Raw genomic sequence first — 56476 nt, 5'->3', positions numbered from 1 at the left:
GCGCGCCCGTCACTGACATGAGCTCCTCGTCGGCCTCCTCCGGCGCCGTCAGCACGGCCTCGGGCACTTATGTGGTGCGGCCCGGCGACACGCTGTACAAGATCGCCCAAGCCCATGGCATGGAGGTCGGCACGCTGATCAGCCTGAACCAGATCTCCGACCCGTCCATGCTGCGCGTGGGCCAGGTCCTGCGCCTGGACGGCAATACGTCCGTGGCGGCCGCGCCGCCGTCCTCCTCGGGCTCGTCCCAGACTTCGCCTGTCAGCCCGGCCACGCCCATCAAGACCGAGACCCCCGCTTCCGCGCCCCGCGCCAGCGACGCCTCCCTGGTCTCCTGGGGCTGGCCTGCCACCGGCAAGATCATTCAGGGCTTCAACGCCTCCACCAAGGGCATCGACATCGAAGGCAAGGTGGGCGACCCCGTGGTCGCCGCCGCTGACGGCAAGGTCATGTATGCCGGCAACGGCGTGCGCGGCCTGGGCTCCATGGTGCTGCTGGGTCACAGCAATGGTTTCATCACCGCGTACGCGCACAACAACACGCTGCACGTGAAGACTGGCCAGCAGGTCAAGAAGGGCCAGCGCATCGCCGACCTGGGCCAGTCCGACACGACTTCGCCGCGCTTGCACTTCGAGATTCGTCGCTCGGGCACGCCGGTCAATCCCATGTCCTATCTGCCGGCCCGCTGATCGGCGCGGCAGCGTGGATGACAAAGCGGCCTTCGGGCCGCTTTTTTCATGCCGGCGCGTCGCTCCCGAGGCTGCAAGCGCCTTTTCCGGAGCGTCGGGCCTGCGCCGCGCAGGAGCATGGCTTGCAGCCCGGACTCGTTTGCCGGAGGGCGTGCGTTTTTTTCGTTCTCCGTGCGGCCTCATTGTAAAATTGCTTATTTGCCTGCATTTCGTCGAGCGAGCGCGCAATCTTCCGCGGGCCGGGCGCTTATCTGGATTTTTATCGTATGTCTGATGTGTTGTTGATCGAATCGCTGGATCTGGAAGGGCGCGGCGTGGCCCACAAGGACGGCAAAGTGGTGTTCGTGGAAGGGGCTCTGCCCGGCGAGCGCGTGCGCGCCGAAACCGTGCGCTCCAAGGATTCCTACGACAAGGCGCGCATGACCGAACTGGTGCAGCGCTCCTCCCAGCGCGCCGAGCCGCCCTGTCCGAACTTCGGCAATTGCGGGGGCTGCGCCATGCAGCACCTGGAGCCGGCAGCCCAGGTTGCGATCAAGCAGCGCGTGCTGGAAGACTCCCTGGCGCATATCGGCAAGGTCAGACCCAGCCAAGTCCTGCCGGCTCTGCACGGCCCCTATTGGGGCTATCGCTATCGGGCGCGCTTCTCCACCCGTTTCGTGCCCAAGAAGGGCGGGGTGCTGGTCGGCTTTCGCGAGAAGAACGGCCGCTACGTGGTGGACATGACCGAATGCCGCGTGCTGCCCGCCAAGGTGTCGGCCCTGCTGGGGCCGCTGCGCACCTGTCTGGCGGGCCTGTCGCGCCCCGACCGGCTGCCGCAGATCGAGCTGGCCATGGGCGACCAGGTCACCGTGCTGACGCTGCGCCACATGGAGCCGCTGACGGCGGACGACATTGCCCGTCTGCGTGATTTTGCCAAAGAGCATGACATCAGCTGGTGGCTGCAGCCCAAAGGCCCAGAGACCGTGCACCCGCTGGAGCGCGACGACGCCGGCAAGCTGGCCTACGCCTTGCCCGAATTCGACTTGCGCATGCCGTTCCGCCCCACGGACTTCACCCAGGTCAACCATGCCATCAACCGCAGCCTGATCTCGCGCGCGCTGTCCCTGCTGGATGTGCAGCCGCATCACCGCGTGGCCGACCTGTTCTGCGGCTTGGGCAACTTCAGCCTGCCGCTGGCGCGCCGCGCCGCGGAAGTGGTCGGCATCGAAGGCAGCGCCACCCTGACCCAGCGCGCCGGCGAGGCCGCCCTGGCGCACGGCCTGCAGGACAAGGCCCGCTTCGCCACCCTGAACCTGTTCGAGGTGGATGTCAAATGGCTGCGCGACCTGGGCCGCTTCGACCGCATCCTGATCGACCCGCCGCGCGACGGCGCCATGGCCGTGGCCACCGCGCTGACCCAGCTGGCCCCCGAAGAACGCCCCGAGCGCCTGGTCTATGTGTCCTGCAGCCCGGGCACCCTGGCTCGCGACGCCGGCGTCCTGGTCAACGAAGGCGGCTACACGTTGCAGTCAGCCGGCGTGGTCAACATGTTTCCCCATACTGCGCACGTGGAATCGATCGCGGTGTTCATCAAATAATAAAATTACATCGCTGGCTGCGAGGGCGGGGGCCTGCGCGCGTCGGACGACAATTAGAAGTTACGGAATCATAAGGTCCGATCGGCAGCGCCGGTCGGACCGCTCCGGAGCGATCGATTTCGCCTCTGCCCTGACTTTTCAGCGTGGGCCAAGTCAAAGCCATACCGGTGCAGTGCATCCGGCGCCAGACGCAGTTCCAGGCCCCGGATGCATCCGTCTTTGCCGCTGCTCACCTCATCAAGCAACAGCCGATCTTGCCGCGCCTGATCCCTGTCTGTCGTGACATTGACGCGCACTTGTCCGGCAATGTGCTCGGTCTGAGCTCGCCCTGCAAGAATCGGCGATTCTCTCAAAGCAATTCAGGTTCGCTGGTCTCTCGCATGGTTGAGCCGGAGGCGTTGCGTGCCATGGAACGTGAGACGTACGCTGGTTACCAAAATTCGCGGTGACGGCAACTGTACCGATATGGCGTGGTGCTTGTCGCTGTGGCCGAGCTGCCCGCGTTTCTGAACGTGGTTTTTGCGCCCGGTTCTCACCTTTTTGAAGAACATCATGACTGGTCCGACCCTCGGTGGCTCCGCCGTGGCCGCCTCCATCCTTGTCAATCCGATGCCCGAGCCTACGCTAGGTCGGCAGGATCTGGCGCCGTGTCCACTGGGAATCAACGGTAATCTGAGCTTTACGACAAGGCAAGGGGGCACGCCCCGTGCCCGCCGCGCCGCTGTGCTGTTATCGGATACCTGCCGCTTATTGGCCATGAAGTGGGCGGACTTGAAATCTCACGTCATCAGGGAGCCCGCGAGTGCGCGAGCGCGGCGTGAAGCCTTGATGGAAGTTCATGCCAACAGCCGCCGTATCGGCAATTTGCTGGGCAGCCTGACGGCCAAGGTGGATTTAGTGGGCGCGGGTATTGCTGAGAAGGACCTAGACAGAATGGTCCGAGCGTTGATTGAGCTGAACGTGCCGCCGACAGGAGATCTGTATTCATTGAAGGGGGCGAGGTACTGTCTGGATACTTACCTGGATGAATTAAACGAATCTGATTTTGATGCTCTGCGAGACGTGGTGCTGCTCGACGGACCATGCCGCACATACATCCTGGATAGCATCTCGATTCGTCCCGATGATCCGCTGCGCGCGCGGGCGTCGCGAGTGCTGGAAAATATTGCACAGGCCTTGAGTAAGCAAATGGTCCGGCGTGCTGTGCATGGGCCTATGTTGCAGGTTATTGATCTGTTGAATGCCCGGCCAGTGAATGGAGACGAGCTGCATGCGCAGTTGTTGCCGCTTTCCAGCTTCAGAACCATGCTGAAGGAATATTTGAGGACCTTATCGACCGGCGAGTTCGCGGCGTTGGCGAGCGCATTGCGGTCCGACAATCTGAATGCGGCCCTCCAGGCTCTGGCGCAGGTCAACGATCCCTGGCAGGCGGAGTCCGTCCTGACGCTAAACCTGGCCTGCATAGAATTGGGCCTCGAGTTCTTTCTGACACGGGCCCCGCGTAATCTGGTGTTTGGATATGGCAATCTGAACTCGGCTCTGGGGACAGGCAACAGGCTTGCCGTGGCCGATGCTTTGCGCTATCTGAGTGCCGCGGTAGAAGACGCCTGTCGGATCTACAGTGTGTTGCCTGACCCTATGAACATGAATATGAGACGGCAGGTCCGGGAAAGCATGGACCTGTTCCGGGACCAGCGGAACAATCCGCATGGTCCGCTGAATGGGCACTCACTTGGCGGATTGGACGATAGCATCCGCGCGAAGCTGGGTGATGCTGCTCGGGGTTTGCGCAACTTTGGGTTGGAGCTGGAGCCGCAAGCGTATTGAGGGTAAATAATAATTACAAATTAAAAGCTGATGTATAGAGCTTGGTTGAGATGATTGGCCGCTCATGAATTCTGCTGCAGCAATGGCTCTTCAGGCGGCCAGGGCAGGCTGCCGAGACAGGGCGCGATCGAGGAACTTGAGGTAAAGATCGGTTACCAAGGCATAGGTTAACCGCAATTGCGCCATTACAGCGCTGTGGATGTTGCCTTGGCCGGAGCCGTCCGCATTTCTGAGCCTAGTTCTACTATCCGGGCCTCATTTTTTTGAAGAAGAGGATTATGACTGGTCTAACCTTCAGCGGCTCCTACGTGAGCATGTCCATCTTAACTGAGCAGATGAATAGGCCCGCGCTACGCCGGCAGGACCTGGCGCCGTATCCTCTTGGTACCGTTGGCAATCTGCATTTCACGGCGCGGGAAGGAGGAACGCCCCGTGCCTATTATGCCGCCGTGCTGTTGTCGGATGCATGTCAGTCCTTGTCCGATAAGTGGGCTGATATGCAATGTTGCGCCTTCATGGAGTCTGAGGACGCGCGGGCACGGCGTGAGAGCCTTCGTGAAATTCGTGTCTACAGCCAGTGCATGGGTGAGCTGCTGGGCAGTCTCACGGCCAAGGTGGATAGAAACACGGAACGTTTTACCGATTCCCTGAGCCAGCCTAGGATCGGCAGCGCGCTCTTGGAACTGATCCGGCAGCCTGGGGGCAACCTGGACGATTCGGTGAGGAAAAGAAACTGCCTGGAAACATATCTCGATGAATTGAAGGTTGTGGATCTCATTGCCTTGCACAACGGAGTGTTGGCTTGCAATCACGCCCGCGCGGCCGTCCTGCGCCAGGTGCCGTCCGAGTTGTTTGCACAGGCGTCCGACGAGTTGAATCGGATCGGCGTGGCCGTAAAGCAGAAGTTCACACTAAAAGTGGTCCAGGAGCCGCTTGAACAGCTTCTCAAACTGTTGAATTGCTCGCCAATGGATCAGTTTGGGGCGAGGAAACAGCTGCTCGTCCTGAACAAGATCGTGAGCCAGTATACAGGCGAAGGGACGGCTGAGACGGCGAGAGACTCTTACTCGCTGAGGTCTTATGTCCAGCATTTGCCTTCGGAGCAGTTGCGGACATTAATGGGCCCTGTATCGAGCTCCCAAGCATCTTGGTTTCTGCGGCCGCATCCTGTGTTATTGATCACCATTCTCGACATGCGTTATTGCAGACGTGAAATAGAAATCGCTGCGGCCATGATCAGGAGCCTTGCCAGAGCCATTTCATCCGTTCTGGAACAGAGGGGCGAGGCCAGACTGGCAGATTGAACTGAAAAGTCGTGAATCAGCATCGGACTCTGGGCATGACGTTAACGCTCGAGCAACAGGTTGAAGCCAGCCTTGGCTTTGGTGTGCAGGCTGGATGATTTTCAGGAAATTAATTATGAAAGTTGCAGATTTTCCCGTCCCTGATTCTTTGGGCTCAGAGCGCTCCGCTTACATAGAGCAAGTTATCGATGATCGGCAGGGGTACCTGATACAGCGGAAAGACCTGGAACCCTGCGCGCTGGGAACGATAGGCAACCTAAGTTACTCTGTCCGCAATGGGGGCACGCCGCGCGCTCATTACGCCGCCATGTTGCTGTCGGATGCATGCCGGTCGGTGGCTGATAAATGGGCTGATATGACCTCTTACGCCAACGTGGAGTCGGCGCCTGCGCGGGCGCGGCGTGAGGTCATGCTTGAGGTGCGCGGCAACAGCCGTCTTATCGGTAATTTGCTGGGCAGCTTGACAGCGAAGGTGAACGAGACGGCGCAGGTCGTCAACGGCAGGGACCGCGTTCGAATCGCCCGAGAGCTGATGGCGCTGACTTTGCCGTCGCGTGGTGATCTTGATTCGCTAAAGGGAGCGAAGTATTGCCTGGATACATACCTGCACGAATTAACAGAGTCCGATCTTGTTGCTTTGCGCTACGGGGTGTTGAGCGACCAGAAATACTGTGAACATGTTCTGAGCCGCATTTCGGCTCGCCCAGGCGACATTTTGTACACGCAGGCGTCTCGGGTGCTGAAGAATGTCGCCCGTGCCGTGAAGCAGCGCTTTGCGCACTACGCCATACACAAGCCTTTGTCTGCGGTTATCGATATGCTGGCGGCTAACCCGGTCGATGGACGTGCCTTGCGCAATTATCTGTTGGTGATTCCCTACAATTCGGGCGAGCTGCGGGATTATTTCAAGTCCTTGCACATGGACGAGTTTGTTGCGCTGCTGAGCGTGTTCCGACCCGAAAACTTGGACTCCATTGAACATGCCCTGGCGCAGATCGACGATGCTTATCGAGATATGTCTCTCTCAGTACTGCATTCTTTTAGTATAGATTTGGACTATGAGTTTAATAGGCGGGTTCCGCAAGGGCTGTACATTTCGGAACGAGCGCTGTCCCATGCCTTGAGCGCAGGAAATGGGATCCTCGTTTCCGGCGCTCTATACAGGTTGAGTCTGGCGGTGGAGGACACGTGGCAGGTCTGCGAGATCTTATCTCGCAGTCACGTTAAAGCGGTGCGGCGCCTGATCCAGGAATGCATGGCCCTGTTTCGGGACGATTTGAACAATCCGGTGGGCCCGCTCAACGGGCATTCCCTGAGCAAACTGGATGATGACGTTCGCGCCAATCTGGGCGGCGCCGCTTCGAGCCTGCGCCGTTTTGGATTGGAATTGGAACCTGAAACGTACTGACTTCACCCAACGACGGGAGCGCTTAGCGCTCCTGGTGTAGCCAACAGCAATTTCGACCCGCTCGCTACTGACATAGTGGGCCTGGCGGCACACTGGGCGTTGCGATTGAAGGAACGCGAGGTGTCCATTGGTTACTCAATCATGAAGTCCCCTAAGCCATTTCAGGCAGTAGCGACAGGCGGATTCCGACGTTTTTCAAGGTAGTTGATCATGACCAGTCCAGCCTCCAGCGTGAGGATCTCGAATTTCTTCAACATGGTGGATGCGCAGCCCCAGCCGGCCGGAACAGGCTTAGGGTCTTATCCTCTGGGAGTCAACGGCAATCTGCAATACACTCCGGAGGCGGGCGGTACTGCACGCGCCACCCGCGCCGAGATTGCATGGTCGGGAATCTATCGGACTTTGGCCGACAAATGGACCGATTTCAAATCCTGCTTCATCTCCGCACACTGGCAGGTGCGCAGGCAGCGGGCAATTCTGGCTGAGGCCAGCCCGTTCGATGGCTGTATCGGCAATCTGCTGGGCAGTTTGACAGTCAAGGTAGACAGTCGGATGCGCCAGTTGGCCCATCCACATGACCAGACCAGGATTGTTCGTAGTCTGGTGCAGTTGAGTCTGCTGTCGGGAAGCAGACTCGATCCGTTGGGGGCAAAGAAGATTTGCCTGCGTGCCCACTTAAAAAAATTGAGCGATGCGGATCTCATCGCGCTGTACAGCGGCGTATTGAATAGACGGCATTGCCGGGCATCTGTGCTGCGTCAAGTGCCGGAATTCCTGTTTTATCAGGCGTCCGAGGAGTTGGATCGCATTGCCCTGGCCGTGAATCAGCGCTTCACCCAAAAAGTCGTGCAAAAACCATTCGTCCGGTTGGCCGGGCTGTTATCCGCCGACCCAATGGATGGAAAGGCGTTGCGGGAAACGCTGGTCGGATTGGCCAGAGGCCTGGGGCAGTTCGAATTCAGCAGGACGGGGCGGTCAATGTGGAGCCGTGATGCTTCCTTGGACATCTACCTCCGCCTTTTGCCTCCAGAGCTGAAGCGGCAGCTAGCGAGCCTGGTGCAGAGAGAAACACCCCTGGAGAAAGAGCAGGATCCCGCGCGCAAATGCGGTTATGCCTGCCGTATGCTCGATAGCATCCGCATGGGGCTGCAAAGACCCCAGTCCGCGCCACCGGTATCTGTCAGCCCCGGCTTTCTCGATGTTGGCCTGTCTGGCTCGTCTGGTCATCCGGACATTCAGCAGGAGCCTTTGCCGGCGCTGAAGCGCAAGGATCTAGCGGCATGCGCTTTCGGGGTCGTCGGCAACCTGCGGTTCACGGCAGTGGAAGGCGTTACGGCTCGCGCCAGCCGTATCCGTGTGTTTTTATCGGAGACAGGTCATTCTCTGGCCGACAGGTGGGCTTATCTGACATCTTGCTTTACCAACAATCCTCCTGAAGCGCGGGCGCGACGCGCGGAACTGGCCGCCGTCCGCATGAACAGCCATCGCATCGGCAATTTTCTGGGCAGTCTGACGGCTGTGGTGGACCGCTCCGCGCCGATCATCAATGCCAAGGATCACATCAGGGTCGCCCAGGCACTGAAAGATCTGAGCGTGCCGCCAAGCGGCGGCTTGCACTCGCTGAAGGGGGCGACGTACTGCCTGGACACCTATCTGAGCGAACTGAAAGAATTTGATCTCATGGCTTTGCGCCATGGGATATTGAGCGACGAGGCAGCTTGCCGGGATGTCTTGGACAAGATCTCAATTCACCAGGATGATCCTTTGCGCATGCGGGCGTCCCGGGTGCTGAATGACGTGGCGGAGGCTGTCAATCAGCGGCTGGCGCGACATGCGGTGCATCGGCCCATGCAGCGGGTTGCTGATCTGCTGGCTGCTCCTCGTGTGGATTATCGCAAGCTGCGCGCGCAATTGATGATGATCCCCAACGATACGAACATGCTCGAGCGCTATTTTCAGGCCTTGTCCAGGAATGAATTGATGGTGCTGAGGCATTCACTGAGATCCGAAGCCGTGAGCGCGGCTAAACATGTTCTGGCGCAGGGCGTTGGTGGTGCGCAGCATCAGGCTCTCGCCATGCTGGACAGCGTCCAGGTGCTGCTCATGGACGAGATTCACAAGCGGGCCGCGCACCAGAAGTAGCGGGCGGAAACCGCCATTTTCGAGGTAGATGATCATGACTAATATTGCAGCCGTCGCTTCGGGCGTGAATGTTTCCGGTGTTCTCGACCTGATGGGAGAGCAGCCGCATCTGGCCCGCAAGCATCTGGGTTCTTGTGCTCTGGGAACTGTAGGCAACCTCGCCTACACTGCAAAGCAGGGAGGTACGGTGCGAGCCAGCCGTGCCGGCGTGGCCTGGTCGGAGATACGCAGGACACTGGCCTATCAATGGGCGAATCTAAAAAGCTACTTCATCTCCGAACCTCCTGAGGCGCGGGCGCAGCGCAAAGGTTGGAATGAGGTTCGTGCCTGCAGCCGATGCATAGGTAATTTGCTGGGCAGCCTGACGGCCAAGGTGGACAAGAGAACACGGGTGCTGGCGAGGGACTGTGACAAGTCCGGAATCATCGAGGCCTTGAAGCAACTGATCGACTTGCCCAAGGGAGCCTTGGACAAGCCAGCGATGAAAAAGCATTGTCTGGATATCTACCTGAGAGAATTGAGCGATGAAGATCTCGCTGCGCTGCACGAGGGAGTGCTCGGTAACCCGCGTGCGCGTGCGGACCTGCTGCATCAGGTGCCCTCTGCTTTGCATGACCTGGCGGATGAGGAGTTGGACCAGATCGCCAAAGCCGTGAGCCGGCGTTTTAACCGACCGCCTCTGGAGCGGATCGTCGAGCTGTTGCATGCCCGCCCGGTAAATAAGCACAAATTGAAAGCGGCGCTGTTCAAGCTGGCGGGTGAATTGAATAAGCTGACCTCCGACAGCAGGGGAATCCCTGTGGGCAGCAGTGCTGCTGCGCTGGATATTTACATCGGGCGTCTGGCTGCGGACCAGTTGCATCTGCTGCAGGCTTTGGTGCCGCGGGTTCACGCCAAGCCATTAAGCGACAGCGGGCTGAGGGTCCTGGACAGATCCGCAGATTTGTCCTTGCGCAACGTGCCGCCTGACTTGAGGAAACAGTTCACCGCCAAATTGTGGGGGGCCTTCATCAATCAGTTTTCCGCAGCGCTGGAGCGGAGCGAAGCCCGAATCCATAGCCGGCGCACCGCCAACCTCTTGGACAGCCTGATGGCCAAGACGGACGCAGCCACGGGGCAGTTCGTCGACCCGCGCGACGAAGCTGGAGCCACGGAAGCGTTGAAGCAGCTGATCCAGTCGCCGAACAGCGCTTTCGAAAAAACGGAGCTGAGGAGGGCATGCCTGGATATCCATCTGAGCAAATTGAATGATGACGATATCGCTGCGCTGAACAAGGGAATATTAAGCAGCGAGCGCAGCCGTGAAACCGTATGGCGTCAGATGCCGACCGAGCTGCATGGCCAGGCGGCCCGGGAACTGGAGCTGATCGCCAAGGCCGTGAGCCGGCGGAACAATCCGACCCCGATCGAGCGCATCGTCGAGTTGCTGCAGGCCAGTCCGGTGGATCCGCAGAAGCTGGAAGCGGAGTTGTTCAAGCTGGCTGGGGAGGTGAATGAGCTCGCGATGGGTGGTGAGGTGCCCTTGGCGGCCGATGACGCCGCCGCGGTGGCCGTCCACATCGAGCGCCTGCCTGCAGATCAATTGCGGATGTTGCAGGCTTTAGTGCCGCGGCGGGGGGAAGAGACGCCATTCAGTGGCGGTCTGAATGCCTTGTGGGGATACAATGAAAACAAGGCGCATGCATTGTTGATGAGCATCAGCCTGGCAGTGTACTTTCATTGAGTTCCCGTTTGGTGAAGACAGCGGGCTAAGAGGCTTCGGTAACGCGCTTGATGCGGGCCGCCGGCCGAGAACCTGAATAAAGCGTAAGAGCTGGAGAAGGCGGCGTCAACCGGCGGCTTGTGAAAAAGAAACAGGCCGGCGGGGGCCGGCCTGTTCGGGCATGTGGTGCGGCGCAGGCCGCATCAGCCGGGTATGCGGTCCAGGATGAGCTGGGCTTCGATGCGCACGCGTTCGGGGGCGGTGCCGCCGATGTGCTTGCGCGAGGCAACCGAACCTTCCAGGGTCAGCACCTGGAAGATGTCGGATTCGATGCGCTCGTCGAAGCTTCGCAATTGCTCCAGGGACAGGTCGGCCAGGTCGCAGCCGCGCTCTTCGCAGTGGCGCACGGCCAGCGCCACGGTTTCGTGGGCGTCGCGGAAAGGCAGACCTTTCTTGACCAGGTAGTCGGCCAGGTCGGTGGCGGTGGCAAAGCCCTGCAGCGCGGCCGCGCGCATGGCCTCGGGCTTGACCTTGATGCCGGAGATCAGATCCACGAAGATGGTCAGGGTGTCGCGGATGGTGTCGGCGGAGTCGAACAGGCCTTCCTTGTCTTCCTGGTTGTCCTTGTTGTAGGCCAGGGGCTGGCCTTTCATCAGAGTCAGCAGGGCGATCAGATGGCCGTTGACGCGGCCGGTCTTGCCGCGGGCCAGCTCGGGCACGTCGGGGTTTTTCTTCTGGGGCATGATGGAGCTGCCCGTGCAGAAGCGGTCGGCCAGGTCGATGAAGCCCACGCGCGGGCTCATCCACAGCACCAGTTCTTCGGAGAAGCGCGAGATGTGCGTCATGATCAGGGCGGCGGCGGCGCAGAACTCGATGGCGAAGTCACGGTCCGAGACGGCGTCCAGCGAGTTGCGGCAGACTTCATCGAAGCCCAGCAGGCCGGCGACCATCTCGCGGTCGATCGGGTAGCTGGTGCCGGCCAGCGCGGCCGCGCCCAGGGGCAGGCGGTTGACGCGCCTGCGGCAGTCCTGCAGGCGTTCGGCGTCGCGGCGAAACATTTCGGCGTAGGCCAGCAGGTGATGGCCGAAGGTGACCGGCTGGGCCACCTGCAGGTGGGTGAAGCCGGGCAGAATGGTATCGGCCTGGGCCAGGGCCAGCTCGGCCAGCTTGCGCTGCATCTGGGCCAGCAGGTCCACGGCGATATCGATTTCATTGCGCAGCCACAGGCGGATGTCGGTGGCCACCTGGTCGTTGCGCGAGCGGCCCGTGTGCAGACGCTTGCCCGCGTCGCCGATCAGCTCCACCAGCCGCTTCTCGATGTTCAGGTGCACGTCCTCCAGGTCCAGCAGCCACTGGAATTGGCCCTGCTCGATCTCGTCCAGTATCCGGGCCATGCCGCGTTCGATGTTCGCCTTGTCCTGCGCGCTGATGACGCCCACGGCGGCCAGCATGCTGGCGTGGGCCAGCGAGCCCTGGATGTCGAAGCGCGCCATGCGCTTGTCGAAGTCCACGGAAGCGGTGTAGCGCTTGACCAGATCGGAGACGGGTTCGGAGAATCGGGCCGACCAGGCCTGGGCCTTGTTGGCGAACTGGTCGTGATGGGAGTTGGGTTTGTTCGTAGACATAAGGAGCAATTATAGTGAATCGGGCGGGGCAGCAGGGCGTTGCCGCCCACTGCGCGCAGGCGCTGTGCAGTATATTAGAGAGTTTTGACAGTCTAGGAAACCGAGCCGGCGCATTTTTGCGACCGGCCGGACGGGGAACCGACATGGAGCACGAGCGCGCCCTGGCCGATTTGCTGGGATGGCAACGGATCGAGGGCTATCTGCCGCAGGAACTATGGGTGCAGGTGCTGGCGGGCATCGGCATGCTGGCGCTGCTGGTGTGGTTCGCGAGCTGGATCACGTCCAGCGTGCTCTCCAGCCTGGTGCGCCGTATCCTGAAGGTGGCGGGCAAGGACGAATGGGCCCGCGCGCTGGTCAAGCGCCGTTTCGTGCGCCATGTCGGCTACGCCGTGCCCCTGCTGGTGGTGGCCTCGAACCTGGCGCTGCTGCCCCTGTCGCCGGCCATCCTGCAGCCGGTCGCGCGCCTGTTCCTGATGGCGTTCTGCGTGTTCGTCATCATGGCCATCGTCAGCCTGCTGGGCGCCTGGCAGGATGTCTATGCCAATTCCAGCCGGGGGCGCACCAAGTCCATCAAAGGCTATATCGAAGTGGCCAAGATCGGGGTCTGGGCCATCGGCTTCATCGTCATGACCTCCATTTTGCTGGACCAGTCGCCGGTACTGCTGCTCTCGGGCCTGGGCGCGCTGTCGGCGGTGCTGCTGCTGGTGTTCAAGGACACGCTGCTCTCGCTGGTGGCCAGCACGCAGATGAGTTCCAACGATATGCTGCGCATCGGCGACTGGATCGAGATGAAGCAGGCCAATGCCGACGGCTTCGTCATCGACATCGCCCTGCATACGGTCAAGGTGCAGAACTGGGACAAGACCGTCACCACCATTCCCACCTACAAGCTGTTTTCCGAAAGCTATCGCAATTGGCGGCAGATGTTCGAATCGGGCGGGCGGCGCATCAAGCGCACCCTCAGCATCGATGCCTCCAGCGTGCGCTTCCTGACCCCCGAAGAGGTCGGCAACCTGTCCCGCTTCGCGCTCCTGCGCGACTACCTGGAGCAAAAGCAGCGTGAAATCGAGGCGTCCAACCAGGAGCTGGGGCGCGCCGGCATGGATGCGGTCAATTACCGGCGACTGACCAATCTGGGTACATTCCGGGCCTACTGCATGGCCTACATCAAGCGGCATCCGGAGGTGCATCAGGATATGATTCAGATGGTGCGCATGATGGAGCCCACAGCCGACGGCATTCCGGTGGAAGTCTATTGCTTCACCAGCAAGACGGCCTGGGTGGACCACGAGCGCATCCAGGGCGATATCTTCGATCACTTCCTGTCCATCCTGCCGGAAATGGGCCTGCGGCTGTTCCAGTCGCCCACCGGGCGCGACCTCAGCCTGGGACTCAGCCTGGCGGCGGAAAGCCACAGGCCCGCCCTGGGGCAAAGCGATTCTTTCAAATCATGAAGCACGCACAACCATGAAACAAATCACCGCCATCATCAAGCCTTTCAAGCTGGACGAAGTCCGCGAAGCCCTGGCCGAACTGGACGTCAACGGGCTGACCGTCACCGAGGTCAAGGGTTTCGGCCGCCAGAAGGGTCATACCGAACTTTACCGCGGCGCCGAGTACGTGGTGGATTTCCTGCCCAAGATCCGCGTGGACATCGTGGTGGCGGCCGAGCGCTGCGAGGCGGTCATCGACGCCATCATCAAGGCCGCGCACACCGGCAAGATCGGCGATGGCAAGATCTTCGTCACGCCGGTGGAGCAGGCCATTCGCATCCGTACCGGCGAAAGCGGGCGCGACGCGCTCTGACCACGCGCCTTCGGGCCGGGTGGCAGACAAGGAGATTTCCATGCAGTACGAAACCATGGGTACGGCAGCGCGCGTCTCGCGCGTGGGCCAGGGCAGCTGGTATGTGGACGCGGGCGACTGGAACCAGGCCATCGCCGCATTCCGAGCCGGTCTGGACGCCGGCATGAATCACATCGACACCGCGGAGATGTATGGCGACGGCGACGCCGAAACCCTGATCGGGCAGGCCTTGCGCGGCCGCCGCGACCAAGCCTTCCTGGTGTCCAAGGTGCTGCCGTACAACGCCTCGCGCCAGGGTGTCATCAAGGCCTGCGAAGCCAGCCTGAAGCGCCTGGGCACGGATAGGCTGGACATGTACCTGCTGCACTGGCCCGGTCGCGTGCCCCTGGAGGAAACCTTCGCCGCCTTCGAGCAGTTGCGCCGCGACGGCAAGATACTGCAATGGGGCGTCAGCAATTTTGACGCGCAATGGCTGCAGGAGGCCTACGACATCGTCGGGCCGGACCGCATCGCCTGCAATCAGGTGCTTTATCATCTGAACGAGCGCGCCATCGAGCATTCCGTACTGCCTTGGTGCCATGAGCACGGGGTGCGCGTGGTGGCCTATAGTCCCTTCGGGCACGACGATTTCCCCGATCCGGACTCCGAAGGCGGCGCCTTGCTGGAGGAAATCGGCAGCGCCTATGGCGCCACGCCGCGTCAGGTGGCCCTGGCTTTCCTGCTGCGCAAGCGCGATGTGTTCGTCATCCCCAAGTCCTCCACGGCGGAGCATACCCAGGAAAACGCCGCCGCCGGCGACCTGACGCTCAGTGCCGAACATCTAGACGAACTGGACCGGTACTTCGCCCAGGGCCCCGAGCCCGTCTATCTGCCCATGCTGTAAGGGGCGTGTGAACCGCGGGCCTGCACGCGGTTTCTTTTCGAGTCCGCGCCCGCGGACGGCCGCCTTCAGGCCTGCGCCTCGCGCAGTCCGCGCCTGTCCTGCAGCCACAGCCAGGCCAGGGCCAGCATCACCATGCCGGAAATGGGCAGGGTCCAGGTGTTGACGCCCTCCCAGCCATAGTTGGCGAGCACGCGGCCGGATGTGAACGAGGACAGCGCCACGCAGGTGAAGATGATGAAATCGTTCAGGGCCTGCACGCGGCTGCGTTCTTCCGGGCGGTAGCAGTCCAGCACCATATTGGTGGCGCCGATGAAGCCGAAATTCCAGCCCAGGCCCAGCAGCACCAGGCTGAACCAGAAGTGCGACACGCTGATGCCCGTCAGCGCGACCACGCTGGCCAGTCCCAGCAGCAGCACGCCCACGAAGGTGACCGGGATCTTGCCGAAGCGCTTGATCAGGCCGCCAGTGAAAAAGCTCGGCCCGAACATGGCCAGGATGTGCCACTGTATGCCCAGCGTCGAATCGTTCAGGCTGTGGCCGCAGCCTATCATGGCCAGCGGCGAGGCCGTCATCAGGAAGTTCATCAGTCCGTAGGAGGCCACGCCCGCCAGCACGGCGATGATGAAGCGGCTGTTGGCGGCGATCTCGCGCAAGGGGCGCCCGGTATAGGGAGTCGCTCCCGCCTGGGCGGCGCCGCGTCCCAGGCGCAGGGCGGCCGCAAAAGGCAGGACCAGCGCCGCCAGCGCGGCTTGCGCCAGGAAGGCCGCGGCGAACGGGTGCTGCGGCCAGATGTCCTGGGTGTGCACGATGGTCTGGGTGGCGATCACCGCGCCGAGCAGGCCGCCGGCCATGACCCAGGAGATGGCTTTGGGCCGGAAGGCTTCGGAGGCGTTGTCGGCGGCCGCGAAGCGGTAGCTCTGTACATAGGAGGCGTACAGTCCGGCCAGCAGCGTGCCCAGGCAGAACAGGGCGAAGGAACCTGCGTAGATGCCTGCGGAGGCCAGCAGGCCGGCGCCCACGCCCAGCAGGGCGCCAATGAGGTAGCCGCCCTGGCGGCCCAGGCGGCGCATCAGGTAGGCCGCCGGCAGGATGCCCGCCGCCAGTCCCAGATTGAAGATGCCCACGGGCAGGGTCGCCAGGTCGCTGCGGCTGGCCATCTGCTGGCCCACCAGGCTGCTCAGGGCCACGACCAGCGCCGGGTTGGCGCCTCCCAGCGCCTGCATGCCGGACAGGATGAAGGCATTGCGGCGGCCGTTGTCTGGGATGGTGGGCATGGCGATGGGCTCTCTACATAAGTTGAAATTATTAGCTAATGATAATTGGAAATTAGGCAAGCGTGGAGCCAGGCGTCCAGAACGCGGGCATGAAGCATTCGGCCACCAGCAGGGGCTGGCCGTGGCGCCAGAATACGGAGCAGCGCGCCAGCAACTGCCGGGCCTGCGGCACGGGCTCCCCCGAGCCGTCCAGGGCGCGTTCGATGGTGCGGAAAAACGGGACGGCGCGATTCAGGCGGCAGCTCAGGAAGGCGGACCGTTGTATCTGGGCGTCGTTGTAGAGCATGTCGGCCAGGGGGCGGCTGCGCAGGCGCCGTATGCCCTGCCAGACGCCGTGCGAGGCGGCCAGGGGCGTGAAGCTGCGGGCGATCACGCAGCGCACGCCGTCGATGGACATGGAGACTTCGCGTATCCAGGCGAGCGTGCCGCGCGGCCTTTCAATCAGCGCGGCTTCCTGGGCGTCCAGGCGGCAGGCGTACTCGCGCACCACGTCCAGGCGCACCTGGCCCAGGCGCCGCAGGCCGGCGGTCAGGGCGCCGGGGCGGTGCAGCCAGTGTTTCTGGGCGGGCGTGGCGGACGGATGAACCTGGTCGTGCCAGGGTTTTTTTGCAGTGGGACTCAATTTCATGTCCGGTATTATCGCCAAAGCCATAAAATAGCGCTCATGGAAAAAGAACGTATCTCAAAATTAATGGCCCAGCGCGGCATGTGCTCGCGCCGCGAGGCCGACGCTTTCATCGAGCGCGGCTGGGTGCGCGTGGACGGCGAAATCGTCTCCGAACTGGGCAGCAAGGCCTACCCCAACCAGAAAATCACGCTGGAGAAGCAGGCCCGCAAGCGCCAGACCCAGCGCGTGACCATTCTGCTGCACAAGCCCGTGGGCTTTGTGTCGGGACAGGCCGAATCGGGCTATCGCAATGCGGTCTCGCTGATCAACGCCTCGACCCAGTACAAGGGCGGGCGCGGCGGGCCCAAATTCGAGCCCGCGCACCTGCGCGGACTGGCTCCGGCCGGCCGCCTGGACATCGATTCCACCGGCCTGCTCATCCTGACCCAGGATGGGCGCATCGCCCGCCAGATCATCGGCGATGATTCGGTCATCGACAAGGAATACCTGGTGCGCGTCACCGGCAAGCTCAGCGAGCGCGGCCTGGAACTGCTCAATTACGGCCTGAGCCTGGACGGCAAGCCGCTGCTGCCCGCGCAGGTGTCCTGGCAGAACGAGGACCAGTTGCGCTTCGTGCTGCGCGAAGGCAAGAAACGCCAGATCCGTCGCATGTGCGAGATGGTGGGGCTCAAGGTGGTGGGCTTGAAGCGCGTGCGCATCGGCGAACTGGTGCTGGGCGACCTGCCCATGGGCCAATGGCGCTACATGAAGGAATCCGAGCGCCTGGCCTGAACCCGGCTTTTCTATTTGGAAGAGGTGCGCAATTGATAGCTGGCCCGGTCGTCCTGGGCCAGCTTTTCTTTTAGCCAGGGCAGGCTTTGCGCCAGCGCGGCCTGCAGCGTCCAGGGCGGATTGGTGATGAACAGGCCGCTGCCGTGCAGGCCCAGTCCGTTGGCGGCCGGGGCGCGCACGTTCAGGCTGGCGTGCAGCCAGGGCGTGTCCAGTTGCTCCAGGCTGCGTTGCAGCTGCTGGACCTCGGGGCGCTGCACGATCGGGTACCAGATCACGATGCAGGCCTGGGCGAAGCGCTTCAGGGCCTCTTTCACGCTGACCAGCACCTGCCTGTAGTCCGACTTGGCCTCGTAGGAGGGGTCCATGACCACGACGCCGCGCCGCGACGGCGGCGGCAGCAGGCGGTTCAGCTGTTCGAAGCCATTTTGCTGGTACAGGCGTACGCGGCGGTTGCCGCGCGGGAACAACTGGGCGACGTTCTCGCTCAGCACCTCGAACTCCGAGGGGTGCAGCTCGAAACCGTGGAAGCTGTCCTGCCGGCGCAGCAGGCTCAGCGCCAGCCAGGGCGAGCCCGGATAGTAGCGGGCCACCTCGTCCGGATTCAGGTCCGCGACGGCGTCTATGTAGCGCTCGATCAGTTCAGGATGGCGGTCCTGCTGCAGGACCCGGTCCAGTCCGTCGTAGAACTCGCCCCGGGTCTGGGCCCAATCGTCCTCCAGGTCGTACAGCCCCGCGCCGCAATGCGTGTCGATGACGGTGAAGGCGCTGTCCTTCTGCGTGTAGTAATCGAAGATGTGCAGCAGGGTGGCGTGCTTGAGCACGTCGGCGTGATTGCCGGCGTGAAAGGCGTGGCGGTAACTAAACAAGAGCAGTCCTGGCGCAGGGCCGGTTAGAGAGTGTCGGGACGGATGGTGGTGACCTTGTCGGTGAAGACGGCGTTGCAGCCCCAGTCGAACAGCTCGCGCACGCGTTCGGCGTCGTTCACGGTCCAGACGGCCACGGTGTAGCCGGCCTGGCGTATGGCGCGCACCAGGGCCTGGTCGGTGTAGCGGTCGTTCAGGTTCAGGCCGCAGCATCCCAGGCGCTCCAGGCGCTGCGGCCAGTCGGCGGGCACCTGTTCTTCGATGAGCAGGGCGCGCGGCAGGGTTGGTGCGACGCGTTGCGCGGCGGCCAGGGCTTCTTCGGAAAAAGAGGACAGCAGCGGCGGCAGGCTGGCCCTGGCCCACAGACGCTGGGCCGCCAGCGCCACGGCGGCGCCGGTTTCGGCTTCCTGGCCGGTGGTGGGCTTGATTTCGATGTTGCTGTGGATCTGGTTGGCCAGCGTGAAGGCGGCGATCGCGCTGAGGGTGGCGACGGGCTCGCCCGCGTAGGCCGAGGAATGCCAGGCGCCGAAGTCCCAGGCCGACAGTTCGGCCAGGGTGTAGTCCGCAGCCAGCCCCTTGGCGTTGGAGGTGCGATCCATGGTGTCGTCGTGCAGCAGGATGGGAACGCCGTCCCGGCTCAGCTTGACGTCGTACTCCATCATGGTGAAGCCGTTCTGGGCGCCGACGCGCATGGCGGCCAGGGTGTTTTCAGGGGCGACCTTGCCCGCGCCGCGATGGGCGATCAGGCTGTGGTAGGGCCAGTGATGGGTGATGGGGCTCATGTAGGACTCGCAGGCGGCAGGTGAAAAAAGCCAATGTACTATTTTAACCGGGGCTGTACACTGTAGGGTTAGGGTTTTGGATTTACAATCCGGCTTTAGGCCGACTCAAGCTATTTAAGTCAAACATACTTAATCTAAACACGGTATATTTTCAGGCCGGTCCATGCCGGGTCCGTCCTGATGCGCCGCCCGCAGCGCAGCGCTGCAAGCGAATGTAGGTGATGATTAATGTTCGAGATTATCCGTAAGAACCAACGCATCATGCAGTTGGTCCTGTTAGTGCTGATTCTGCCGTCGTTTGTCCTGATCGGCGTCAGCGGCTACTCCAATTATGTGTCCGGGGACAGCGACATCGTCAAAGTGGGCGACGGCGCCATCACCGCGCAGGAGTTCGACCGCGCCCGCCGCATGCAGCTGGACGAAATGCAGCGCAGCAACCCGGCCGGCTTCGACCTGGCCCAGGCGGACAGTCCCGCCAGCCGCCGCCAGTTGCTGGAATCCATGATCGACCAGCGCGTGCAGATCGACGAAGCCACCCGAGCCCGTTTCAGCGTCTCGGACGCCGCGCTGCGCGATGCCATCGCCACCATGCCCCAGTTCCAGGAAAATGGCGTGTTCTCGCCCTCGCTGTACAACCAGGTCCTGTCCTCGGCCGGCATCAGCGTGCGCGATTTCGAACAGAGCCAGCGCGGCCAACTGGCCCTGGACCGTGTGCTCGGCCCCGTGGGCGCCACCGCCGCCATGCTGCCCAGCGTCATGAACCGGCTCGAGATCGCCCTGACCGAAGAGCGCGGCGTGCGCACCCGCACTTTCCTGGCGCGCAGCTTCGAAGACCAGGTGCAGGTCACCGAGGCGGATCTGCAGGCCTGGTACGACAAGAACAAGGCTGCGCTGGAGCTGCCCGAGCAGGTCAGCGCCGAATACCTGCTGCTGGACGAGCAAGCCGCTTCGGCCGACGTGGCCAAGCCCACCGATGAACAACTCAAGCAGTACTACGAACAGAACAAGGCCCGCTACGTGCAGCCCGGCCGCGTGAACCTCAGCCATATCCTGGTATCCCTGCCCGCCGGCGCCTCCGAGGCCCAGCGCGAGGCCGCCCAGGCCAAGGCCCGGGAACTGGCCGAAAAAGCCCAGGCCGACAAGAATGCCTTTGCCGATCTGGCGCGCAGCAGTTCCGAAGACGGCGGCAGCGCCCGCGACGGCGGCGAACTGGGCTGGATCACCAAGGGCTCCTGGCCTGCCGTGTTGGAAAACGCCGTGTTCTCGCTGAACAAAGGCGATGTATCCGGCGTCATCGAAGGCCCCAGCGGCTTTCACATCTTCAAGATCAACGATGTGCAGGCCGAGCAGGGCGAATCCTTCGAGCAGGCCCGCTCCAAGGTCGAGTCCGAAGTGCGCAAGCAGCTGGCCGCCGAACGTTTCGCCGACATGGCCACCAAGCTGACCAACCTGGTCTACGACAACGAAGAAAACCTGCAGGCCGCCGCCAGCGCGCTGGGCCTGACCCTGAAGAACGTGGACGGCATCACGCGCCAGGGCCTGGTTCCGGCCGGCCATATCGACAGCGACAAGGCCGCCGCCGCCAGCGCGGACGCCGCCGTGCTGGACGACAGCCGCGTGCGCCAGGCGCTCTTCAATCCCACCGCCATGAGCTCGCGCAAGAACGCCGGCGTGGTGGAGATCTCGCCCGACACCCTGATCGCGGTGCGCGTCACCGACGTCAAGCCCGCCCATGTGCCCGCGCTGGACAAGGTTCGCAACCAGGCTCGCGAAAGCCTGGTGCGTGAACGCTCCCAGGAGCTGGCCGTCCAGGCGGGCGAACAGCAGCTGGAACAGCTCAAGGGCGGCGCCGCCGCAGAAGGATTCTCCAAGCAGTTCGCCGTCAGCCGCGCCGCGTTCCCCGAAATGGACGAGGCCCTGCTGAACAAGGTGCTTGCCGCGCCCGTGGACAAGCTTCCCGCCTATGTGGGCGCCGCCCAGCCTCAGGGCTATACCGTGGTGGAGATCGTCAGCCACGAGCCCGGCAAGGCCGGCAATCCCGGCCTGGGCCTGCTGACCGCCCAGTTGAACCAGGCCCTGGCCCGCAGCGAAACCGAAGCTGTGCTGCAAGCCATGCGCGAGGATCTTAAAGTCCAGGTGCTGCCTGAGGCCGAGAAGGAACTGACCGCCAGCGGCGACGCGGAATAAGTCCGCGCAGATGTTTCGAACGCCCCAGGCCGCTTGCCGGCTTGGGGTGTTTTTGTTTACCACCAGGACATTGCCATGGGCCAATCCGATTTCTCCATTACGCGCCGCCGCCTGCTGGGCGCTACGTCCATGTGGGCGCTGGGCGCTCCATGGCTGGCGCAGGCTGCGCCGCAGGGCACCTTCATCGAACGCACCTTGAACAAGCCCGTGCCGGGCGGCGTGGCTGTCGTGGATCTGGGCGAGGCCGCGCAGGCGCCCCGGGTCAGTCTGGGCGCCCATCGCGTCCTGGTGATCCGCGATGCGGACCAGCGCTGGAAGGCCATCGCGGGCATAGACCTGAAGACGGCTCCCGGCTTGCACAATCTGTCGGTGCACGGCGCCGGGCAGGTGCCCTTTCAGGTGGGCAGCAAGCGTTACCGTGAACAGCGCATCACGCTCAAGAACAAGTCGCACGTCAATCCGGATCCGCAGCAACAGGCGCGCTTCGAGCGCGAATACAAAGAGCAGATGGAGGCCTACGCCAGCTTTCGGACGGAAGGGCCCAGCAATGTGGTGTTTGAAAAACCCGTGCCGGGGCGGCTGACCAGCCCGTTCGGCTTGCGGCGGTTCTTCAACGGAGAAGAGCGCAATCCGCATTCGGGACTGGACTTCGCGGCTGCGACCGGCACGCAGGTCAGGGTTCCGGCCGACGGCGTGGTGAGCATCGTGGCGGACTACTTTTTCAATGGCAAGACGGTGTTCGTGGACCATGGCCAGGGCCTGATCACCATGTATTGCCATCTTTCGGCCTTTGACGTGCGCAAGGGCGATGCGGTGCGCAAGGGCGATGTCGTGGGCCGCTCGGGCGCCACGGGGCGGGCGACGGGCCCGCATCTGCACTGGAACGTCAGCCTGAACAATGCCCGCGTCGACCCGGCCATCTTCATCGGGACTTTCCAGCCATAGCGAAGCGCTGGCCATGATCATCAAGTCTGCCTATCTGCGCGGCATGCGCGACAGCGCCTCGATCGCGCTGGGCTATGTGCCGGTCGCCATTTCCTTCGGCCTGTCCGCCGTGCACGCGGGACTGTCCCCCTGGCTGGCCGTGCTGGTGTCGCTGGTGGTGTATGCGGGCGCCAGCCAGTTCATTCTCATCAGCCTGCTTGCGGCGGGCGCCGCCTATCCCAGCATACTGGGCATCGTGGTGGTCATGAACCTGCGCCATCTGTTCTACGGTCCGGCTTTGCTGGGCTTTTTCAGCGGACCGCGCACGGTGCGCAGCCTGTGGCTGGCTCCCGGGCTGACGGACGAGGTCTTCGCCGCCTCCGCCGGCAGCTTGTCGCGTCAGCCGCCCGGGGAGCAGGAGTCCTGGTATTGCGGTCTGCAGCTGGGGGCGTATCTGTCCTGGGTCGGAGGCACCGCGCTGGGCGCTTTCTTCGCCGGCGATTTGCTGGGGCAGTCGCCGGTGCTGGAAAAGACGCTGGGCTTCGTGCTGCCGGCTCTGTTCTTCGCCTTGCTGCTGGAGATCCGCCGCAGTGCGCCCATGATGGTCATGGCGGGGGCCGGATTGGCGGCGCTGCTCGCCATGCTGACCTTGCCTTCGTACCTGGCCATCGTCGTGGGCATGCTGGCCGGCGGACTGATGGCCTTGCGCCGGGCTTGAGGGGTGGAGATGGACTGGGGTTTTGTAGTGATGATTATGCTGGCGGGCCTGGGTACGTTTCTGATCCGCTACCTGCCATTGCGCCTGAGAAGCCGATCGGGGCGGGCGGGAAGACCGGATACGCGGTCGGTCTGGTCGCGCCTGTTCAGCGCCATCGGCCCGGCGGGCATCGTGGCCTTGCTGGTGGTCTCGCTGATTTCCCTGGTTCGTCCGGAACAGCCCTGGATAGACGGCGTGCCGGTGCTGACCGGCCTGGCCGGCGTGCTCCTGGGACGGCGCTGGCCAGGCGGCATCGCTGGATCCACCTTGGCCGGCGTGCTGGCCTATGGCCTGGCGGCGTGGGCGATGGGGGCATGAAGTCTACCGTAAGGCCTGGTCGTGCCGATCCGGCATGACAGTCTGTCGATAGACGAGGGCCGTTTCTCATGGTTCGCCACTTGCCCTGCGCCGCAACGCCGTCTGTCGTCTTGCGACACCTTGGCATTCCAAAACGCCTGCTAATACACAGCAGGCGTTCTTCGTGGAGCAAGGGAATCAGCCCTTCAGGCGCACGATCTTCTGGACCTGGGGCACGTGCCGGATGGCGCGTATGACGCGAGCCAGGTGGGTGCGGCTGTCGACCTGGACGGTCAGGTGCAGCACCGAGGTGGCGGCGGATTCATCCGGCATGGAGATATGGATGATGTTGGAATCCGCGTCCGTGATTTCCGCGGCCAGGCGGCCCAGCACGCCGCGTTCGTTGATGGCGGTGACGTCCAGGCGGGTGGATAGGTGGCGCGCCGTGTTGCTGTCCCACATGACGGGCACCCAGCGTTCGGGTTCCTTGGCCTGGGCGCGCTGAGCCACGGCGCATTCGGCCATGTGCACCACCAGGCCGTGGCCCAGCCGTATGCCGCCGATGATGGCGTCGCCCGGCAGCGGACCGCAGCAGGGCGCCAGCTGCACGGCCTGGCCTTCGTTGCCGTGGATGAGGATGGGGGCGGAGGTGTTCGCGGTGATTTCGTCGAAAGCCGCCGCCGTGGTTTCCAGCAGGGCGTTTTCCGGAGCAAAGCGGCGCGCGACCACGGCGGCCAGGCGCTTGCCCAGACCGATGTCGGCCAGGATCTCTTCGCGCGAGGCGGCGCCCGAGCCCTTGGCGAGCTTGTCCCAGTTCGGGTCGTCGTCGCCCGCGTGCGGCAGGCCGAGCTGGTCGAAGGCCTGGTCCAGCAGGCGGCGGCCGAAGGCGACGGATTCCTCGTACTTGACGGTGCGCAGGTAATGGCGGATTTCCGAGCGGGCGCGGCCCGAGCGGACGTAATTGAGCCATTGCGCGCTGGGACGGGCGGCCGGGGAGGTGATGATCTCCACCGAGTCCCCGCTCTTGAGTTCGGTGCGCAGGGGGGCGAATTCGCCGTTGATCTTGGAGGCCACGGCGTGGTTGCCGATGTCCGTATGGATGCTGTAGGCGAAGTCCACGGGAGTGGCGCCGCGGGGCAGGGAGATGATCTTGCCCTTGGGGGTATAGACGTACACGGCGTCGGGGAACAGGTCCACCTTGACGTGTTCCAGGAACTCGGCGGAATCGCCGGTCTGGCTCTGGATGTCCAGCAGCGACTGCAGCCAGCGATGGGTGCGCTTCTGCAAGTCGTTGAGCGTGACGTCGTCTTCCTTGTACAGCCAGTGCGAAGCCACGCCTTCTTCGGCCACGTGGTCCATTTCGCGGGTGCGGAACTGGAATTCCACGGGGGTGCCGTAGGGGCCGATCAGGGTGGTGTGCAGGGACTGGTAGCCATTGACCTTGGGGATGGCGATGTAGTCCTTGAACTTGCCCGGCACCGGGCGGTAGAGCTGGTGCAGCGTGCCCAGGGCCAGGTAGCATTCGGGCAGCGTATGCACGATGACCCGGAAACCGTAGATGTCCAGCACGTCCGAGAAGGACTTCTTCTGTTCGACCATCTTGCAGAAGATGCTGTAGAGGGATTTCTCGCGGCCGGAGATCTCCGCCTCGATGCCGGCGGCCGGCAGGGCGATCTTGACCGCGTCGGTGATCTTGCCCAGCACCTCGCGGCGATTGCCGCGCGCCGCCATCAGGGCCTTGTGCAGCACCTTGTAGCGATTGGGATACATGGCCTTGAAACAGCGGTCCTGCAGTTCGCGGAACAGCGTGTTCAGGCCCAGGCGATGGGCGATGGGCGCGTAGATGTCCAGGGTCTCCTGGGCCACGCGGCGGCGCTTTTCCGGCTTGACCGCGTCCAGCGTGCGCATATTGTGCAGGCGGTCGGCCAGCTTGATCAGGATGACGCGCACGTCGCGCGACATGGCCAGCAGCATCTTGCGAAAGCTGTCGGCCTGCTGCTGCGTCTTGGTGGCGAATTCCAGGCGTTCCAGCTTGGACAGGCCGTCCACGATCTCGGCCACGTCGGTGCCGAATTTTTCGGCCAGCTCCTGCTTGGAGACGTCCTGGTCTTCGATGACGTCGTGCAGCAGGGCGGACATCAGCGCGTCGGTGTCCAGCTTCCAGCCGGCGCAGATTTCAGTGACGGCGATGGGATGCGAGATGTAGGGCTCGCCGCTGGCGCGGAACTGCCCGAGGTGGGCCTGGTCGGCGAAGCGGTACGCTTCGCGGACGCGTTCCACGTCCTTGGGGTCCAGGTACTGGGAGATGATCTTGGTCAGCGGAGCGAGCGAGGCGATGGCGGCGTTGCCGCCTTCCGGGGCGGGCAGCGGCGCGATGCCGGCTTCGGCCTTGGGCTTGCGGCGTCCCAGCCGCGAACCTTTTTTCAGGACGGCCAGAAGACCAGACGATGCGCCGCGTAAACCCGGAAATGCCATACAGTGCTCCGCAGATGGATCAGGTGGGAACCTTGCGCAGCATTTCCAGGCCGGTTGCGCCGGCGGCGATTTCGCGCAGCGCCGTCACGGTGGGCTTGTTCTTGCTTTCCAGGCGGGGTTCATGGCCCTGAGCCAGTTCGCGCGCGCGGTAGGCGGCAGCCAGGGTCAGTTTGAAACGGTTGGGGACTTGCTCCAGGCAGTCCTCGACAGTGATGCGTGCCATAGTTAGACCTGTGGTCGAAGAAGAATGAAAGAGGAAAAATCAAGCTTGATGCGAAAGGGCATCGGCGCCTAATTGTTGAAAGAGTTCGCGATGCCGTACCGACTGGGTGGCCGTGCGCAGACGGCTGGCCTGTACGATGCTCGATAGTTGCGCTAATGCCTCATCGAAATCTTGATTGATAATAGCATATTGGCACTCATTCACATGGGCGATTTCGCTGCTGGCGGCCTGCAGGCGGCGGGCGATGACCTCGTCGCTGTCCTGGCCGCGATTGCGCAGGCGCGCCTCCAGGGTGGGCAGCGACGGCGGCAGGATGAAGATGCCGACGGCCTGTGGGAAGTGTTCGCGCGCCTGCTGCGCGCCCTGCCAGTCGATCTCCAGCAGCACGTCGCGGCCGGACCGCAGGGCCTGCTCGATGGGCGCGCGCGGCGTGCCGTAATAGTTGCCGTGCACCAGGGCCCATTCCAGCATGGCCTTTTCCTGGCACAGTTGCTCGAAGCGGGGCTTGTCGACGAAGAAGTAGTGCTGGCCGTCGACCTCGCCCGGGCGAGGCGCGCGCGTGGTGGCGGAAATGGACAGCATGATGGCCGGGTCCTGGGCCAGCAGGGCGTTGACCAGGCTGGATTTGCCGGCGCCGCTGGGGGCGACGACCATGAAGATGGTGCCGGGATAGCTCGTGGACATGATGAGCGGTGTCTGAAATGAAACGTTGAAGGAAATCAATCGGCCTGTTCGCCGGTCTGGCCGAATTCGCCCAGGACGGCCTGCAGGCTGGCGGCGTCGGCGCACAGGAACACGACCGTATCGTTGGGGTTCATGTTGAAGAGCACGTCCTGCACCTGCTCGGCGGCATCCTCGGCCTGGGCGATGGCCATGACGTGCACGTCGCCGCCGGCCTCGAACTGCTCTTCGGGAACGATTTCCGTGACCGCATCCAGGTCCGGTTCGCTGATGGCCAGGTAGGCCCACACCTTGTGTTCGTCCAGCGCTATCTCGAGCACGTAGCCCGAGTCGGTCAGTCGTATGATTTCGCTTTGTACTTGCATGGTGGATGGCCGGTTCAGGTAAAGGAAAGAGTGGCGACGACGGGCGCGTGATCCGAGGGCTGTTCGTTGGCGCGCGGCTCGCGGTCGATCATGCAGGCCGAACAGCGAGGCCGCAGGGCCTCGGACAGCAGCACGTGGTCGATGCGCAGGCCCGCGTCGCGGCGGAAGGCGAAGCGTCGGTAGTCCCACCAGGTGAAAGGGCTGCCGGTCTGCTCGAACAGCCGGTAGGCGTCGTGCAGGCCCAGGTCCAGCAACTGCCGGAATGCCTCGCGCTCGGCCGGCGACACCAGCACGTCCCCCGCCCACTTGGCCGGATCGTGCACGTCTTCGTCGGCCGGGGCAATATTATAGTCGCCCAGGATGGCCAGCCGCGGATACTCGGCCAACTCTTTTTGCAGCCATTCGCGCAGGGCCGAGAACCATTGCAGCTTGTAGACGTACTTGTCGCTCTCCAGCGACTGGCCATTGGGACAGTAGGCGCTGATGACGCGCAGCGGGCCATCCGGCGACTCGTAGGTGGCGGCCAGCAGCCGCTGCTGGGGGTCTTCATAGTTGGGCAGATTGCGCTGCACATCCGCACCGGGCTGGCGCGAGATCAGGGCTACCCCGTTGTAGGTTTTCTGGCCGGCCCAATGGGCCTGGTAGCCGATCTCCTGAAGGGCCTGCAGAGGAAAGCGCTCATCGGGAATCTTCAGTTCCTGCAGACAGAGCACGTCCACGGGATTGGCCTGGAGCCAGTCCAGGACCTGCGGCAGGCGAACGTTCAGGGAGTTGACGTTCCAGGTGGCAAGTTTCATGGCGGGGATAATTCTTTAGGATTCATGTTGTTATGCGAAGGCGCGGCTTCGGCAGGCTAGTGCGGCCGCCGAGGGGGCCGCCTGGTTCCGCAGGGCAGGTCCACTGGCCTGCGCTTCGTGCGGACGCCGCTATCATAACAACGGGTTCCGGAGATTGCAGGAGCAGCAGGCCTTGCAGCGGCATGGCTTCGCCTCGTTCCACCGAGGCGCCATGTCGGGCTCCTCACCTTGGGCGCGTGCAGATTGACGGGAGCCTCGTTTTGAGAACGCGCGACGGCGGCATTAGCGAGCTGAGCCAGCATCTATCGGTTTCCGCACGAAACGGCGTTGCTGCATCGTCGTACTGGGGCAACACGCTGTTGAGCACCGAGCTGTGAAGGGCGCTCATGGCCATGCCGGTGGCCAGTACCTGAAAAGGGCAGGAAATTCTTGCGGGAGCGCCTGCTGCCAGGCTCGCCAGTGCGAACAGCATGATGTTTCCGAGTATGTCAGCAACCCTGTTTGGGTCCCGTCGTTCGATGACGTTTGTTTTAGACGCGCCATGCCCAGGCCAGGCAGCATGGCCAGCGTTCGCAGCATGCCCATGTGCTGGCGTCGGTCGGGTGGCTACGCGGTCAAGGGCGTCGCTCGGCGAGTTACCAGCCCCAGCATGTGCCGGAGGCGGGCTTGCCGCAATTACGATAGTTCACGGCGAACCAGAGCTTGCCGGCGCCGCGAGGGCTGCCGTCAACCTTGACGTCATCGCGCGGCAATTCCTCCAGGGTATCGCGGGCTTTCTTGGTGGGCGATCCGCCGGGAGCGTCGGCAAGCAGGATCAGGCGACCGAGATCGGCAGCGCTGCGGTCGTCGAACACGAGGTCAGTGTCGCTCAGGGCCGCCATTTTCAATGATGCGTCGCGCACCGCAGCCGCGTAGCTGTCATTTGCGCCAGCGGCGGTCAGATTCTTGCTCAGCGTGCTGACGCCGAGAATCTGTGCGGGCGCGGCCGGCGGAGTCATCATGTAGTGATCCAGGCTGGGCAAGTGTCCGGCCGCCACTTGGCGGCGCAGCCAGTCGCCCCACAAGAACTCGGCGTACTCAGGCAGGCTGCCGTTGCTGTAGGCCACGTTGCGGGTGAAATACACGAGTGAACGGTAGCGGTCTTCCTGCATGCCGCCGGCTTCATGATCGTTCGCCAGCCCCAGGCGAGTCGGCAACTGGTTCACGGCGACAGGCTGATTGCGGCCGTCGCGCAGCCAGACGCGCCGCTCGTCGATCATGCGTTGCCAGAAGGTCGCGGCGTCCGGCAGGTCGCTGTAGTTGGCAGCCACTTTGACCCAAACCGGCAATGCCGGCCCCCCGTCGGATATTTCCCGCAGGGACGAGAACGTATGATGGCCATCGGTCAGGTAAAGATTGCCATCCCAGCCGACCACGACGGTTTTGAGCTTGGACGGGTCGGAGCCAGGCGCCTCCTTGCACAGATAGGTGGTCGGCTGGTCCAGGCGAGCGATGCGCGCCTCGGCGATGGACAGAAAGTGCTGGGCGCGCTCTGTTCCACCCATGTCTTCGCAGTAATCGTCGAATTTCTTGCCGACGGTCCGGTTTAGATAGTCCAGATGCTGTGCAGGCTGTCCGGCCCAGGTCGGCCGTTCGAAATCGCCCTGCCAGCGGCCCAGCTTGTAGAAGACCTGGTCGTAGCCGATGGCCACTTGGGTAGGACGCAATTCCTCGATGCGGACCTGAAGGATGTCGCCCGGCTTGACGGTCAGATAGGCGGTGTTGCGGGCAGGCTGCTGCTGTTCATCGGGTGGGGGAGGCGGGACGAGCGCGACCGGATTTTTGTCGCCATCGGCGGCGTCGTCGCCGCTGACGCCGCTATGGCATGCCGCCAGCGCCAGGGGCAGCATAATGATCGTCAGCACGCGCAGCAGGCGGTGTTGCGCAGAGAAAGCAATAGGGCGCACAGGTCGATAAATGAAATGCATGGTTTCTTCGGGATTGGATTCAATGGCGGTCCATCATGTCAAACCTGTGTTACCTGAACATGAACGCTGCCCGCAAGCGCTTTTTGTCCGGCCGGGCGCCGCCGTCACGGCTACGTCTTCTTGCCGCTTCCGATGATGCTTGCGCTAGCATTGTTGAAGTCATCTGGTCTGTGATAAATACATGGTTTCCACTTATTTAGGACTTACGCCATGTCTCTGGTGGTCATTCTTGCGCTATTGATCGCGTTGATCGTGCTGGCAACCACGAAGCTCAGGCTTCATCCCTTCCTGGCGCTGCTCGGCGCCGCCTTCCTGGGCGGCTTCATGTACCAGGTACCCCTGCTGGATATAGTCAAGCACATCACAGGCGGCTTTGGCGGCATCATGGGCAGTATCGGCATCGTCATCGTATTGGGCACGATTATCGGCGTCATCCTCGAGAAGACCGGTGCCGCCATCACCATGGCCGACAGTGTCATCCGGCTGCTCGGCAACCGGTTTCCCACGCTGACCATGTCGATCATCGGCTATCTGGTATCCATACCGGTATTTTGCGATTCGGGCTATGTGATCCTGAACTCGCTCAAGGAAGCCATCGCCAAGCGCATGAATGTGTCGCTGATCGCAATGAGCGTGGCGCTGGCGACGGGGTTGTACGCCACGCATACCTTTGTGCCGCCCACACCCGGGCCTATCGCCGCGGCAGGCAACCTCGGCCTGGGCGACAATCTGGGCCTGGTGATCCTGGTTGGCTTGGTGGTTGCCGCAGCGACCGCACTGGCGGGTCTTCTTTGGGCCAATATCTTTCTGAAGAAAAATATCGAGCTCGAGGCGCCTGCGATGCCAAGCGAACAGAACCAAGGGCCGATGAAGACCCGGGAAGCGTACGGCGTCCTGCCCAGCGCCTGGCAGGCTTTCACTCCCATCTTCCTGCCGATTTTGCTGATCTGCATCGGCTCTGTGGTGGCGTTCCCCAGCAAGCCCCTGGGAAGCGGCATTCCCGCGACTATTCTGTTGTTCCTGGGGCACCCGGTGGTTGCGTTGCTGGCCGGCCTGATCTCGGCCCTGCGCCTGCTCAAGGGCGCGGAAAAGCGCAGGCAGTTCCATGACTACGTTGCCGAAGGCCTGACCGCGTCGGCGCCGATTCTCTTGATCACCGGCGCCGGCGGCGCTTTCGGCGCCATCCTGAAAGTGACGCCGCTGGGCGACTACATCGGCACCACGCTGTCGGCGATGGGCATCGGGCTTTTCATGCCATTCATTGTGTCTGCGGCATTGAAAACCGCCCAAGGCTCCACGACGGTTGCCTTGGTCACGACGTCCGCCCTGGTCGCGCCCATGCTGGGCCAACTGGGCCTGGACAGCGAAATGGGCCGGGTGCTGACAGTGATGGCGATTGGCGCGGGCGGCATGACGGTCTCGCACGCCAATGACAGCTTCTTCTGGGTGGTAACTCAGTTTAGCCGCATGCGCGTTTCCACAGCCTATTATGCTCAGACTCTTGCGACGCTGATTCAGGGAGTGGCGGGCATGCTGGTCGTCTGGTTCTTGAGCCTGGCCTTGCTGTGAGACACTAGTGGGAACGCACACATTGTGATCAAAGGCCCGTATCCGGAGATGGCCCCATTCTTATGGGACTATGTGCGGAACGCCGCGAATCGATTGAACCAGAAACCCGCCTAGGCATTCCGCAGGAATAGGGGCCGTGTTGGAAAGATGGAGGCGCGGGCTGGAATCGAACCAACCTAGGCGGATTTGCAATCCGCCACATAACCAATCTGTCACCGCGCCTTTTATTTTGTCCTGGGACATGTAAAATTATGCCCGAGGACAAAGGCAAATGCAAGCCTGAAGGCACAAGGGCTGGCCCCGGCACGATTCACAGCATGCAGACGTACCGTCCCGCACCCATCTTGCCGACTGTGCGCGGCATTTCATCGTCCAAGGACTTCGCATGCATTATCAGTTTCCCATCGTCATCATCGACGAAGACTTCCGTTCCGAAAACGCCTCCGGGCTCAGCATCCGGGTGCTGGCCGACGCCATCGCGGCCGAGGGCTTCGAGGTGCTGGGCACCACCAGCTATGGCGACCTGAGCCAGTTCGCCCAGCAGCAAAGCCGCGCCAGCGCCTTCATTCTGTCCATCGACGACGAAGAGTTCACCCAGGACGGCGACAGCGCGCCGGCCCTGGTCAATCTGCGCGCCTTCATCCGCGCCGTGCGCCGGCGCAACACCGACGTGCCCATCTACGTGTACGGCGAGACCAAGACCGCGCGCCACATGCCCAACGACATCCTGCGCGAGCTGCAGGGCGTCATCCACATGTTCGAGGACACGCCTGAATTCGTGGCCCGCCATATCGTGCGCGAGGCGCGCAGCTACGTGGAAGGCGTCAAGCCGCCGTTCCTGAAGGCCCTGCTGGACTATGCCGAGGACGGCTCCTATTCCTGGCACTGCCCGGGCCATTCGGGCGGAGTGGCCTTCCTGAAGAGCCCGGTGGGACAGATCTTCCATCAGTTCTTCGGAGAAAACATGCTGCGCGCCGACGTCTGCAACGCGGTGGATGAGCTGGGCCAACTGCTCGACCACAACGGCGCCATCGGGGCCAGCGAGCGCAACGCCGCGCGCATCTTCAATGCGGATCACTGTTTTTTCGTCACCAACGGCACCAGCACCAGCAACAAGATCGTCTGGCACCATGCCGTGGCGCCGGGCGACGTGGTGGTGGTGGACCGCAACTGCCACAAGTCCATCCTGCACAGCATCGTCATGACGGGCGCCATTCCGGTGTTTCTGCGCCCTACGCGCAACCATTTCGGCATCATCGGACCGATTGCGCGCAGCGAATTCGACGTGCAGTCCATCCGCGACAAGATCCGCGCCCACCCCTTGCTGTCCCACGTGGACGCCGATACGGTCCAGCCGCGCGTCATGACCCTGACCCAGTCCACCTACGACGGCGTCATCTACGACACCGAAGCCATCAAGTCGGCCCTGGACGGCTACGTGGACGTGCTGCACTTTGACGAAGCCTGGATCCCGCACGCGGCCTTCCACCCGTTCTACGGCCATTTCCACGCCATGGGCAAGAGCCGCCCGCGGCCCCGGGAGTCCCTCGTGTTCTCCACGCAGTCCACTCACAAGCTGCTGGCCGGCATCAGCCAGGCCAGCCATGTGCTGGCGCAGGATTCGGCCACGCGCCGGCTGGATCGCCACCTCTTCAACGAGGCCTACCTGATGCACACCAGCACCAGCCCGCAGTACGCCATCATCGCGTCCTGCGACGTGGCCGCCGCCATGATGGAGCCGCCGGGCGGCCGGGTGCTGGTCGAGGAAAGCATCGTGGAGGCGCTGGACTTCCGACGCGCCATGCGCAAGGTGGAGTCGCAGTTCGCGGCCGACGACTGGTGGTTCAAGGTCTGGGGCCCGCCCAGCCTGGCGGAGGACGGCATCGGCCAGGCAGCGGACTGGATCATCCGCGACGATCCCGAACATGGCGGCTGGCACGGCTTCGGCCCGTTGGCGGACGGCTTCAACATGCTCGATCCCATCAAGGCCACCATCGTCACGCCGGGGCTGGACCTGGACGGCACCTTCGCCGCCAGCGGCATTCCCGCTTCCATCGTGACCAAGTTCCTGGCCCAGCGCGGCGTCATCGTCGAAAAGACGGGGCTCTACAGTTTCTTCATCATGTTCACCATCGGCATCACCAAGGGCCGCTGGAACTCGCTGGTGACCGCCTTGCAGCAGTTCAAGGACGACTACGACCGCAACCTGCCGGTCTGGCGCGTGCTGCCGGAATTCGCCCGCCGCTACCCCTGCTATGAAGAAATGGGCCTGCGCGACCTGTGCCAGCACGTGCACCAGATGTATGCCCGCCACGATATCGCGCGACTGACCACGGAAATGTACCTGTCGCAGGTCGTGCCCGTCATGAAGCCCAGCGAAGCCTTCGCCTGCATCGCCCAGCGGCGCACCGAACGGGTGGAGATCGACCGCCTGGAAGGCCGGGTCACGACCAACCTGATCACGCCGTATCCGCCCGGCATCCCGCTGCTGATCCCGGGCGAGGCCTTCAACAAGACCATCGTGGACTTCCTGAAATTCTCGCGCGAACTCAACCTGCGGTGTCCGGGGTTCGGGACGGACATCCACGGCTTCGTGGAGGAGCGCGGCGCGGATGGGCAGATGCGGTACTACGTGGACTGCGTGGCGCAATAGGAGGATGCGGCCGGGATCGCCTCCCGGCCGCGGCCGTAAGACCGCTTCAGGGCCGAAGCGCCGGGGTGGCGGGGCGGCCGGCCGGCGCGCCGAAATGGCGCGGCCCGTGCATGCGCCATGCGCTGGCCATGGCGACCATTCCCAGCAGACTCAGGTACCAGACTATGTAGCGCGGGCTGCCGTCGCCCCAGGCCAGCAGGGATGTGGCCACGATGGGCGCCAGGCCGCCGCCCAGGGCGCCGGAGATCTGCACGGCGATCGAGATGCCGCTGTAGCGCACCTCAGGCGGGAACTGGGACGAAAACAGGCTGCCCTGCGGCCCGTACAGGCAGGCATAGACCAGGCCGACGGCCAGCACCATGGCCAGGGTGATGGCGCCGGTGTCGCGGGTCTGCAGCATGTCGAAGAACAGCGGCGCGAAGATCAGAATGCCCGCCGAGCCGGCCATGAACACCCACTTGTGGCCCAGGCGATCGCCCAGCAGGCCGAATACCGGCATGGCGAACAGGGCTGCGGCCGCGCCCCAGATGGTGGCGTCCAGCAGCACGGTGCGCGGCAGGCCCAGCGTGCCGGTGGCGTAGGCCAGGGCGAAGGTGACGACGGTGTAGAACCAGGTCACCTCCGCCAGACGGGCGCCGATCACCAGCAGCAGCTCGCGGGGATAGCGCCTGAAGACCACCTTGGCGGGCACCTCCACCTTGTCGCCCTTGCCCTGCATGCGCTCGAAGTCGGGGGACTCGGCCACTTTCAGGCGGATGAACCAGCCCACCAGCAGGAGCAGCACGCTGGCCAGGAACGGGATGCGCCAGCCCCAGGTGAGCATGTCTTTTTCGGGCAGGGCGGCGACCGCGCCCATGGCCAGCGACGACAGGATCAGGCCCGGCGCCACCCCGGCCTGGGGCAGGCTGCCGAAGAAGCCCTTCTTGCCTTCGGGGGCGTGCTCCACGGCCATCAGCACGGCGCCGCCCCATTCGCCGCCCACCGCCACGCCCTGGCAGAAGCGCATCAGCACCAGCAGCACGGCGCCCCAGTAGCCTATGCTGTCATACGAGGGGATCAGCCCGATCAGGATGGTCGGTATGCCCATCATGAACAGGGTGATCAGCAGCATGGACTTGCGTCCGACGCGATCGCCGAAATGGCCGAAGACGATGCCGCCCAGAGGACGGGCGAAGAAACCCACGGAATAGGTGGCGAAGGCGGCCAGCGTGCCCGTGATCGGGTCGAAGGCCGGGAAGAATATCTGGTTGAATATCAGGGCGGCGGCCGTGCCGTAGAGGAAGAAGTCGTACCATTCGATGGTGGTGCCCATCATGCTGGCCAGCCCCGCCGTCACGTACTGGCGGCGCGAGCGCGCCGCCTGCTTTGCAGGCATAGTCATGTCCGTATCCTTGCAAATGTGAAAAAGGCGGCTCAGAGCGAGGGCAGGCCGGGGGCGCGACGCGACTGCCGGACCCAGTAGTCGAAGGTGGCGCGCACGATGGAGGGTTTGAGCAGGTAGTCATGCGCCTCGCGGGCCAGCGCGTCGTCCACGGGCGTCAGCGGCCCGAAGGCCTGGGCGCGGATCTGCAGGCGCGCGGCCCGCTCCAGGTACACGGACAGGTAGGTGGCTTCTTCGCAGGAGCGGCCGGCGGTCAGGTAGCCGTGATGGGCCAGGATGATGGCGCGCTTGTCGCCCAGCGCCCGGGAGATGATGACTCCTTCCTGGTCCGCGATCGGCACGCCGGGCCAGTCGGGCAGGAAGGCGCAATCCTCGTGCAGGGGCGTCATGTCCATCTGGGCGATGACCAGCGGCTGCCGGGCCGCCGCCAGCGCGCTGGCCCAGGGAGAATGGGTGTGGATGATGGATTGCACGTCGGGCCTGGCCTGGTAGACCCACAGGTGAAAGCGCGTGGCCGGATTGGCCATGCCCTGCCCGGACAGGGTGTTCAGGTCCCGGTCCACTTCGATGAAGTCCTGGGGCGTGGCCTCGTCAAAGCCCAGACCGAAGCGCAGAGTCCAGTAGGCGTCGGGGCGTTCGGAGCGCACACTGATCTGTCCCGCCAGCCCGGCCTCCTGTTCGGTCATGGCCAGGATGCGGCAGGCGCAGGCCATGGTTTCGGGAATGCTGCGCTCCACCGGGCACAGATGTCGGGCCATGTCCTGCGTGGCCCGGGCGTCGAAATAGGATTTCTCCCTGAGTGCGTTCGGCATCTTGTCTCCTTTGGAATTGTTGTGAGCCTGCATGGGGCAGGCCTGGAGCCAGTATGGCGATTACAGGGAGCGCAAGCCATGATGCTGCGCTCATAGCAGCTATTCCACCATGGCGTCTTCCAGGGTGTCGGCGGCGCGCATGGCGCAACTGAGCAGTTCTGTCGTCAGGCTCTGAGGCTGGCGATCCGCGCGCAGGATGGCGACGACCCGGCGCTGCAAGGCCGGCGCCGTGACGGGGTGCTTGTGCAGTTCGTACTCGGCCAGGAGCCTGTCGGGAATACGGGCCGGCAGGATGCAGTCGCCTACGCCGGAGGACACCAGGCGCAGCATGGCGTCTATGGTCTCGGCCTCGGCCACGAATTCGGGCTCCAGTCCGCTGCTGTGCACCATGCGGCGCAAGGCATAGTGGCTGGGAAACCCCACCAGCCGCAGCGGCTGTGCCGTCAGGTCGCCGTCCGGTGCCGGATCCGGACGCGTCGAGATCAGGCACATCTGGTCGTCGAACAGCACATGCGACACCAGGTCGCCGCAGTCCACGGCCACGTCGTAGACAAAGCCCATGTCCGCCTTGCCGGTTTCGACCAGGGAGACGACTTCGGGCGAGCTGCGGCCGAGCAGGGACAGGTTGACACTGGGGTGCGAACTCATGAAGGTTGCCGCCACATCGGCCATGAAGTAGTAGCTCAGGGTGTGAACGGTGGCCAGGCGGACGGTGCCCTGGCTCACCCCGTACTGCTGGCGCACGGTGTCCACCGCCAGGTCGATGCGCCGATAGGCCGGTTCGATGGCGTCGCGCAACAGGCGGCCGGCGTCGGTCAGCCTGACGCCGCGCCCGGTGCGCACGAACAGCGGCTTGCCCAGGGCCTGCTCCAGGCCGGTCAGTTGCTTGCTGATGCCTGATTGGCTCTGGTCCAGTTCGTCCGCGGCCCGCGACAGGGATTCGAGCTGAGCGATGCGCAGAAAATAGCGCAGCGGGCGATCCAGGGTGTCCATGATATGTCTCCCTTGTGCATGATGGCCTTCTGGCGAGGCATGCGCAGAGCGTACACGGCTTGTCCTGGGCTGACGATCAGTACAAATAAGGATGCCGGCTCCAAACCAGGCGGGCAGATTCGCAAGGCCCGCGCTGGCATGCTTAATTTTGTTCAAAAACAGCTTATTTTCAGCGATTGAATACCTAACTTCGGCAAAAATTGATTCGTAGTCTAATTATTGTTATAATCAAATAATCGGGGCGCTAAGGGGGCGCCCCCTGTCGATGTCAACAGGAGCAAATCGTGAGTCAATCGAAACCGGTTCGTCGCAAACAGGCCTTTGAGGTCGAGCCCCTTAATTGGGTCGCTCCCAAGAAAGCCGCGCGGGAAACAGATGCCGAAAGCAAGACGGAGCAGCCCAGCGAGCACTGCGCCGCCGAAACGGCCTGATAGCGCCGCGGTATTGAAAAATAGCGCAAGCATGATTGCTTGCGCTATTTTTTTGGGCCTTGGGTGCGGCTGTACAGCCTGGCGGGGATCAGGACAGGCGCTCAGGCAGGCGCCCATGCTGCAGCAGGCTGCCGGCGGCCTGCTCGAACCCCGCCCAGGCCGCGACGGCCAGCTGGGCTCCCGTGCTGACGCGGCGTACGCCTAGGGCGGCGAGGTCGGGCACGGTCAGGCTGGGATCGATCAGCAGCACATTGACGGGGGTAGGGGCCACGGCCTGTACGACGCGTGCGATGTCGTCCAGCCGGCGCAGGCCCGGCGCGTAGACCACGTCGGCGCCCGCCTGGGCATAGGCCTGCAGTCTGTCTATGGTTTCGTCAAGGCCGGCCGCGCCTGTCAACAGGCCTTCGCTGCGCCCCACCAGCAGGACGTCCTCGCCGCTGGACTGGATGGCGGCCCTGGAAGCCCGGATGCGGGCGACGGCCAGGTCTTTTTCATACAGTCCGTCGTCGCGGCGGTCCTCGATGGACAGTCCGGCGATGCCGGTGCCTATTGCCAGGCGCACATTGGCGGCCACCTCGTCGGGCTGCGCGGCGAAACCGTCTTCGAAGTCGGCATTGACGGGCAAATCGGTGCTGGAGGCCAGATGGCGCAAATGCTCAAGCAGTGCGTCGCGGCCGGGCTGGAAATCGTCCAGCCCCTGAGCCCAGGCGTAGGCCGCACTGCTGCTGGCGATGGCCTGCGCGCCTAGCCGTTCCAGGCGGCGTACGCCGCCCAGGTCCCAGGGATTGGGCAATATGAGGGTGCCTTGCTGGTGCAGCGCGCGAAAGCGGCGGCGTTTCTCCTGTGTACTGAGACTCATGACCATGCTCCGGAAGAAAAGGGAAGAGGCAGTGTGTCGTCCGCGATCGTAGCGGACACTCCGATTCTTGCTGCAGAAACCGGCCGGTGCAATAGCCTTTCTCAAATATGGCGCTTGGGAACTCGCGTGGGTCGGGCGCCCGGACGGCATCGATGCGGAATCAAAGCGCAGGCCCGGGCCTGCGCTTTGATTCCGGCGGCAGGCGCCTATTTTTTCTTTGCTTTCTTGCGGATGACCAGCACCGGGATCTCCGACTGGGTCAGGACGTGCTGGGTCTCGCTGCCCAGCAGGATGCGCTGGTAGCCCTTGCGGCCGTGCGAGGCCATGACGATCAGGTCGGCCTTCTGTTTTTCGGCGGCCGATATGATGGCATTGGCGATCAGGTCCGACTTGGCCACGACGGCTTTGACCGCCACGCCTATGTCCTTGCCGGCCTGCTTGACGGCCGCCAGCTCGGCTTGGGCGTGCTCCGTCCACAGCGCCTCGACGCGGCTGTCCATCTTCTGGTCCAGGATGGGGCCGCCTTCCAGGTAGCTCTGCCGGTAGCGCGGGATGACGCGCAGTGCAATGAGCTTGGCGTCGCAGGCTTTGGCCAGATTCAAGGCGTGGCGGACGGCGTGGTCGGACAGTTCCGATCCGTCGGTGGCGACCAGAATGCGCTCGTACATGGGGGAATTCCTTAAAGAGGGTTATCAGCGGCGTGTGTTTTGTATAACGTATCAGGAACCTTACTGTGAGTTGTCCCTGTTGTGTCCGGTCTGCGGTCTCGGGAACAGGGGACTTACGTTCCGGGAGCGGGGCGTCCACGCTTTTTGCTCCTGTTGCCGCGCCCGTAAAGGGCGCAGGGAGACTTCCATGACAGACGTAGTCGTAGTCCAGGCATGCCGCACCGCCATCGGCGATTTTGGCGGCGCGCTCAAGAATGTAACGCCGGTGGAATTGGGAGCCATGGTGCTGCGGGCCGCGCTCGATCGCAGCGGGGTGGACGCCGCCGATGTGCAGCATGTGGTCATGGGGCAGGTGATCCAGACCGAACCGCGCGACATGTATCTGTCGCGCGTGGCGGCCGTGCAGGCCGGGCTGGGCTATGACACGCCGGCCATGAACGTGAATCGCCTGTGCGGCTCGGGCCTGCAGGCCATCGTCTCGGCCGCGCAGGGCATTCTGCTGGGCGACGCCGAAGTGGCTCTGGCCGGCGGGGCCGAAAGCATGAGCCGCGCTCCTTATATGTCCAGCGCGCACCGCTGGGGAGCCCGCATGGGCGACACTGTGATGATGGACATGATGACGGGCGCGCTGACCGATCCCTTCGATCGGGTCCATATGGGCATCACGGCCGAGAATGTGGCGCGCCGTTACGGGATCACGCGGGCGGACCAGGACGAGCTGGCGCTGCAGTCGCACCGGCGGGCTCGGCGGGCCATCGAGCAGGGTTATTTCAAGGGGCAGATCGTGCCCGTCATCCAGAAAAGCCGCAAGGGCGAGCTTGTGTTCGACCAGGACGAGCACGTGCGCCCCGATGCGACCCCGGAGAGCTTCAGCAGCCTCAAGCCCGTGTTCCTTCAGGAAGGCGGCAGCGTGACGGCGGGCAATGCCTCGGGCCTGAATGACGGCGCGGCGGCGGTCCTGCTCATGTCCGCCGACCAGGCGCGCGCCAGGGGACTGACGCCGCTGGCGCGCCTGGTGTCCTGGGGGCATGCCGGCGTGGAGCCCGGCATCATGGGCATGGGGCCGGTGCCGGCCACGCGCGCCGCCTTGCAGCGCGCCGGCCTGGCGCTGGCGGACCTGGACGTGATCGAGTCCAACGAGGCCTTCGCGGCGCAGGCTTGCGCGGTATCGCGCGAACTGGGCCTGGATCCGGAACGTGTCAATCCCAATGGCAGCGGCATCAGCCTGGGGCATCCCATCGGGGCCACCGGGGCCGTCCTGACGGTCAAGGCCCTGCACGAGCTGCAGCGAATCCAAGGGCGCTACGCCCTGGTCACCATGTGCATAGGCGGCGGGCAGGGGATCGCGGCCATCTTCGCCCGCGACTGACGCAGGCCGCGCCGTTCCGGGGGGCGGCCGGCTGGTATGATGGCGCCTTTGTCAAAAGCGCCGGGCGCGGCCGGCGATTTTCGAGGAATGAAGTGATGTGCGCCGATTTTGAGCATGACAGCCCCACCATGTCCGAGAGCGATGGCATCCGCTATCTGCACTTCGGGACGGAATGGATACAAGGCGCGATGCGCACGCGCAAGCCGGCCGAACTGGTCCTGGCCTATACCCAGCAGATGATGGCCTGGCTGATGTTCACCCGGCCGGGCAAGCAGGACAAGCTGGCCATACTGGGACTGGGCGCGGGTTCGCTGCTGCGATTCTGCCTCAAGCACACGCCCTGCCAGGTGCGCACGGTGGAGTGGAATCCGGCCGTGACCGGCATCTGCCAGGCTTTTTTCCGCCTCCCCGGCAGCGACCGTTCGCAGATCGATCACGAAGATGCGGGGGTGTGGGTCCAGGACCCGGATCAGCATGGCCAATACCGCGCCCTGATGGTGGACCTGTATGACGCGTCCGCCCAGGGGCCGGTGCGCGACAGCCTGGAGTTCTATCAGAACTGCCGCGCGGTGCTGGACGGGGAGGGCATCATGACGGTCAACCTGTTCGGCGCCCATCCCAGCTTCGAGCGCAACATCAGCCACATACGCCAGGCCTTCGAGGGCAAGGTGCTGCTGCTGCCCGAGATGGACGAGGGCAATCAGGTGGTGCTGGCCTTCAAGGGCGATGCGCTGGAGATCACGGCCGGCGAACTGCTGGAGCGCGCCATGCAGGTGCAGGCCGATCATCAGCTGCCTGCACAGCGCTGGGCCCGCGAGCTGTTGTCGGCGCTGCGCGACACAGGCGCCAGACTGCCTTGAGGGCAGGGATTACCTGCAGGGCGCGGCCGTTTTATTCGCGGTAGACTTTAGTGCCTATAAAATTACCGCTTTTTCTCGCATCTAAGGAGTATCGGATGAAGCTGATCAGGTCTGTACATCAACTGGCGGCCGCTTTGGCATGTGTGGGGTTCATGTCCGGCGCCGCCGTGCATGCACAATCGGTGTCGGTGTCGTCGATCGTCGAACATCCGGCGCTCGATTCCATCAAGGACGGCGTGCACAAGGCGCTGACCGATGCCGGCTACACCGAAGCCAAGGGCCTGAAGTGGCAGTTCCAGACCGCTCAGGGCAATCCGGCGATTGCCGCTCAGATCGCGCGCAAGTTCGTGGGCGACAAGCCCGATGTGATCGTCGCCATTTCCACGCCGTCGGCGCAGGCCGTGGTCGCCGCCACCAAGGATATTCCGGTGGTGTATTCGGCCGTGACCGATCCCGTGGTGGCGCACCTGGTGTCCAGCATGGAGCCATCCGGCACCAACGTCACCGGCGTGTCCGATGCCCTGGCCCTGGAGCCGCAGATCGAGCTGATTAAGAAAGTCGTTCCCGAGGCCAAGAAGGTCGGCATGGTCTACAACCCCGGCGAAGCCAACTCCGCCGTGGTCGTCAAGCAGATGAAAGAACTGCTGCCCAAGCACGGCATGTCGCTGGTCGAGGCCACCGCGGCCCGCACCGTGGACGTGGGCGCGGCGGCCCGCAGCCTGGTGGGCAAGGTGGACGTGATCTACACCAACACCGACAACAATGTGGTCTCGGCCTACGAGTCCCTGGTCAAGGTCGGGAACGACGCCAAGGTGCCGCTGATCGCCTCGGACACCGACAGCGTGGCGCGCGGCGCCATCGCCGCCCTGGGCGTGAACTACTATGACCTGGGCGTGCAGACCGGCGGGATCGTCATCCGCATCCTGAAAGGCGAGAAGCCCGGCGCCATCGCTTCCGAGACCAGCAGCAAGCTGGAACTGTACGTCAACCCCGGCGCGGCCAAGCGCCAGGGCGTGACGCTCAACGATGAATTCGTGAAGACCGCCACCAAGATCGTGGAATAATCGCGCCTTGTTCCTTGCACCGGGCCGATTCGAGAACAAGAAACGCCTCCCCCGGGAGGCGGCGAGCAGGGCTTGGCCCGCGCGGCGCGAGGGCGTTTATCTCTTTTTTGCAGGTGGGCCGCCACAAGCCGCCCGCCTGTGTCAATTGCACACCAGACGCACGACAACATGTCTATCTATTCCATGTGGGGGGCCCTGGAGATCGGTCTGATATTCGGACTGGTCGCCCTGGGAGTCCTGATCTCTTTTCGCATTCTGCGTTTTCCCGACCTGACGGTCGACGGCAGTTTTCCTCTGGGCGGCGCCGTGGCCGCCACCCTCATCAGCCAAGGCTCGGATCCTTTCCTGGCCACCATCGCCGCCACCTTCACCGGCGCGCTGGCCGGCAGCGTGACCGGCTGGCTCAATGTGCGCCTGAAGATCATGGATCTGCTGGCCAGCATCCTGATGATGATCGCCCTGTATTCCATCAACCTGCGCATCATGGGCCGCCCCAACGTGCCGCTGATCATGGAGCCCACGGTCTTTACCGTGCTGCAGCCCGACACCATCGCCGACTACATCGCCCGGCCTTTGCTGCTGATCGTTCTGGTGGTGCTGGTCAAGCTGGCGCTGGACTGGTTCTTCGGCACCCAGACCGGGCTGGCCATGCGCGCCACCGGATCGAACGCCCGCATGGCGCGCTCCCAGGGCGTGGCCACCGGCAATATGGTTCTGCTGGGCATGGCCATCTCCAACGCGCTGGTCGCGCTGGCCGGCGCGCTGTTCGCCCAGTCCCAGGGCGGTTCGGACATTTCCATGGGCATAGGCACCATCGTGATCGGCCTGGCGGCCGTGATCGTGGGCGAGAGCATCCTGCCGGCGCGCAAGCTGTTCTATGCGACTCTGGCGGTGATCCTGGGCGCCATCCTGTACCGTTTTTTCATCGCCCTGGCGCTCAACGCCGATGTCATCGGCCTGAAGGCGCAGGACCTGAACCTGGTCACGGCCTTGCTGGTGACCGTCGCCCTGGTGATACCCCTGTTCAAGAAACGCATGCGCGGCCGCAAAGGAGCTCAGTAAGATGCTGGAAGCCAATAATCTGCGCCTGACCTTCAACCCCGGCACGCCCATCGAGACCCGCGCTTTGCGCGGCCTGTCGCTGAACATTCCGGAAGGCCAGTTCGTCACCGTCATCGGCTCCAACGGAGCGGGCAAGTCCACCTTCCTGAACGCCATTTCGGGCGACCAGTCGGTGGATGAGGGCGAGATCCTGATCGACAAGGCCAACGTCACCCGCATGCCGGTCTGGCAGCGGGCCAACTGGGTGGCGCGCGTGTTCCAGGACCCCATGGCGGGCACCTGTGAAGATCTGACCATCGAGGAGAACATGGCGCTGGCCACCGGCCGCGGCAGCCGCCGGGGCTTGTCGCGCGCGGTGCGCAATGACATGCGCGATGAGTTCCGCGAGCGCCTGGCGACGCTGGGACTGGGCCTGGAGAATCGCCTGGCCGACCGCATCGGCCTGCTGTCGGGCGGCCAGCGCCAGGCCGTCAGCCTGCTGATGGCGGCCTTGAGGCCGTCCAAGATCCTGTTGCTGGACGAACACACGGCGGCGCTGGACCCGCGCACGGCGGATTTCGTGCTGCAACTGACCAACCGCATCGTGCGCGAAGGCGGCCTGACCACCATGATGGTCACGCACAGCATGCGCCAGGCGCTGGACGTGGGCGACCGCACGGTCATGCTGCATCAGGGCAAGGTGGTGCTGGACGTCAGCGGCGAACAGCGCCAGGGCCTGGACGTGCGCGACCTGCTGGAGATGTTCGAGAAGGTGCGCGGCGAGACGCTAGCTGACGACAGCTTGCTCTTGAGCTAGTTGTTTTCCCGTCATGCGAGAAAAACCGCGGCGGCCCGCTGGACCGACCGTGGTTTTTTTTTCACCTCTAGCTCACAGGCGCCTGATTATGCTTATGCTTTTCAGTCGGGCGGGCAGATGCGCAGGGGCGAGTGGACTCACGACAGGCTGCCGCCTTCACATTTGATATATGCCGAAATGAGTCCGGTTTCTCTTTTTCTGTATTTTTGAGAACGTTTTCGACATATACTTCAGGATTGCCGAAACCATACTACGCAGTCAGTTTAAGCGTAACATTTTGTATGACGCTTAGCTCAGGAGTACTTCATGTCATCTAAAAGCCTGCTGGGTTGGCAGCCTTTGCGCATTGCTGCTTTCTCTTCCATGGTCCTGCTTGCCGCTTGCGGCAACAAAGAGCCCCAAGCCGACATGAGCGGGATGAAGATCCCGGTCAGCGTCATCACCGTGCAGCCGACATCCACGGAGCTGTTCTCCGAGCTGCCCGGCCGGGTGGAGGCCATCAAGGATGCCCAGATCCGCGCCCGCGTCAACGGGATCGTCGAAGAAATCAACTTCGAGCAGGGCAGCGACGTGAAGCAGGGCCAGCTCCTGTTCACCATCGATCCGGCGCCGTATCGCGCGGCCCGCAATCAGGCGGCCGCCCAGCTCAAGAACGCCCAGGCCGAGGCTCGCAGCGCAGCGCTGCTGGCCCAGCGCTATGAGCGCCTGATCAAGGAAAACGCCGTATCCCGTCAGGAATACGATACGGCCAAGGCGCGCGCCCTGCAGGCGGACGCGGCCATCGCAGCCGCCAAGGCGGCCCTGGACGCGGCCGATATCAACCTGGGTTACACCAAGGTCGTCTCGCCTGTCGACGGGCGCATCGGCAAGGCCATGGTCACCGAAGGCGCTCTGGTGTCCGCCGCCAACGGCACCCAGATGGCCACGGTCCAGCAACTGGACCGCGTCTATGTGGACGTCACCCGTTCAACCTCGGAGCTGTCCCAGCTGCGCCGCGCCATGGCCGACGGCAAGCTGACCCAGGCCGGCGAGGGCAAGGCCAAGGCGCACGCCATCCTGGAAGACGGCACGACTTATGATCACGACGGCGCCCTGCTGTTCAGCGGCGTGAGCGTGGATCCGTCCACGTCCCAGGTGACGCTGCGGGCCGAGTTCCCCAACCCCGACCAGATCCTGCTGCCCGGCATGTACGTGCGGGTGCGGCTGGAGCAGGGCGTCGCGCGCGATGCGCTGCTGGTTCCCGCCCAGGCCGTCCAGTACACCAACGACGGGCGCACCAGCCTGATGGTGGTGCGCGACGGCAAGGTGCAGGCCGTGCCCGTGGCTCTGGGCGCCGAGGACAAAGGCCAGTACATCGTGAACCAAGGCCTGAACGCCGGCGACCAGGTCGTGGTCGAGGGCTTCCAGAAAATCCGCCCCGGCGCGCCGGTGCAGCCCATGCCCTGGAAGGGCGACAAGGGCGCGGGCGCCGCGCCCCAGGGCCAGGCGGCGCCCGATCAGGGGCAGCCCGCCCAGCCGGCGCAAGAGCCAGCCCCTGCAGCACAAACCGATGCCAAGTCTAGCGAGTAAGCGACATGCCTCAGTTTTTCATCGATAGACCCATTTTCGCGTGGGTCGTTGCCTTGGTCATCACTCTGCTGGGCCTGCTGGCCCTGCCGAACATGCCCGTGGCGCAGTATCCGGATGTGGCGCCGCCCCAGGTGACCATCCGCGCAACCTATCCCGGCGCAACCGCCGAGGACGTCTCCAGCACCGTGGCCAGCGTCATCGAAAACGAACTCAACGGCGCCAAGGGCCTGCTGTACTATGAATCCGTCAGCGACTCCTACGGGTCCACGGAAATCACGGCCACCTTCCGTCCCGGCACCAACCCCGACCTGGCGCAGGTGGACGTGCAGAACCGGGTCAGCAACATCACGGCGTCGCTGCCCGCCGCCGTGATGCAGCAGGGCCTGCACGTGGAACAGTCCAGCACGGGCTTTCTGATGGTGGTGACGCTGTCCTCGACCGACGGCACCCTGGACCAGGTCGCGCTGGCCGACTACATCCAGCGCAATATCCAGAACACGATTTCCCGTGTTCCCGGCGTGGGCCGCTTCCAGTTGTTCGCGGCCGGCCGCGCCATGCGCGTCTGGGTGGATCCGCAAAAGCTCGTCGGCTACCAGATGAGCATGTCCGAGGTCACCTCGGCCATCAGTCGCCAGAACGTGCTGGTGTCCGCGGGCATCCTGGGCTCGCCGCCCAATCCGAGCAGCCAGCGCGTGACCGCGCCCATCACCGTCAACGGCCAGCTGGAGACGGTGGAAGAGTTCGAGAACATCATCCTGCGCTCCAATCCGGACGGTTCGGCCGTGCGCATCAAGGATGTGGCGCGCGTGGAAGTGGGGGCCGACAACTACCAGTTCGGCGCCCGCCTGAACGGCCAGCCCACGGCGGCCTTCGCCATCTCGCTCTCGCCCGAGGCCAACGCCCTCGATACGGCCGACGCCATCAAGAAGCAGATGGACGAGCTGGCCCAGTTCTTCCCCGACAACATCCGCTACGACATTCCCTACGACACCTCGCCCTACATCGACAAGTCCATCACCCAGGTGGTGCACACCTTGCTGGAAGCCATGGTGCTGGTGTTCATCGTGATGTTCGTGTTCCTGCAGAACGTGCGCTATACGGTGATTCCCGCCCTGGTGGTGCCAGTGGCCATCCTGGGTGCCTTCGGCGTGATGCTGGCCCTGGGCATGTCGGTGAACGTGCTGACCATGTTCGCCATGGTGCTGGCCATCGGCATTCTGGTGGACGACGCCATCGTGGTGGTGGAGAACGTCGAACGCATCATGGTGGAGGACGGGCTGTCGCCCAAGGAAGCGACCAAGAAGGCCATGCCGCAGATCAGCGGGGCCATCGTGGGCATCACGCTGGTGCTGACCACGGTGTTCCTGCCGCTGGCCTTCATGTCGGGTTCGGTGGGCGTGATCTATCGCCAGTTTTCCGTGGCCATGGCCGTGTCCATCGCATTTTCGGCATTCCTGGCCCTGTCCTTCACGCCGGCGCTGTGCGCGACGCTGCTCAAGCCCATCCCCAAAGGCCACCACGAGACCAAGCGCGGCTTCTTCGGCTGGTTCAACCGCACGTTCAACACCACGACCAACCGCTACGAAGGCTTCGTGGCCAAGACCTTGCGCCGCGGCGGGCGCATGATGTTCATCTACCTGATCATGGTGCTGGTGCTGGGCTTCGTGTACCTGCGCATGCCCACCGCCTTCCTCCCCGAGGAAGACCAGGGCTACGTGATCGCCAACATCGAGCTGCCTTCGGGCGCGACCGCCAACCGCACCATCGAGATCATCGAGCAGGTCGAGGGCTACTTCAAGCAGCAGCCCCAGGTGGAGAACATCATTGCCGTGCAGGGCTTCAGCTTCAACGGCAACGGCCTGAACTCGGCCATCGCCTTCGTGCCCCTGAAGGACTTCAGCGAGCGCAAGGGCAAGGAGAACTCGGCCCAGGCGCTGTCCGGCAAGGCGATGGGCCAGCTGCTGTTCGGCCTGCCTGATTCCATGGTGATCGCCATCGTGCCGCCCGCCATTTCGGCGCTGGGCAACTCGGCCGGCTTCGACATGCGTCTGGAAGACCGCAGCGGCATGGGCCACGACGCCCTGATGGCCGGCGCGCAGCAGTTGCTGAACCTGGCCAAGCAGAGCCCCGTGCTGGATCCGCAGAGCGTGCGCATCACGGGCCTGGGCCCCGGCAAGCAGATCAGCCTGAAGATCGATCGCGAGAAGGCCGCCGCCCTGGGCGTGGACTTCAGTGAAGCCGCTTCGCTGATCTCGACCGCGCTGGGCTCGTCCTACGTCGGCAAGTTCACCAACCAGGGCCGCGTGCAAAGCGTATGGGTCCAGGCGGACGCGCCTTACCGCATGACGGTCGACGACGTGCTCAAGCTCAACGCCCGCAACAACGAAGGCAAGATGGTGCCCCTGTCGGCCTTCGTCAGCCAGGACGTGGAGCAGGGTCCCGTGCAGATCGTGCGCTACAACAGCTACGAGTCCGTGCGTATCGGCGGCGGTCCGGCCCCGGGCTACACCTCGGGCGACGCCATGGCCGAAATGGAACGCCTGATGAAAGAGCTGCCCGCGGGCTACGGCATCGAATGGACCGGCCTGTCCTACCAGGAGCGCCAGGCCAGCGGCCAGTCCAGCATCCTGATGAGTCTGGCCGTGCTGGTCGTGTTCATGGTGCTGGCGGCCCTGTATGAAAGCTGGGCGATTCCGCTCTCGGTCATGCTGGCGGTTCCGCTGGGCATGCTGGGCGCGGTCCTGCTGGTGTTCGGCATGGGCATGGCCAATGACGTGTACTTCCAGGTGGGGATGGTGACCGTGATCGGCCTGTCGGCCAAGAACGCCATTCTGATCGTGGAGTTCGCCAAGGACGCCTACGCCCGGGGGGCGACCCTGATCGACGCCACGCTGGAGGCGGCGCGCCTGCGCTTCCGTCCCATCCTGATGACGTCCTTCGCCTTCATCCTGGGCGTGGTGCCGCTGGCGCTCGCCACGGGCGCGGGCGCCGCCAGCCAGAACGCGGTGGGCCTGGGCGTGCTGGGCGGCATGCTGGCCGCCACGCCGCTGGCCGTGCTGATGGTGCCGACTTTCTTCGTCGTCATCCTCAAGCTCTTCAAAACCAAGCCTCGTCTGTTCGGCGAAGCCGCCAAGCAGCACGAGCGCGAGTTGGCCGCCAAGGCCGCGCAACAAGAACGGTCCGAAGGAGGACAGGTCTGATGTCTCGCCTATTTTCACGCAGTCCTCTGGTGCTGGCCCTCGCGCTTGCCTTGTCGGCATGCTCGCTGGCGCCCAAGTACGAGCGTCCCGCCTCGCCCGTGCCCGAGCAGTTCCCCCTGGCCCAGCAGGGCCAGGCCGATGCGGTCAGCGCGGCCGACCTGGGCTGGCGCGAGTTCTTCACCGATCCGCGCCTGCATGTCCTGATCCAGCAAGCGCTGGACAACAACCGCGACCTGCGCATCGCCACCCAGCGGATCGAAGAGGCGCGCGCGCAGTACGGCATCGCCCAGAGCGAGCAATTGCCCACCATCGGCGTCATGGCGGCCGAGCAGGCCACCCGCTATCCGCCCGAGTCCCGGCCAGGCGGCCCCGACTCGCCGTCGGTATCCAGGGGCTTTCAGGCCGGCATCGGCATCACGTCCTTCGAGCTGGACTTCTTCGGACGGGTGCGCAACCTGTCGCGGGCCGCTCGCGAGCAATACCTGGCGACCGAACAGGCGCGGCGCACCGCGCACATTGCAGTCGTGGCCGGCACGGCCGAGGCCTACTTCCGGGTGCGCGCCGCCGACGAGCTGCACAAGCTGATGGAAAACACCTTGCGCAGCCGGCAGGAGACGCTGCGCCTGGTGCAGTCCTCGTTCGACGCCGGCGTGGTGTCCTCGCTGGACCTGAACCAGGCCAAGGTGCAGTACAACACGGTGCGCTCCGACATGCAGCAGGTCGAGCGCGATCGCCAGAAGGCGATCAACGCTCTGCAGGTGCTGCTGGGCTCGCCCGTGCCTGAAGGCCTGCCGCAAGGCTTGCCGTTCACCCGGGCGCAACTGATGCCCAGCCTGCCGGCCGGGCTGCCATCCGATCTGCTGGAACGCCGTCCCGACATCATCGGGGCCGAGCACGCCCTGCAAGGCGCCAACTACAATATCGGTGCGGCGCGGGCGGCCTTCTTCCCGAACGTCACCCTGACGGGGTTGCTGGGCTTCCTGAGCCCCGAGCTGGGCGGCCTGTTCAGCTCCGGCAACCGCTACTGGCAGTTCCAGCCCCAGATCGTGATGCCGCTGTTCTCGGGCGGCACGCGCGGCAACCTGGCGCTGGCCGAGGCCCGCCGCGACATTGCCGTGTCCCAGTACGAGAAGAGCATCCAGGTGGCGTTCCGCGAAGTGGCTGATGCGCTGGCCGGCGAGGCCACCTTCGGCAAGCAGATCGAGGCGCTGCAGGAAGTGGACAAGGCAGCCAGCGAGTCGCTGCGTCTGGCCAAGCTGCGCTACGAAGTGGGCGTGGACAGCTTCCTGCAGGTGCAGACCGCCGAGGTCAACCTGTATGGCACCCGCCAGGCCTATATCCAGACCGGCCTGGCCTCGCTGCTGAACCGCGTCGAGCTGTACAAGGCGCTGGGCGGCGGCTGGAACGCCGATACCGTGGCAAGGACGGCGCCCGCGCCGGCTGCCGCGACATCGCAGGGATAAACAGGCGATAATACGCCCTGGGTGGACCGGTATCGGCAGGGGCCAAGGCGCCTGCAAGCCGGTCCGCCCTCGTAAACCATCCCTGGATTCACGGAGGCTGTAGGGGAATGATAGAACTGGGCGTCAATATCGACCACGTTGCAACGCTGCGCCAGCAGCGTCTCACCACTTATCCCGATCCCATCCAGGCCGCCCTGCGGGCAGAAGACGCCGGGGCGGACCTGATCACCTTGCATCTGCGCGAAGACCGGCGCCACATCCAGGACGCCGATGTCTTCAATATGCGGCCTGTCCTGCGCACCCGCATGAATCTGGAATGCGCCATCACCCCTGAAATGCTGGACATCGCCTGCCGGGTCAAGCCTGACGATGTCTGCCTGGTGCCCGAGCATAGGGCCGAGCTGACCACCGAAGGCGGCCTGGACGTTCTGGGCCATCTGGAACAGGTCAGGGCGGCGGTGCGGCAGTTGCAGGAGGCCGGCATCCGCATATCCTTGTTCATCGATGCGGACGCCGCCCAGATCCAGGCGGCCGCTGACGTGGGCGCCACTGTCATCGAGCTGCACACCGGCGCCTACGCGGACGCCGACACGCCGGAGCAGGCCGCTGCCGAACTGGAGCGCATCCGCACCGGCATCGCTCAGGGCGTGTCCCTGGGGTTGCGCGTCAACGCCGGCCACGGCCTGCATTACGGCAATGTCCAGGCCATCGCGGCCTTGCCCGGCATTGCCGAACTGAATATCGGCCACGCCATCGTCGCCCAGGCCGTCTTCGACGGCTGGGACAAGGCCGTGCGCGACATGAAAGCCTTGCTCGTGCAGGCTTGTGCGCCTGGCAAGGCCTGACCTGGCGAGGCTGAACCGATGCGGCGCCCAGAGCGCCCCCTGCATCATGGCGAAGAAGAGCCGGCTGCAAGGCCGGATTTCTGCATTCATGGGCCGCCCTGAGGCGTAGCCTTCAACTGATTCTGGAAGACGTATGAGCAACATCGATTTTTTGCTGTCCCGCCGTTCCATCAAGCTCGTCCAAGGGCCCGGCCCAGACGAACGGCAACTGGACCTGATCCTGCGCGCCGCCATGTGCGCGCCCGACCATGGCCGGCTGCAGCCCTGGCGGTTCAAGCTGATCCGCGGGGCCAATGTGCAGGCCCTGGGCGAACTGGCCATCGCCGCCAGCGAACGCGCCGGCACGCCGCTGCCGGAGCAGAAGATCGCGGGCGTGCGCGCCTGGCTGGAAAAGGTGCCGCTGCTGATCGCCGTGGCCTGCCACATCGATCACAGCAACCAGAAGATCCCCGAAACCGAGCGCCTGCTGGCCACGGGCGCGGCCGTCACCAATATGCTCAATGCCGCCCATCAATTGGGCTTTGGCGCTTTCTGGAGCACGGGACTGGGAACCTATGTCGAGGAAGTGCCCGAGACCCTGGGCTTTGATGCGCTGGACTACCATTTCATGGGTTTTGTCTCCATCGGCACGCCCATCCATGCCTTGGACCTGCCGCAGCGCCCCGAGCCCGCCGGCTTCGTCAGCGAGTGGCAAGCGGGCTGACCGGCCTTCGCGATCATGAAAACCCGGCTTTGGCCGGGTTTTTCGAGGAATCCCGGAGATTCCTCCAGGTTTGACAAGCCGTTCGGGCCAAGCAGAAAGAAACTCGGATTCTCGCGAGGCAGGCCGGGGCAGACCGGCTTGGCTGGGGCCTTCGCCCGCGCTGTACGCGGGTTCCCTGGTCAGGATGCTGGGGCGGGCGGGGCGTGAACTCGCAGGGTGATTCGCCCACTGGACGAATCACAAGCGCCCTGCTCGAGCAGCACGCCCCTTGCCTCCCGCCCCAGCACCCCGCCTGCGGCGAAGGCCCTGACTCGCCCGCCGGCCCGCCCCGGCCTGCCTCGCGAGAACGGCGCCGCTGTTTTGGCCCAAACGGCGGGACGTCCGCGCAAACCGTGTCAACCTTACATCCCGCCGGAGTTAACGACGCGCCCGGCCACGCGCCCCGGCCAGGGCACCGGCGCGTCGCGCCGGCAAGCCATCAGCCCCGTCCGCTCTTCCTGCGCCTTGAACGGCGTCTCCAAAAAACCAGTTCGGCATTGACCTGGCGACTCCGTCCCTGGAATTCCTCGAAGAACCTTTTTTTACCTGGGCAATACCAGGCGCTTAGGCGAGCGTGTCGGCCAGATGCTGCCTGATGTGAGCGATGAATTCGATCGAGGCCGGCATCAGGGTTCGATTCTTGCGCGTCAGTATGGATATGCGCCGCATGACCTCGGGCTCCACGAGTTCCGCCGCATGAACGTCGAAGGCGGGAATGTATGGGTGATTGTTCATGGGCAGGATGCTGACCCCCATGTCGGCGTTCACCAGGCTCAGGACCGTTGTTGCGAATGAGACTTCGTTGGTGATGCGCAGCTCGATCCCCAGGTCATGGCAGGTCTGGTCTATCAGTTTGCGGATCGGGCTGGAGGGAGCCAGGGCAATGAAAGACTGGCCCTGCAAATCCGCCCAGGCAATGGTTTCCTGCTGCGCCAAGGGGTGGCTCTTGCTGCACAGCGCGATGAACGTGTTGTCGAAAAGATGGGACTCCTCCAGGTCCAGGCTGTCGCTGAGCTCGAAGCAGGTGCCTATGCCGAAATCCACGCTTCCGGCGGCGACTGTCTCGGCAATGGCTTCTTCGGCTACATCGTGCAGGCTGAGCTTGATGTTCGGGTAGAGCGTGCGAAAGCTCTTGAAGCATGGGCTGAGCAGGCCTGAGGCTATCACCGTGGAGGCGACGATGCGGACCTGGCCGCGCTGCAGCGTGGACAGCTCATGCAGGTCATTGATGCCTTTGTTGAGGTCGTTGAATACGTTTTCCGCCACTTGATGGAAGTATCGGCCGGCCTCGGTCAGTTCCACCATCCGCGTATTGCGGTCGAGCAGCTGCACTGCCAGGCGCCCCTCCAATTCCCTGATCAAGGCGCTCAGCGCCGATTGCGTGATATGCATGGCCGCCGCCGCCTGGGTGAAATGCCGGGTGTCGGCGACCAGCAGGAAGGCGCGCAGCTGGCGTAGCGTGATGCTCATCACTCCTCCAATTCAGTGTTTTATTTTCTTAAAACATAAATATAAACAATTTGTTTAATGATTGCCGGCTTGCTGTAATGGCTCCAATAGCTGGCAAACGTATGAAACGCAGAAATTGGCGAGGTGAGCGAGATGACGATGACGCTGTCAGCCCCCATGGTGGGCATTCATCCGGCGCGGGTGAGCAGGATTCATAAAGTCGCCGCCGAGGTTCTGGAGCTCGAACTGGAGCTTGCCGATCCGGACGCGTTGCCTGCTTATTCGGCAGGCGCACACATCGATGTTCATTTACCGAATGGCGTGGTGCGCCAGTATTCCCTGGTGAGCTCCTGCGACGAGAACACGTACAGGATCGCCGTCGCCCTCAGCAAGACCAGCCGGGGGGGATCGGCCTATATACATGGGCAATTGCAGACTGGGCAGACCGTGCATGTGAGCCTGCCCAGAAACAACTTCCCTTTGCGGGACTGCCGGGATACTGCCGTACTGGTGGCGGGCGGGATAGGAATCACCCCCATCTGGAGCATGGTTCAGGAATTGGAGAAACGCGGGCAGCGCTGGGTCCTGTATTACTGCGCCCGGACCGCCGGTCATGCGGCGTTTCTGGATTCGATACAGGCCTTGGCCAAATCCCATGCCCATGGGGAGTTGATCACCGTCTTTGATCAGGAGCCGCCCCATGAGTCTCTCAGCCTGGCCCGCGTGTTCAGCACCCATGGTCGGCAGGCGCGCTACTACTGTTGCGGCCCGTCCGGCATGCTGGATGCGTTTGTGGCCGCCGCGCAGGCCGCGGACGTGCCGCTTGATCGCGCCCATATCGAGCGTTTTTCCGCGGAACCCATGCAAGGGCAAGTGAATGCGGGTTTTGACGTCGAATTGCGCAATGGCGCCGTCCTTCATGTCGCCGCCGATCAGTCGATTCTGGACGTGCTGATAGAAGCCGGCCTGAACCCCATGTACTCGTGCAAGGAAGGAATCTGCGGATCCTGTGAAACCCGCGTCTTGGGAGGGATTCCGGATCATAGGGATTCGCTTCTGTCAGAGGCCGAGCAGGCGGGCAACAAAACCATGTTGATATGCGTGTCACGCTGTAAAGAAGGCAGATTGCTGCTGGATATTTAACGATAAGGAGAGACAAGCCGATGAAAACGCTCATGCAGGATTACAGTGAACACCCCTTGTATCAGACCTTGCATCAATTCTGGCATCCCGTGGCCTACTCCAGCGAAGTGGGGGACAAGCCTCGGCAAGTGGTGCTGCTGGATCAGAAGATCGTCATTGCCCGCATCGAAGGCAAGGTGAGCGCTCTGGCCGATAGATGCGCCCATCGCGGAGCGGCGTTGTCAAACGGCATGCTGGTCGACAATTGCTTTGAATGCCCGTACCACGGCTGGCGCTACGACAGCAAGGGCAATTGCGTGCGTATTCCGGCTCGCAATGAGTTGGTGCAGGTCATGAAACCGCGGATTCCATCCTATCAAGTGAAGGAGTCGGCAGGGATCGTATGGGTCTGTCTCAGCGAGACGCCCAGATTCGATGTGCCCAGCTTCCCTGAGTTCGACGATCCCAACTATCGGCTCATACAGGGGCCCGCCTACGACTGGGAAACCAGTGCGCCGCGGCGTCTCGAGAATTTTGTGGATTTTTCGCATTTTGCATTTGTGCATGACGGCAGTATCGGCAGCCGCTCCCGTCCGGAGGTGGACGCCGTCGAGCCCTGGCGCGAGCAGGAGCAGGGGGTATTGCGCTTTGAAAGGCCGCCCATCAAAGAGCCGAGCGTAGGCAAGAAAAGAAAGCTGTTGGGCATAGAGGGCGATGCCTGGATCGAAGTGGCCAATTCCTACCGGGTGATCATGCCTCATACCGTCCATTTGAGTCGGCGCGTAGAGAACGGCAAGAATTACGTATTGATGATGGCCGCCTCGCCGATCAGCGCTGAAAAGACGCGCAGCTTCTGGTGGATAGCCAGAGACTTCGGATTGGAGCCCGAGCACGACAGCTTTTTCGTGGATTTCGAGCTTGAGGTATTGTCCCAGGATCTGCCGGTCATAGAGTCGCAAGAGCCCAAGTTCCTGCCCTTGATTGGCGATGAGGCCCGCCTGGAGCTGCCTGTGCGCGGGGCCGATGCCGTGACTACGGAATACCGCCGCTGGCTCCTGGACCTGGTCAGGGAACGCCAGCAGCAGAGCGCCGACGCCCTGAGCGCCTGACCGGGAGTCGACCATGACGATGCCGATATTGCTGGGCTGCGCGGGGCGCGGAGTGCAGAATTCCCGCCCCGGGAACCCCGTCTCCTTGAACGAGCTGCCTGTCGACGAACAGTTTCGCCTGGTGGTCGAATCGGGCGTATTTGATTTCTTTGACCGCCTGCCCTTGAGCGACAAGGTGGACGACTATATTGCCGCGGTACAGAAATATTCATTTCCGGTCCTGGGCTCCGCCTGGACCTATCGCATAGGCGACCAGGAAATGGAGGTTCTTGAACGCAATCTGAAAAACTGCGCTTTAACGGGCGTGCGCTATCACAATATGATGGTTTTGACCCATCATGAAAAAGGGCATGTGGTAAGAGACGAGGAGTTGATTGAGCTTTACTTGAAGGCGTTCGATCTCGGGGATAAATACGGCGTGGAGATCGGTTTTGAAGTCCATATATTGATGTGGTCAGAGGATTTCAGAAGAGTGACGCCAATAGCGGAAAAAATAAGAAGCAGAG

General features: G+C 63.5%; 47 protein-coding genes, 1 tRNA gene and 1 pseudogene (2 of these 49 cut by a window edge). 31 read left to right on the top strand and 18 right to left on the bottom strand.

The genetic code is table 11. The annotated features are described in order from the left end of the window. From ACF3ND_RS09950 to ACF3ND_RS09920, 7 genes and pseudogenes are all read left to right on the top strand, one after another. Positions 1–689 carry the 3' portion of a peptidoglycan DD-metalloendopeptidase family protein gene (locus ACF3ND_RS09950; protein ID WP_394059986.1) on the top strand. 133 nt of this gene lie to the left of the window's left edge, so the window shows 689 of its 822 coding nt (coding positions 134–822); its start codon lies off the left edge, out of view; its stop codon occupies positions 687–689. A 266-nt stretch (positions 690–955) separates the two neighbouring features. After that, positions 956–2257, top strand: a pseudogene (rlmD, locus tag ACF3ND_RS09945) (23S rRNA (uracil(1939)-C(5))-methyltransferase RlmD); the annotation flags it as partial. Between the two features lie 561 nt (positions 2258–2818). Then, complete coding sequence (locus ACF3ND_RS09940) at positions 2819–4093, top strand: hypothetical protein (protein ID WP_394059984.1); 1275 nt, start codon at positions 2819–2821, stop codon at positions 4091–4093. A gap of 278 nt (positions 4094–4371) precedes the next feature. Then, entirely contained in the window at positions 4372–5397 is a 1026-nt protein-coding gene (locus ACF3ND_RS09935; protein ID WP_394059983.1) for a hypothetical protein, read from the top strand. 115 nt (positions 5398–5512) lie between these two features. Continuing rightward, positions 5513–6805 carry a hypothetical protein gene (locus ACF3ND_RS09930; protein ID WP_394059981.1) on the top strand — a complete coding sequence of 431 codons (1293 nt, stop codon included), beginning with the start codon at positions 5513–5515 and terminating at the stop codon, positions 6803–6805. A gap of 210 nt (positions 6806–7015) precedes the next feature. Next, a complete protein-coding gene (locus ACF3ND_RS09925) occupies positions 7016–8947 on the top strand; it encodes a hypothetical protein (protein ID WP_394059979.1) in 1932 nt (643 codons plus the stop codon). A gap of 34 nt (positions 8948–8981) precedes the next feature. After that, positions 8982–10670, top strand: a complete 1689-nt coding sequence (locus tag ACF3ND_RS09920; protein WP_394059977.1) for a hypothetical protein — start codon at positions 8982–8984, stop codon at positions 10668–10670. 182 nt (positions 10671–10852) lie between these two features. Here the strand turns inward: ACF3ND_RS09920 and argH are convergent, their stop codons facing one another. Continuing rightward, a complete protein-coding gene (argH, locus tag ACF3ND_RS09915; RefSeq protein WP_394059975.1) occupies positions 10853–12274 on the bottom strand; it encodes an argininosuccinate lyase in 1422 nt (473 codons plus the stop codon). Between the two features lie 143 nt (positions 12275–12417). On the opposite strand from argH, the gene ACF3ND_RS09910 reads away from it, so the two are divergent. From ACF3ND_RS09910 to ACF3ND_RS09900, 3 genes are read left to right on the top strand one after another with little or no spacing between them, the layout of a single operon-like run. Further along, positions 12418–13728 (top strand): mechanosensitive ion channel family protein, encoded by a 1311-nt coding sequence (locus ACF3ND_RS09910; protein WP_394059973.1) that lies wholly within the window; start codon positions 12418–12420, stop codon positions 13726–13728. Between the two features lie 13 nt (positions 13729–13741). Further along, a complete protein-coding gene (locus tag ACF3ND_RS09905) occupies positions 13742–14080 on the top strand; it encodes a P-II family nitrogen regulator (RefSeq protein WP_394059971.1) in 339 nt (112 codons plus the stop codon). Positions 14081–14120: 40 nt separating this feature from the next. Continuing rightward, entirely contained in the window at positions 14121–14963 is an 843-nt protein-coding gene (locus ACF3ND_RS09900; protein WP_394059969.1) for an aldo/keto reductase, read from the top strand. A 65-nt stretch (positions 14964–15028) separates the two neighbouring features. On the opposite strand, the gene ACF3ND_RS09895 is transcribed toward ACF3ND_RS09900, so the two are convergent. Both ACF3ND_RS09895 and ACF3ND_RS09890 read right to left on the bottom strand, forming a co-directional pair. Then, the gene (locus ACF3ND_RS09895) at positions 15029–16237 is read right to left on the bottom strand and encodes an MFS transporter (protein ID WP_394059967.1); all 1209 of its coding nucleotides are present in this window, start codon (positions 16235–16237) and stop codon (positions 15029–15031) included. 52 nt (positions 16238–16289) lie between these two features. Beyond that, complete coding sequence (locus tag ACF3ND_RS09890) at positions 16290–16865, bottom strand: chorismate--pyruvate lyase family protein (protein WP_394059965.1); 576 nt, start codon at positions 16863–16865, stop codon at positions 16290–16292. Between the two features lie 36 nt (positions 16866–16901). Here ACF3ND_RS09890 and ACF3ND_RS09885 point away from each other — a divergent pair, with 36 nt between their 5' ends. Beyond that, entirely contained in the window at positions 16902–17636 is a 735-nt protein-coding gene (locus tag ACF3ND_RS09885) for a pseudouridine synthase (protein WP_394059963.1), read from the top strand. A gap of 11 nt (positions 17637–17647) precedes the next feature. Here the strand turns inward: ACF3ND_RS09885 and ACF3ND_RS09880 are convergent, their stop codons facing one another. Together ACF3ND_RS09880 and ugpQ are read right to left on the bottom strand one after the other, a co-directional pair. Beyond that, positions 17648–18502: a 23S rRNA (adenine(2030)-N(6))-methyltransferase RlmJ gene (locus tag ACF3ND_RS09880; protein ID WP_394059961.1), complete on the bottom strand. Its 855-nt coding sequence runs from the start codon at positions 18500–18502 to the stop codon at positions 17648–17650. A gap of 23 nt (positions 18503–18525) precedes the next feature. Then, positions 18526–19281: a glycerophosphodiester phosphodiesterase gene (gene ugpQ / locus ACF3ND_RS09875; protein ID WP_394059959.1), complete on the bottom strand. Its 756-nt coding sequence runs from the start codon at positions 19279–19281 to the stop codon at positions 18526–18528. A 228-nt stretch (positions 19282–19509) separates the two neighbouring features. Between ugpQ and ACF3ND_RS09870 the strand changes: the two genes are divergently transcribed. The 4 genes from ACF3ND_RS09870 (at position 19510) to ACF3ND_RS09855 (ending at position 23467) form a co-directional block, all read left to right on the top strand. Then, the gene (locus ACF3ND_RS09870; protein WP_394059957.1) at positions 19510–21468 is read left to right on the top strand and encodes a SurA N-terminal domain-containing protein; all 1959 of its coding nucleotides are present in this window, start codon (positions 19510–19512) and stop codon (positions 21466–21468) included. Between the two features lie 75 nt (positions 21469–21543). Continuing rightward, on the top strand, positions 21544–22413 hold the full coding sequence (locus tag ACF3ND_RS09865; RefSeq protein WP_394059955.1) for a peptidoglycan DD-metalloendopeptidase family protein: 870 nt from the start codon (positions 21544–21546) through the stop codon (positions 22411–22413). 13 nt (positions 22414–22426) lie between these two features. Further along, positions 22427–23110: an AzlC family ABC transporter permease gene (locus ACF3ND_RS09860; RefSeq protein ID WP_394059953.1), complete on the top strand. Its 684-nt coding sequence runs from the start codon at positions 22427–22429 to the stop codon at positions 23108–23110. Positions 23111–23119: 9 nt separating this feature from the next. Further along, positions 23120–23467 (top strand): AzlD domain-containing protein, encoded by a 348-nt coding sequence (locus ACF3ND_RS09855; protein WP_394059951.1) that lies wholly within the window; start codon positions 23120–23122, stop codon positions 23465–23467. 177 nt (positions 23468–23644) lie between these two features. On the opposite strand, the gene ACF3ND_RS09850 is transcribed toward ACF3ND_RS09855, so the two are convergent. From ACF3ND_RS09850 to ACF3ND_RS09825, 6 genes are all read right to left on the bottom strand, one after another. Further along, entirely contained in the window at positions 23645–25921 is a 2277-nt protein-coding gene (locus tag ACF3ND_RS09850) for a RelA/SpoT family protein (protein WP_394059949.1), read from the bottom strand. Positions 25922–25940: 19 nt separating this feature from the next. Beyond that, complete coding sequence (rpoZ, locus tag ACF3ND_RS09845) at positions 25941–26144, bottom strand: DNA-directed RNA polymerase subunit omega (RefSeq protein WP_394059947.1); 204 nt, start codon at positions 26142–26144, stop codon at positions 25941–25943. A gap of 39 nt (positions 26145–26183) precedes the next feature. Further along, entirely contained in the window at positions 26184–26828 is a 645-nt protein-coding gene (gene gmk / locus ACF3ND_RS09840; protein WP_394059945.1) for a guanylate kinase, read from the bottom strand. 35 nt (positions 26829–26863) lie between these two features. Further along, positions 26864–27190, bottom strand: a complete 327-nt coding sequence (locus tag ACF3ND_RS09835; protein WP_394059943.1) for a hypothetical protein — start codon at positions 27188–27190, stop codon at positions 26864–26866. A gap of 14 nt (positions 27191–27204) precedes the next feature. Then, positions 27205–27987 carry an exodeoxyribonuclease III gene (gene xth / locus ACF3ND_RS09830; protein WP_394059942.1) on the bottom strand — a complete coding sequence of 261 codons (783 nt, stop codon included), beginning with the start codon at positions 27985–27987 and terminating at the stop codon, positions 27205–27207. A gap of 635 nt (positions 27988–28622) precedes the next feature. Beyond that, positions 28623–29954 (bottom strand): ParB/Srx family N-terminal domain-containing protein, encoded by a 1332-nt coding sequence (locus ACF3ND_RS09825; protein WP_394059940.1) that lies wholly within the window; start codon positions 29952–29954, stop codon positions 28623–28625. Between the two features lie 210 nt (positions 29955–30164). On the opposite strand from ACF3ND_RS09825, the gene ACF3ND_RS09820 reads away from it, so the two are divergent. After that, on the top strand, positions 30165–31523 hold the full coding sequence (locus ACF3ND_RS09820; RefSeq protein ID WP_394059938.1) for a GntP family permease: 1359 nt from the start codon (positions 30165–30167) through the stop codon (positions 31521–31523). A gap of 148 nt (positions 31524–31671) precedes the next feature. Here the strand turns inward: ACF3ND_RS09820 and ACF3ND_RS09815 are convergent. Next, positions 31672–31745: transfer RNA gene (locus ACF3ND_RS09815), tRNA-Cys, on the bottom strand. A gap of 163 nt (positions 31746–31908) precedes the next feature. Here ACF3ND_RS09815 and ACF3ND_RS09810 point away from each other — a divergent pair. Next, a complete protein-coding gene (locus tag ACF3ND_RS09810; RefSeq protein WP_394059936.1) occupies positions 31909–34176 on the top strand; it encodes an Orn/Lys/Arg decarboxylase N-terminal domain-containing protein in 2268 nt (755 codons plus the stop codon). A gap of 46 nt (positions 34177–34222) precedes the next feature. On the opposite strand, the gene ACF3ND_RS09805 is transcribed toward ACF3ND_RS09810, so the two are convergent. From ACF3ND_RS09805 to ACF3ND_RS09795, 3 genes are all read right to left on the bottom strand, one after another. After that, a complete protein-coding gene (locus ACF3ND_RS09805) occupies positions 34223–35557 on the bottom strand; it encodes an MFS transporter (protein WP_394059934.1) in 1335 nt (444 codons plus the stop codon). Between the two features lie 32 nt (positions 35558–35589). Beyond that, a complete protein-coding gene (locus tag ACF3ND_RS09800) occupies positions 35590–36369 on the bottom strand; it encodes an aldolase (protein ID WP_394059932.1) in 780 nt (259 codons plus the stop codon). 99 nt (positions 36370–36468) lie between these two features. After that, positions 36469–37362 (bottom strand): LysR family transcriptional regulator, encoded by an 894-nt coding sequence (locus ACF3ND_RS09795; RefSeq protein WP_394059930.1) that lies wholly within the window; start codon positions 37360–37362, stop codon positions 36469–36471. A gap of 284 nt (positions 37363–37646) precedes the next feature. Here ACF3ND_RS09795 and ACF3ND_RS09790 point away from each other — a divergent pair, with 284 nt between their 5' ends. Then, on the top strand, positions 37647–37793 hold the full coding sequence (locus ACF3ND_RS09790) for a hypothetical protein (protein WP_394059928.1): 147 nt from the start codon (positions 37647–37649) through the stop codon (positions 37791–37793). A gap of 88 nt (positions 37794–37881) precedes the next feature. On the opposite strand, the gene ACF3ND_RS09785 is transcribed toward ACF3ND_RS09790, so the two are convergent. Then, positions 37882–38652: an isocitrate lyase/phosphoenolpyruvate mutase family protein gene (locus tag ACF3ND_RS09785; RefSeq protein ID WP_394059926.1), complete on the bottom strand. Its 771-nt coding sequence runs from the start codon at positions 38650–38652 to the stop codon at positions 37882–37884. Positions 38653–38858: 206 nt separating this feature from the next. Beyond that, positions 38859–39320, bottom strand: coding sequence for a universal stress protein (locus ACF3ND_RS09780; RefSeq protein ID WP_394059924.1), 462 nt, complete (start codon positions 39318–39320; stop codon positions 38859–38861). 187 nt (positions 39321–39507) lie between these two features. Here ACF3ND_RS09780 and ACF3ND_RS09775 point away from each other — a divergent pair, with 187 nt between their 5' ends. The 10 genes from ACF3ND_RS09775 (at position 39508) to ACF3ND_RS09730 (ending at position 52251) form a co-directional block, all read left to right on the top strand. After that, positions 39508–40689 carry an acetyl-CoA C-acyltransferase family protein gene (locus ACF3ND_RS09775; protein ID WP_394059922.1) on the top strand — a complete coding sequence of 394 codons (1182 nt, stop codon included), beginning with the start codon at positions 39508–39510 and terminating at the stop codon, positions 40687–40689. Positions 40690–40784: 95 nt separating this feature from the next. Further along, positions 40785–41549, top strand: a complete 765-nt coding sequence (locus ACF3ND_RS09770; protein WP_394059920.1) for a spermidine synthase — start codon at positions 40785–40787, stop codon at positions 41547–41549. Positions 41550–41701: 152 nt separating this feature from the next. Further along, positions 41702–42613 (top strand): ABC transporter substrate-binding protein, encoded by a 912-nt coding sequence (locus tag ACF3ND_RS09765; RefSeq protein WP_394065815.1) that lies wholly within the window; start codon positions 41702–41704, stop codon positions 42611–42613. 168 nt (positions 42614–42781) lie between these two features. Continuing rightward, complete coding sequence (locus tag ACF3ND_RS09760) at positions 42782–43675, top strand: ABC transporter permease (RefSeq protein WP_394059918.1); 894 nt, start codon at positions 42782–42784, stop codon at positions 43673–43675. 1 nt (position 43676) lies between these two features. Continuing rightward, a complete protein-coding gene (locus ACF3ND_RS09755; protein ID WP_394059916.1) occupies positions 43677–44471 on the top strand; it encodes an ABC transporter ATP-binding protein in 795 nt (264 codons plus the stop codon). A gap of 306 nt (positions 44472–44777) precedes the next feature. Beyond that, a complete protein-coding gene (locus tag ACF3ND_RS09750; protein WP_394059914.1) occupies positions 44778–46040 on the top strand; it encodes an efflux RND transporter periplasmic adaptor subunit in 1263 nt (420 codons plus the stop codon). 5 nt (positions 46041–46045) lie between these two features. Continuing rightward, positions 46046–49240: a multidrug efflux RND transporter permease subunit gene (locus ACF3ND_RS09745; RefSeq protein ID WP_394059912.1), complete on the top strand. Its 3195-nt coding sequence runs from the start codon at positions 46046–46048 to the stop codon at positions 49238–49240. Beyond that, complete coding sequence (locus ACF3ND_RS09740) at positions 49240–50703, top strand: efflux transporter outer membrane subunit (RefSeq protein WP_394059910.1); 1464 nt, start codon at positions 49240–49242, stop codon at positions 50701–50703. Before ACF3ND_RS09745 ends, ACF3ND_RS09740 begins: the two co-directional genes overlap by 1 nt. A gap of 107 nt (positions 50704–50810) precedes the next feature. Beyond that, positions 50811–51548 carry a pyridoxine 5'-phosphate synthase gene (pdxJ, locus tag ACF3ND_RS09735; RefSeq protein WP_394059908.1) on the top strand — a complete coding sequence of 246 codons (738 nt, stop codon included), beginning with the start codon at positions 50811–50813 and terminating at the stop codon, positions 51546–51548. A 133-nt stretch (positions 51549–51681) separates the two neighbouring features. Further along, entirely contained in the window at positions 51682–52251 is a 570-nt protein-coding gene (locus tag ACF3ND_RS09730; RefSeq protein ID WP_394059906.1) for a nitroreductase, read from the top strand. 603 nt (positions 52252–52854) lie between these two features. On the opposite strand, the gene ACF3ND_RS09725 is transcribed toward ACF3ND_RS09730, so the two are convergent. Next, the gene (locus ACF3ND_RS09725; RefSeq protein ID WP_394059905.1) at positions 52855–53760 is read right to left on the bottom strand and encodes a LysR family transcriptional regulator; all 906 of its coding nucleotides are present in this window, start codon (positions 53758–53760) and stop codon (positions 52855–52857) included. A 132-nt stretch (positions 53761–53892) separates the two neighbouring features. Between ACF3ND_RS09725 and ACF3ND_RS09720 the strand changes: the two genes are divergently transcribed. The 3 genes in view from ACF3ND_RS09720 to ACF3ND_RS09710 are tightly spaced (at most 20 nt apart) and all read left to right on the top strand, a layout consistent with a single transcriptional unit that may run on beyond the window. Further along, positions 53893–54882, top strand: a complete 990-nt coding sequence (locus ACF3ND_RS09720) for a PDR/VanB family oxidoreductase (protein ID WP_394059903.1) — start codon at positions 53893–53895, stop codon at positions 54880–54882. A gap of 20 nt (positions 54883–54902) precedes the next feature. Next, a complete protein-coding gene (locus ACF3ND_RS09715) occupies positions 54903–55970 on the top strand; it encodes a Rieske 2Fe-2S domain-containing protein (RefSeq protein WP_394059901.1) in 1068 nt (355 codons plus the stop codon). A gap of 13 nt (positions 55971–55983) precedes the next feature. Next, positions 55984–56476: the start of a xylose isomerase gene (locus tag ACF3ND_RS09710; protein ID WP_394059899.1), read on the top strand. 524 nt of this gene lie beyond the right edge of the window; 493 of the gene's 1017 nt are visible here — the first part of the coding sequence; the start codon lies at positions 55984–55986; its stop codon lies beyond the right edge, outside the window.

It is taken from the genome of Alcaligenes sp. WGS1538, assembly GCF_043187505.1.
Taxonomy (GTDB): domain Bacteria; phylum Pseudomonadota; class Gammaproteobacteria; order Burkholderiales; family Burkholderiaceae_B; genus Alcaligenes.
This window is presented reverse-complemented; position numbering and strand designations above follow the sequence as displayed.

Excerpts from the sequence above, each read along its gene's own strand:
- ACF3ND_RS09940 (WP_394059984.1), top strand. The coding sequence starts at position 2,819 with ATGACTGGTCCGACCCTCGGTGGCTCCGCCGTGGCCGCCTCCATCCTT.
- ACF3ND_RS09935 (WP_394059983.1), top strand. The coding sequence starts at position 4,372 with ATGACTGGTCTAACCTTCAGCGGCTCCTACGTGAGCATGTCCATCTTA.
- ACF3ND_RS09930 (WP_394059981.1), top strand. The coding sequence starts at position 5,513 with ATGAAAGTTGCAGATTTTCCCGTCCCTGATTCTTTGGGCTCAGAGCGC.
- ACF3ND_RS09925 (WP_394059979.1), top strand. The coding sequence starts at position 7,016 with ATGACCAGTCCAGCCTCCAGCGTGAGGATCTCGAATTTCTTCAACATG.
- ACF3ND_RS09920 (WP_394059977.1), top strand. The coding sequence starts at position 8,982 with ATGACTAATATTGCAGCCGTCGCTTCGGGCGTGAATGTTTCCGGTGTT.
- argH (WP_394059975.1), bottom strand. The coding sequence starts at position 12,274 with ATGTCTACGAACAAACCCAACTCCCATCACGACCAGTTCGCCAACAAG.
- ACF3ND_RS09910 (WP_394059973.1), top strand. The coding sequence starts at position 12,418 with ATGGAGCACGAGCGCGCCCTGGCCGATTTGCTGGGATGGCAACGGATC.
- ACF3ND_RS09905 (WP_394059971.1), top strand. The coding sequence starts at position 13,742 with ATGAAACAAATCACCGCCATCATCAAGCCTTTCAAGCTGGACGAAGTC.
- ACF3ND_RS09900 (WP_394059969.1), top strand. The coding sequence starts at position 14,121 with ATGCAGTACGAAACCATGGGTACGGCAGCGCGCGTCTCGCGCGTGGGC.
- ACF3ND_RS09895 (WP_394059967.1), bottom strand. The coding sequence starts at position 16,237 with ATGCCCACCATCCCAGACAACGGCCGCCGCAATGCCTTCATCCTGTCC.
- ACF3ND_RS09890 (WP_394059965.1), bottom strand. The coding sequence starts at position 16,865 with ATGAAATTGAGTCCCACTGCAAAAAAACCCTGGCACGACCAGGTTCAT.
- ACF3ND_RS09885 (WP_394059963.1), top strand. The coding sequence starts at position 16,902 with ATGGAAAAAGAACGTATCTCAAAATTAATGGCCCAGCGCGGCATGTGC.
- ugpQ (WP_394059959.1), bottom strand. The coding sequence starts at position 19,281 with ATGAGCCCCATCACCCATCACTGGCCCTACCACAGCCTGATCGCCCAT.
- ACF3ND_RS09870 (WP_394059957.1), top strand. The coding sequence starts at position 19,510 with ATGTTCGAGATTATCCGTAAGAACCAACGCATCATGCAGTTGGTCCTG.
- ACF3ND_RS09865 (WP_394059955.1), top strand. The coding sequence starts at position 21,544 with ATGGGCCAATCCGATTTCTCCATTACGCGCCGCCGCCTGCTGGGCGCT.
- ACF3ND_RS09860 (WP_394059953.1), top strand. The coding sequence starts at position 22,427 with ATGATCATCAAGTCTGCCTATCTGCGCGGCATGCGCGACAGCGCCTCG.
- ACF3ND_RS09855 (WP_394059951.1), top strand. The coding sequence starts at position 23,120 with ATGGACTGGGGTTTTGTAGTGATGATTATGCTGGCGGGCCTGGGTACG.
- ACF3ND_RS09850 (WP_394059949.1), bottom strand. The coding sequence starts at position 25,921 with ATGGCATTTCCGGGTTTACGCGGCGCATCGTCTGGTCTTCTGGCCGTC.
- rpoZ (WP_394059947.1), bottom strand. The coding sequence starts at position 26,144 with ATGGCACGCATCACTGTCGAGGACTGCCTGGAGCAAGTCCCCAACCGT.
- gmk (WP_394059945.1), bottom strand. The coding sequence starts at position 26,828 with ATGTCCACGAGCTATCCCGGCACCATCTTCATGGTCGTCGCCCCCAGC.
- ACF3ND_RS09835 (WP_394059943.1), bottom strand. The coding sequence starts at position 27,190 with ATGCAAGTACAAAGCGAAATCATACGACTGACCGACTCGGGCTACGTG.
- xth (WP_394059942.1), bottom strand. The coding sequence starts at position 27,987 with ATGAAACTTGCCACCTGGAACGTCAACTCCCTGAACGTTCGCCTGCCG.
- ACF3ND_RS09825 (WP_394059940.1), bottom strand. The coding sequence starts at position 29,954 with ATGCATTTCATTTATCGACCTGTGCGCCCTATTGCTTTCTCTGCGCAA.
- ACF3ND_RS09820 (WP_394059938.1), top strand. The coding sequence starts at position 30,165 with ATGTCTCTGGTGGTCATTCTTGCGCTATTGATCGCGTTGATCGTGCTG.
- ACF3ND_RS09810 (WP_394059936.1), top strand. The coding sequence starts at position 31,909 with ATGCATTATCAGTTTCCCATCGTCATCATCGACGAAGACTTCCGTTCC.
- ACF3ND_RS09805 (WP_394059934.1), bottom strand. The coding sequence starts at position 35,557 with ATGACTATGCCTGCAAAGCAGGCGGCGCGCTCGCGCCGCCAGTACGTG.
- ACF3ND_RS09800 (WP_394059932.1), bottom strand. The coding sequence starts at position 36,369 with ATGCCGAACGCACTCAGGGAGAAATCCTATTTCGACGCCCGGGCCACG.
- ACF3ND_RS09795 (WP_394059930.1), bottom strand. The coding sequence starts at position 37,362 with ATGGACACCCTGGATCGCCCGCTGCGCTATTTTCTGCGCATCGCTCAG.
- ACF3ND_RS09785 (WP_394059926.1), bottom strand. The coding sequence starts at position 38,652 with ATGAGTCTCAGTACACAGGAGAAACGCCGCCGCTTTCGCGCGCTGCAC.
- ACF3ND_RS09780 (WP_394059924.1), bottom strand. The coding sequence starts at position 39,320 with ATGTACGAGCGCATTCTGGTCGCCACCGACGGATCGGAACTGTCCGAC.
- ACF3ND_RS09775 (WP_394059922.1), top strand. The coding sequence starts at position 39,508 with ATGACAGACGTAGTCGTAGTCCAGGCATGCCGCACCGCCATCGGCGAT.
- ACF3ND_RS09770 (WP_394059920.1), top strand. The coding sequence starts at position 40,785 with ATGTGCGCCGATTTTGAGCATGACAGCCCCACCATGTCCGAGAGCGAT.
- ACF3ND_RS09765 (WP_394065815.1), top strand. The coding sequence starts at position 41,702 with ATGTCCGGCGCCGCCGTGCATGCACAATCGGTGTCGGTGTCGTCGATC.
- ACF3ND_RS09760 (WP_394059918.1), top strand. The coding sequence starts at position 42,782 with ATGTCTATCTATTCCATGTGGGGGGCCCTGGAGATCGGTCTGATATTC.
- ACF3ND_RS09755 (WP_394059916.1), top strand. The coding sequence starts at position 43,677 with ATGCTGGAAGCCAATAATCTGCGCCTGACCTTCAACCCCGGCACGCCC.
- ACF3ND_RS09750 (WP_394059914.1), top strand. The coding sequence starts at position 44,778 with ATGTCATCTAAAAGCCTGCTGGGTTGGCAGCCTTTGCGCATTGCTGCT.
- ACF3ND_RS09745 (WP_394059912.1), top strand. The coding sequence starts at position 46,046 with ATGCCTCAGTTTTTCATCGATAGACCCATTTTCGCGTGGGTCGTTGCC.
- ACF3ND_RS09740 (WP_394059910.1), top strand. The coding sequence starts at position 49,240 with ATGTCTCGCCTATTTTCACGCAGTCCTCTGGTGCTGGCCCTCGCGCTT.
- pdxJ (WP_394059908.1), top strand. The coding sequence starts at position 50,811 with ATGATAGAACTGGGCGTCAATATCGACCACGTTGCAACGCTGCGCCAG.
- ACF3ND_RS09730 (WP_394059906.1), top strand. The coding sequence starts at position 51,682 with ATGAGCAACATCGATTTTTTGCTGTCCCGCCGTTCCATCAAGCTCGTC.
- ACF3ND_RS09725 (WP_394059905.1), bottom strand. The coding sequence starts at position 53,760 with ATGAGCATCACGCTACGCCAGCTGCGCGCCTTCCTGCTGGTCGCCGAC.
- ACF3ND_RS09720 (WP_394059903.1), top strand. The coding sequence starts at position 53,893 with ATGACGATGACGCTGTCAGCCCCCATGGTGGGCATTCATCCGGCGCGG.
- ACF3ND_RS09715 (WP_394059901.1), top strand. The coding sequence starts at position 54,903 with ATGAAAACGCTCATGCAGGATTACAGTGAACACCCCTTGTATCAGACC.